At 63.5% G+C, this 57,533-nt stretch carries 46 protein-coding genes, 1 other RNA gene, 2 pseudogenes and 1 riboswitch (2 of these 50 cut by a window edge); of the genes and pseudogenes, 35 read left to right on the top strand and 14 right to left on the bottom strand.

Annotated elements, in window-relative coordinates:
- Positions 1 to 400: the 3' portion of an RcnB family protein gene (locus tag ACVOLR_RS01480; protein WP_481534873.1), read on the top strand. 86 nt of this gene lie to the left of the window's left edge; 400 of the gene's 486 nt are visible here — the last part of the coding sequence; the start codon falls outside the window, past its left edge; its stop codon occupies positions 398 to 400.
- 87 nt (positions 401 to 487) lie between these two features.
- Here ACVOLR_RS01480 and ACVOLR_RS01485 read toward each other — a convergent pair whose 3' ends face one another.
- The gene (locus ACVOLR_RS01485) at positions 488 to 9,742 is read right to left on the bottom strand and encodes an MBG domain-containing protein (RefSeq protein ID WP_481534874.1); all 9,255 of its coding nucleotides are present in this window, start codon (positions 9,740 to 9,742) and stop codon (positions 488 to 490) included.
- Positions 9,743 to 9,753: 11 nt separating this feature from the next.
- Positions 9,754 to 11,442: a ShlB/FhaC/HecB family hemolysin secretion/activation protein gene (locus ACVOLR_RS01490; RefSeq protein ID WP_481534875.1), complete on the bottom strand. Its 1,689-nt coding sequence runs from the start codon at positions 11,440 to 11,442 to the stop codon at positions 9,754 to 9,756.
- Positions 11,443 to 11,684: 242 nt separating this feature from the next.
- Here ACVOLR_RS01490 and glyA point away from each other — a divergent pair, with 242 nt between their 5' ends.
- The 4 genes from glyA to ribD all read left to right on the top strand — a co-directional run bounded on the left by glyA (position 11,685) and on the right by ribD (position 15,525).
- Positions 11,685 to 12,938 (top strand): serine hydroxymethyltransferase, encoded by a 1,254-nt coding sequence (gene glyA / locus ACVOLR_RS01495; RefSeq protein ID WP_481534876.1) that lies wholly within the window; start codon positions 11,685 to 11,687, stop codon positions 12,936 to 12,938.
- A 155-nt stretch (positions 12,939 to 13,093) separates the two neighbouring features.
- A complete protein-coding gene (gene nrdR, locus ACVOLR_RS01500) occupies positions 13,094 to 13,627 on the top strand; it encodes a transcriptional regulator NrdR (RefSeq protein ID WP_481534877.1) in 534 nt (177 codons plus the stop codon).
- 242 nt (positions 13,628 to 13,869) lie between these two features.
- Entirely contained in the window at positions 13,870 to 14,337 is a 468-nt protein-coding gene (locus ACVOLR_RS01505) for a GNAT family N-acetyltransferase (protein WP_481534878.1), read from the top strand.
- A gap of 99 nt (positions 14,338 to 14,436) precedes the next feature.
- Positions 14,437 to 15,525, top strand: coding sequence for a bifunctional diaminohydroxyphosphoribosylaminopyrimidine deaminase/5-amino-6-(5-phosphoribosylamino)uracil reductase RibD (ribD, locus tag ACVOLR_RS01510; RefSeq protein WP_481534879.1), 1,089 nt, complete (start codon positions 14,437 to 14,439; stop codon positions 15,523 to 15,525).
- 172 nt (positions 15,526 to 15,697) lie between these two features.
- On the opposite strand, the gene ACVOLR_RS01515 is transcribed toward ribD, so the two are convergent.
- Complete coding sequence (locus tag ACVOLR_RS01515; protein ID WP_481534880.1) at positions 15,698 to 16,321, bottom strand: hypothetical protein; 624 nt, start codon at positions 16,319 to 16,321, stop codon at positions 15,698 to 15,700.
- Positions 16,322 to 16,952: 631 nt separating this feature from the next.
- A riboswitch (FMN riboswitch) is annotated at positions 16,953 to 17,137 on the top strand.
- A 75-nt stretch (positions 17,138 to 17,212) separates the two neighbouring features.
- Here ACVOLR_RS01515 and ACVOLR_RS01520 point away from each other — a divergent pair.
- The 9 genes from ACVOLR_RS01520 (at position 17,213) to ACVOLR_RS01560 (ending at position 23,743) form a co-directional block, all read left to right on the top strand.
- Positions 17,213 to 17,815, top strand: a complete 603-nt coding sequence (locus ACVOLR_RS01520) for a riboflavin synthase (RefSeq protein WP_481534881.1) — start codon at positions 17,213 to 17,215, stop codon at positions 17,813 to 17,815.
- Complete coding sequence (gene ribB / locus ACVOLR_RS01525) at positions 17,812 to 18,912, top strand: 3,4-dihydroxy-2-butanone-4-phosphate synthase (protein ID WP_481534882.1); 1,101 nt, start codon at positions 17,812 to 17,814, stop codon at positions 18,910 to 18,912. The genes ACVOLR_RS01520 and ribB overlap by 4 nt, the downstream gene beginning before the upstream one ends.
- A gap of 112 nt (positions 18,913 to 19,024) precedes the next feature.
- On the top strand, positions 19,025 to 19,492 hold the full coding sequence (gene ribH, locus ACVOLR_RS01530; protein WP_481512196.1) for a 6,7-dimethyl-8-ribityllumazine synthase: 468 nt from the start codon (positions 19,025 to 19,027) through the stop codon (positions 19,490 to 19,492).
- Positions 19,489 to 19,968, top strand: a complete 480-nt coding sequence (nusB, locus tag ACVOLR_RS01535) for a transcription antitermination factor NusB (RefSeq protein WP_481512195.1) — start codon at positions 19,489 to 19,491, stop codon at positions 19,966 to 19,968. The genes ribH and nusB overlap by 4 nt, the downstream gene beginning before the upstream one ends.
- A 93-nt stretch (positions 19,969 to 20,061) precedes the next feature.
- Entirely contained in the window at positions 20,062 to 21,054 is a 993-nt protein-coding gene (gene thiL / locus ACVOLR_RS01540; protein ID WP_481534883.1) for a thiamine-phosphate kinase, read from the top strand.
- Between the two features lie 179 nt (positions 21,055 to 21,233).
- Positions 21,234 to 21,632: a roadblock/LC7 domain-containing protein gene (locus ACVOLR_RS01545; protein WP_481532780.1), complete on the top strand. Its 399-nt coding sequence runs from the start codon at positions 21,234 to 21,236 to the stop codon at positions 21,630 to 21,632.
- Positions 21,633 to 21,795: 163 nt separating this feature from the next.
- Complete coding sequence (locus ACVOLR_RS01550; RefSeq protein WP_057627433.1) at positions 21,796 to 22,158, top strand: roadblock/LC7 domain-containing protein; 363 nt, start codon at positions 21,796 to 21,798, stop codon at positions 22,156 to 22,158.
- Between the two features lie 143 nt (positions 22,159 to 22,301).
- Positions 22,302 to 23,192, top strand: coding sequence for a hypothetical protein (locus ACVOLR_RS01555; RefSeq protein ID WP_481534884.1), 891 nt, complete (start codon positions 22,302 to 22,304; stop codon positions 23,190 to 23,192).
- Complete coding sequence (locus tag ACVOLR_RS01560; protein WP_481534922.1) at positions 23,189 to 23,743, top strand: GTP-binding protein; 555 nt, start codon at positions 23,189 to 23,191, stop codon at positions 23,741 to 23,743. The genes ACVOLR_RS01555 and ACVOLR_RS01560 overlap by 4 nt, the downstream gene beginning before the upstream one ends.
- 125 nt (positions 23,744 to 23,868) lie before the next feature.
- On the opposite strand, the gene ACVOLR_RS01565 is transcribed toward ACVOLR_RS01560, so the two are convergent.
- The 5 genes from ACVOLR_RS01565 to ACVOLR_RS01585 are packed head-to-tail and all read right to left on the bottom strand — an operon-like array spanning position 23,869 to position 28,491.
- A complete protein-coding gene (locus ACVOLR_RS01565) occupies positions 23,869 to 25,251 on the bottom strand; it encodes an FAD-binding oxidoreductase (protein WP_481534885.1) in 1,383 nt (460 codons plus the stop codon).
- Between the two features lie 19 nt (positions 25,252 to 25,270).
- Positions 25,271 to 25,840: a TlpA disulfide reductase family protein gene (locus ACVOLR_RS01570; protein WP_481534886.1), complete on the bottom strand. Its 570-nt coding sequence runs from the start codon at positions 25,838 to 25,840 to the stop codon at positions 25,271 to 25,273.
- 17 nt (positions 25,841 to 25,857) lie between these two features.
- Positions 25,858 to 26,403, bottom strand: coding sequence for a metal-dependent hydrolase (locus tag ACVOLR_RS01575; protein WP_481534887.1), 546 nt, complete (start codon positions 26,401 to 26,403; stop codon positions 25,858 to 25,860).
- On the bottom strand, positions 26,403 to 26,777 hold the full coding sequence (locus tag ACVOLR_RS01580) for a YraN family protein (RefSeq protein ID WP_481534888.1): 375 nt from the start codon (positions 26,775 to 26,777) through the stop codon (positions 26,403 to 26,405). Before ACVOLR_RS01580 ends, ACVOLR_RS01575 begins: the two co-directional genes overlap by 1 nt.
- Complete coding sequence (locus ACVOLR_RS01585) at positions 26,767 to 28,491, bottom strand: penicillin-binding protein activator (RefSeq protein WP_481534889.1); 1,725 nt, start codon at positions 28,489 to 28,491, stop codon at positions 26,767 to 26,769. The genes ACVOLR_RS01580 and ACVOLR_RS01585 overlap by 11 nt, the downstream gene beginning before the upstream one ends.
- An 82-nt stretch (positions 28,492 to 28,573) precedes the next feature.
- Here ACVOLR_RS01585 and rsmI point away from each other — a divergent pair, with 82 nt between their 5' ends.
- The 3 genes from rsmI to rnpB all read left to right on the top strand — a co-directional run bounded on the left by rsmI (position 28,574) and on the right by rnpB (position 30,548).
- Positions 28,574 to 29,410 (top strand): 16S rRNA (cytidine(1402)-2'-O)-methyltransferase, encoded by an 837-nt coding sequence (rsmI, locus tag ACVOLR_RS01590; protein WP_481512187.1) that lies wholly within the window; start codon positions 28,574 to 28,576, stop codon positions 29,408 to 29,410.
- On the top strand, positions 29,388 to 30,152 hold the full coding sequence (locus ACVOLR_RS01595; RefSeq protein WP_481534890.1) for a hypothetical protein: 765 nt from the start codon (positions 29,388 to 29,390) through the stop codon (positions 30,150 to 30,152). Before rsmI ends, ACVOLR_RS01595 begins: the two co-directional genes overlap by 23 nt.
- Before the next feature lie 45 nt (positions 30,153 to 30,197).
- Positions 30,198 to 30,548: RNase P RNA component class A (gene rnpB / locus ACVOLR_RS01600), an RNA gene on the top strand.
- A 492-nt stretch (positions 30,549 to 31,040) separates the two neighbouring features.
- Here rnpB and ACVOLR_RS01605 read toward each other — a convergent pair.
- Positions 31,041 to 31,817 carry an NRDE family protein gene (locus ACVOLR_RS01605; protein WP_481534891.1) on the bottom strand — a complete coding sequence of 259 codons (777 nt, stop codon included), beginning with the start codon at positions 31,815 to 31,817 and terminating at the stop codon, positions 31,041 to 31,043.
- 328 nt (positions 31,818 to 32,145) lie between these two features.
- Between ACVOLR_RS01605 and mraZ the strand changes: the two genes are divergently transcribed.
- From mraZ to lpxC, 14 genes and pseudogenes are all read left to right on the top strand, one after another.
- Positions 32,146 to 32,592: a division/cell wall cluster transcriptional repressor MraZ gene (gene mraZ, locus ACVOLR_RS01610; RefSeq protein ID WP_057627453.1), complete on the top strand. Its 447-nt coding sequence runs from the start codon at positions 32,146 to 32,148 to the stop codon at positions 32,590 to 32,592.
- Between the two features lie 14 nt (positions 32,593 to 32,606).
- A complete protein-coding gene (rsmH, locus tag ACVOLR_RS01615) occupies positions 32,607 to 33,575 on the top strand; it encodes a 16S rRNA (cytosine(1402)-N(4))-methyltransferase RsmH (protein ID WP_481534923.1) in 969 nt (322 codons plus the stop codon).
- Positions 33,572 to 33,835, top strand: coding sequence for a cell division protein FtsL (gene ftsL / locus ACVOLR_RS01620; protein ID WP_282266357.1), 264 nt, complete (start codon positions 33,572 to 33,574; stop codon positions 33,833 to 33,835). The genes rsmH and ftsL overlap by 4 nt, the downstream gene beginning before the upstream one ends.
- Positions 33,832 to 35,694 carry a peptidoglycan D,D-transpeptidase FtsI family protein gene (locus ACVOLR_RS01625; RefSeq protein WP_481534892.1) on the top strand — a complete coding sequence of 621 codons (1,863 nt, stop codon included), beginning with the start codon at positions 33,832 to 33,834 and terminating at the stop codon, positions 35,692 to 35,694. Before ftsL ends, ACVOLR_RS01625 begins: the two co-directional genes overlap by 4 nt.
- A gap of 8 nt (positions 35,695 to 35,702) precedes the next feature.
- On the top strand, positions 35,703 to 37,178 hold the full coding sequence (locus tag ACVOLR_RS01630; RefSeq protein WP_481534893.1) for a UDP-N-acetylmuramoyl-L-alanyl-D-glutamate--2,6-diaminopimelate ligase: 1,476 nt from the start codon (positions 35,703 to 35,705) through the stop codon (positions 37,176 to 37,178).
- A complete protein-coding gene (locus tag ACVOLR_RS01635) occupies positions 37,175 to 38,557 on the top strand; it encodes a UDP-N-acetylmuramoyl-tripeptide--D-alanyl-D-alanine ligase (RefSeq protein ID WP_481534894.1) in 1,383 nt (460 codons plus the stop codon). Before ACVOLR_RS01630 ends, ACVOLR_RS01635 begins: the two co-directional genes overlap by 4 nt.
- On the top strand, positions 38,547 to 39,632 hold the full coding sequence (gene mraY / locus ACVOLR_RS01640) for a phospho-N-acetylmuramoyl-pentapeptide-transferase (protein WP_481517188.1): 1,086 nt from the start codon (positions 38,547 to 38,549) through the stop codon (positions 39,630 to 39,632). Before ACVOLR_RS01635 ends, mraY begins: the two co-directional genes overlap by 11 nt.
- A pseudogene (gene ftsW, locus ACVOLR_RS01645) lies at positions 39,632 to 40,765 on the top strand (putative lipid II flippase FtsW); the annotation flags it as partial. The gene mraY and the pseudogene ftsW, both read left to right, overlap by 1 nt.
- A gap of 185 nt (positions 40,766 to 40,950) precedes the next feature.
- Positions 40,951 to 42,048 carry an undecaprenyldiphospho-muramoylpentapeptide beta-N-acetylglucosaminyltransferase gene (gene murG, locus ACVOLR_RS01650; protein WP_481534895.1) on the top strand — a complete coding sequence of 366 codons (1,098 nt, stop codon included), beginning with the start codon at positions 40,951 to 40,953 and terminating at the stop codon, positions 42,046 to 42,048.
- A gap of 43 nt (positions 42,049 to 42,091) precedes the next feature.
- Positions 42,092 to 43,528 carry a UDP-N-acetylmuramate--L-alanine ligase gene (murC, locus tag ACVOLR_RS01655; protein ID WP_481534896.1) on the top strand — a complete coding sequence of 479 codons (1,437 nt, stop codon included), beginning with the start codon at positions 42,092 to 42,094 and terminating at the stop codon, positions 43,526 to 43,528.
- Between the two features lie 91 nt (positions 43,529 to 43,619).
- Complete coding sequence (locus ACVOLR_RS01660; protein ID WP_481509760.1) at positions 43,620 to 44,348, top strand: cell division protein FtsQ/DivIB; 729 nt, start codon at positions 43,620 to 43,622, stop codon at positions 44,346 to 44,348.
- Positions 44,345 to 45,580 (top strand): cell division protein FtsA, encoded by a 1,236-nt coding sequence (gene ftsA, locus ACVOLR_RS01665; RefSeq protein WP_481512178.1) that lies wholly within the window; start codon positions 44,345 to 44,347, stop codon positions 45,578 to 45,580. The genes ACVOLR_RS01660 and ftsA overlap by 4 nt, the downstream gene beginning before the upstream one ends.
- 217 nt (positions 45,581 to 45,797) lie before the next feature.
- Entirely contained in the window at positions 45,798 to 47,024 is a 1,227-nt protein-coding gene (gene ftsZ / locus ACVOLR_RS01670) for a cell division protein FtsZ (protein WP_481512177.1), read from the top strand.
- Between the two features lie 284 nt (positions 47,025 to 47,308).
- The gene (gene lpxC / locus ACVOLR_RS01675) at positions 47,309 to 48,220 is read left to right on the top strand and encodes a UDP-3-O-acyl-N-acetylglucosamine deacetylase (protein WP_481534897.1); all 912 of its coding nucleotides are present in this window, start codon (positions 47,309 to 47,311) and stop codon (positions 48,218 to 48,220) included.
- 227 nt (positions 48,221 to 48,447) lie between these two features.
- On the opposite strand, the gene ACVOLR_RS01680 is transcribed toward lpxC, so the two are convergent.
- Positions 48,448 to 48,882: a DciA family protein gene (locus ACVOLR_RS01680; RefSeq protein ID WP_481534898.1), complete on the bottom strand. Its 435-nt coding sequence runs from the start codon at positions 48,880 to 48,882 to the stop codon at positions 48,448 to 48,450.
- Positions 48,883 to 48,894: 12 nt separating this feature from the next.
- On the opposite strand from ACVOLR_RS01680, the gene ACVOLR_RS01685 reads away from it, so the two are divergent.
- From ACVOLR_RS01685 to ACVOLR_RS01695, 3 genes are all read left to right on the top strand, one after another.
- Positions 48,895 to 49,845, top strand: coding sequence for a M23 family metallopeptidase (locus ACVOLR_RS01685; RefSeq protein WP_481512174.1), 951 nt, complete (start codon positions 48,895 to 48,897; stop codon positions 49,843 to 49,845).
- Between the two features lie 177 nt (positions 49,846 to 50,022).
- Entirely contained in the window at positions 50,023 to 52,734 is a 2,712-nt protein-coding gene (gene secA / locus ACVOLR_RS01690) for a preprotein translocase subunit SecA (RefSeq protein ID WP_481534899.1), read from the top strand.
- 286 nt (positions 52,735 to 53,020) lie between these two features.
- Positions 53,021 to 53,965 (top strand): Nudix family hydrolase, encoded by a 945-nt coding sequence (locus tag ACVOLR_RS01695; RefSeq protein ID WP_481534900.1) that lies wholly within the window; start codon positions 53,021 to 53,023, stop codon positions 53,963 to 53,965.
- A gap of 26 nt (positions 53,966 to 53,991) precedes the next feature.
- On the opposite strand, the gene ACVOLR_RS01700 is transcribed toward ACVOLR_RS01695, so the two are convergent.
- From ACVOLR_RS01700 to ACVOLR_RS01715, 4 genes and pseudogenes are all read right to left on the bottom strand, one after another.
- On the bottom strand, positions 53,992 to 54,618 hold the full coding sequence (locus tag ACVOLR_RS01700; RefSeq protein WP_481534901.1) for a DUF4124 domain-containing protein: 627 nt from the start codon (positions 54,616 to 54,618) through the stop codon (positions 53,992 to 53,994).
- Positions 54,619 to 54,664: 46 nt separating this feature from the next.
- Positions 54,665 to 55,495, bottom strand: coding sequence for a methylenetetrahydrofolate reductase [NAD(P)H] (metF, locus tag ACVOLR_RS01705; protein WP_481534902.1), 831 nt, complete (start codon positions 55,493 to 55,495; stop codon positions 54,665 to 54,667).
- 99 nt (positions 55,496 to 55,594) lie between these two features.
- The gene (locus ACVOLR_RS01710; protein ID WP_481534924.1) at positions 55,595 to 56,092 is read right to left on the bottom strand and encodes a COG4705 family protein; all 498 of its coding nucleotides are present in this window, start codon (positions 56,090 to 56,092) and stop codon (positions 55,595 to 55,597) included.
- A 123-nt stretch (positions 56,093 to 56,215) separates the two neighbouring features.
- Positions 56,216 to 56,368 (bottom strand): annotated as a pseudogene (locus ACVOLR_RS01715) (hypothetical protein); the annotation flags it as partial.
- Between the two features lie 482 nt (positions 56,369 to 56,850).
- Between ACVOLR_RS01715 and ACVOLR_RS01720 the strand changes: the two are divergent.
- Positions 56,851 to 57,533, top strand: the 5' portion of a protein-coding gene (locus tag ACVOLR_RS01720) for an APC family permease (protein ID WP_481534903.1). Its footprint extends 931 nt past the window's final position; the window shows 683 of its 1,614 coding nt (coding positions 1-683); the start codon lies at positions 56,851 to 56,853; its stop codon lies off the right edge, out of view.

The raw sequence follows: 57,533 nt of genomic DNA on the forward strand, positions 1-57,533 counted from the left end.
TGACGACCACGACCGTGGCCGCCACGGCTGGGACGACCGCGGCAGGGGCCATGATCGCGGCCGTGGTCACGGTCATGACCGTGACGACCGCCGTGATGACCGCCGCCATTACAGCAACGGCTACCGCGAGGGCTACCGCGATGCCCGCCATAACGACCGTCGTTACAACGACCGCCGCTATTACGCGCCGCCGCGCGTGGCCTATCGCCCCTACGGCTTTGAGCGAGGCCACCGTTACAGCAACTACTACGGCGGCCCGGTCTATGTGGTCAACGACTACAACCGTTACCACGTGCGTCGTCCGCCTTACGGCCATCGCTGGATCCGCGACGACCGCGGCAACATGCTGATGGTGGCCATCGCCACCGGCATCATCGCCGACATCGTGTTCAATCATTGAGCCAACGCGGCAGCTGGCTGAAGTAAGAAAAGGCGCATCCTTGGATGCGCCTTTTCCGTTTCAGCGGGTGTGTTCAGCGGACGTGGCTCATTCCGGCTGCCGGCTTAGGCAGTCCATTCCATCCAGCTGCGTGCAGATGCCACGAGGAAGAGTGATGCCGGTGCCAGTGGAAGAGGGCGAAGGCAGGACGCTGGGCCGCCTGGCTGGCGGGGCATCATTGCGGCCGACAACCACCGCACGAGCCAGTTCTGCTGCGGCCTCCGCCGTTACGCCAACTACCTGCAGGCTGCCGTTCTGGTAGCTGATGTCGTAATTGCTTAAGCCGGTGCCTTGGGCATCGCTGGCGAGAATGGCGTACGCGCCAGGCTGGGCGTTGACGTTGTTGCCATCGCTGAACAGTGAAACGCTGTCGATACTGTCGCCGTTGAGCAGGCCACTGCTGCGGTAGCCATCGAGTGCCAACAGTTGACCAATGCGCTTGCTGGTGTTGTTGGCACTAATGGTCAGCCCGGCCTTGCCGATCGACAACGTGCCGTCGACATAGGTGATGTCGTAGTTGGACAAGCCGCTGCCATCGGCATTGCTGGCGGTGATGGTGTAGTTGCCGACATTGGCAGTAGCGGCACTGCCGGTGCTGGTCAGGTCAACGCCGGTGAGGGAATCACCGTTGAGCAGCCCCTTGCTGCTGAAGCCATTGAAGCCGCCGCTCTGGCCATAGGTCTTGCTGCCATTGCCAGCGGTGATGGTCAGCCCGGCCTTGCCGATCGACAACGTGCCGTCGACATAGGTGATGTCGTAGTTGGACAAGCCGGTGCCGTCGGCATTGCTGGCAGTGATCGTGTAGTTGCCGACGTTGGCGGTGGCGGCACTGCCGGTGCTGGTCAGGTCAACGCCGGTGAGGGTATCGCTGTTGAGCAGCCCCTTGCTGCTGAAGCCATTGAAGCCGCCGCTCTGGCCATAGGTCTTGCTGCCATTGCCAGCGGTGATGGTCAGCCCGGCCTTGCCGATCGACAAGGTGCCGTCGACATAGGTGATGTCGTAGTTGGACAAGCCGCTGCCATCGGCATTGCTGGCGGTGATGGTGTAGTTGCCGACATTGGCAGTAGCGGCACTGCCGGTGCTGGCCAGATCAACGTCGGTGACGGCATCACCGTTGACCAGTCCCTTGCTGCTGAAGCCGTTGAAGCCGTCGTTCTGGCCGTAGGTCTTGCTGCCATTGCCAGCGGTGATGGTCAGCCCGGCCTTGCCGATCGACAACGTGCCGTCGACATAGGTGATGTCGTAGTTGGACAGACCGGTGCCGTCGGCGTTGCTGGCAGTGATGGTGTAGTTGCCAACATTGGCGGTGGCGGCGGAGCCATTGCTGCTCAGGTCGACCGAGGAAACGGTGTCGCTGTTGAACAGACCATTGCTGCTGAAGCCTGCGAAGCCACCGGTCTGACCATAGGTCTTGCTGCCATTGCCAGCGGTGATGGTCAGCCCGGCCTTGCCGATGGATAGATTGCCGTCGACATAGGTGATGTCGTAGTTGGAAAGTCCGGTGCCATCAGCATTGCTTGCGGTGATCGTGTAGTTACCGACATTGGCGGTGGCGGCGGAGCCATTGCTGCTCAGGTCCACGCCGGTGAGGGTATCGCTGTTGAGCAGCCCATTACCGCTGAAACCATTGAAGCCGCCGCTCTGGCCATAGGTCTTGCTGCCATTGCCGGCGGTGATGGTCAGCCCGGCCTTGCCGATGGATAGATTGCCGTCGACATAGGTGATGTCGTAGTTGGACAGACCGGTGCCATCAGCGTTGCTGGCAGTGATGGTGTAGTTGCCGACATTGGCAGTAGCTGCGCTGCCGTTGCTGGTCAGGTCCACGCCGGTGAGGGTGTCGTTGTTGAGCAGCCCATTGCCGTTGAAGCCATTGAAGCCGCCGCTCTCGCCATAGGTCTTGCTGCCATTGCCGGCGGTGATGGTCAGCCCGGCCTTGCCGATGGACAAGGTGCCGTCGACATAGGTGATGTCGTAGTTGGACAGACCGGTGCCGTCGGCATTGCTGGCCGTGATGGTGTAGTCGCCGACGTTGGCGGTGGCGGCACTGCCGTTGCTGGCCAGGTCGACCTTGGTGAGGCTGTCGCCATTGACCAGCCCGTTTTCGTTGAAACCATTGAGGCCGCCGCTCTGGCCATAGGTCTTGCTGCCATTGCCGGCGGTGATGGTCAGCCCGGCTTTGCCGATAGCCAGCACACCATCGACATACGTGATGTTGTAGTTGGACAGGCCGGTGCCATCGGCGTTGCTGGCCGTGATCGTGTAGTTGCCGACATTGGCAGTGGCTGCACTGCCGGTGCTGGCCAGGTCTACGCCGGTGAGGGTGTCGCCATTGACCAGCCCATTTTCGATGAAGCCATTGAAGCCGCCGCTCTGGCCATAGGTCTTGCCGCCATTGCCGGCAGTGATGGTCAGCCCGGCCTTGCCGATCGACAAGGTGCCGTCGACATAGGTGATGTCGTAGTTGGACAGACCGGTGCCGTCGGCATTGCTGGCCGTGATGGTGTAGTTGCCGACATTGGCGGTAGCTGCACTGCCGTTGCTGGACAGGTCCACGCCGGTAAGGGTGTCGCTGTTGAGCAGCCCGTCGCCGCTGAAGCCATTGAAGCCGCCGTTCTGGCCGTAGGTCTTGTTGCCATTGCCGGCGGTGATGGTCAGCCCGGCCTTGCCAACCGACAAAGTGCCGTCGACATAGGTGATGTCGTAGTTGGACAAGCCGGTGCCGTCGGCATTGCTGGCAGTGATCGCGTAGTTGCCGACATTGGCGGTGGCTGCAATGCCATTGCTGGCCAGATCAACGCCGGTGAGGGTGTCGCTGTTGAGCAACCCATTGCCGCTGAAGCCATTGAAGCCGCCGCTTTGACCATAGGTCTTGTTGCCATTGCCGGCAGTGATGGTCAGCCCGGCCTTGCCGATCGACAAGGTGCCATCGACATAAGTGATGTCGTAGTTGGACAGGCCAGTACCAACAGCGTTGCCGACAGTGATCGCGTAGTTGCCGGCATTGGCGGTGGCTGCAATGCCATTGCTGGTCAGGTCAACGTCGGTGAGGGTATCGCCGTTTACCAGCGTGTCGCTGCTAAAACCGTTGAAAGTGCCGATCTGACCATAGGTCTTGCCAACGCTGTTGGCGGTGATGGTCAGGGTTCTGGGGTCGATACTCAACTGTCCACCGACAAAGTTGAGCGCATAGCCGGAGATGCCGGTGTTCAGGCTGCCTTGGTTGATGTCGATCTGATACGGCGAACTGCTCACGCCAGCCGTACCTGCGACACCTGCTGAACTCAGTAGCGGTGCACCGGCGATCAGGTCTTCAATGACATCGGCGTTGTAGGCACCCAGCACCCCGACCATGGCGCCGCTGATGCTATAGGCGTTGTCCAAACGCAGGTTGTCGCCATAGATCTTGCGCAGGTTGGATGCCTGTACCGTCAACGTGGGTTGCCATGCGAACAGGTAGCGATTTCCTGACGCTGTGGTGCCAGCGAAGGCAGCGGTGTTCCAGATGGCACTGTTGGCGCTGTCGAGATTTCCGAAGGTATGCGGTGACGTTGGCGACTTGAGGTAGATGTTCCAGCGGCCTTTGCCGTTCAACTGAATCGCATTGGCACCGTAGCGGTTGTCGAACACGCCATCCGTGGAAAGATCCACGCTGTTGGCAGTGATCTGACCGGTCAATCGCAGATCTCCAGCAGTGCGGGCTCCCAGATAGCCGACCTCGGATGTACCAAGCAAAAGCGCGGTCGAACTGATGATGCTTGCGTTTGCTGCCCGCACTGACACTACGCCACCAAACGCGTTCTGCCCATTGTCCAGCTTTACGTTGCCGATGGCATTGAGCTGACTACTGCCGGTAACGCCCAGGCGAGCGCTCTGCAGGATGGAGCTGCCGCTGACCGCACCGAGGTCTCCCCGGATTGCGACATCGTCGAAAACAATCCCATTCGCCGATAGCGTGGTATTCCCCGCAATGCTGTTGCTGATCGTCAGAGTATTGCCGGCAGTAGCACCCAGACTGCCAAGCACGGCATTGGATACGGAGATACTGCCGGCACTGTGCAGCGTGGCCGCACCGTCCACTACCAAGGACCCGGTCTGGGTGATCGATGCGCCGCTTGCGCCCAGATTGCCGCCGATGTCCACGTTGTTGGCCGTCAGCGCGCCGCTGCCTGCAGCAAGCGTGGCATTCTCAGCGACCACCATATCTGCAACATCGAGACCAGCACTACCGGCCGCGTCCAGGCTCCTCACGGCGGGGCCGTCAAGCATCAGAAGACCCATAGAGCGGATGGTCGCCGCCCCTCCCGATAGATACACCGGACCGGCGAATAAATTGCTGCTGTTGCCGAAGCCAATCCGCCCTGTGCCCGCCGAAATACGAGTAACCCCGCCCACCTGGGTGCGACCGGAATTCTGCACGATATCGCTATTGGTACTGGTAAACGTTCCAGCTCCAGCAGCGGCAACGTTGCCCGACAGGTCGATGCCCTGACTACCCAGCAGATCCAGGTCTGCGCCCGCCAACGCAACCTGAGTGATCAACTGGCCACCATTGGCTGCCAGCGTAAGGTTGGCAGTGCCCGTATCCACATCGCTGCCGGTCAGCGATAAACCTTTCGCCGAGACCAGGCTGACCGCAGAATTGGCCCCGTTGTGCAACTGCGTCACCAGCAGATCACTGGCGGATTTGACATCAATCGTCGTGCCTGACAACGCGAGCGCGCCACCAAACGCGTTGTGCCCATTGCTCAAGGTAATGTCGCCAGCGGCATTGAGCTGGCTGGTGCCGGTGACATTCAACGCTCCGCTCTGCTGGATGAAACCGCCGCTGACTGCCCCAAGCTTGCCGTGGATCGTGGCATCGTCGAAGACGATCCCGTTACCAGACAGCGTGGCATTGCCAGCAATCGTGGCATTGCCAAGGCTCAGGCTGCCGTTTGCAGTTGCAGAAAGACTGCCTGCCTGCACAACGTCCAGATCAAGCGCGGATGCGCTGGCTATCTGAACCGCGCCACCGTCCAGCGATACCACGCCATCAAAGCGGTTGCCGCTGTTGCTCAGATTGATGTTGCCCTGTGATGCGAAGCTGGCCGTTCCCCCAACGCCATAGGCAGCGGTCTGGGTGATATCGGCGGCAGTATCCACGGAAAGGTTGCCGGTTGTGGCGATGCCTTTGGCATTCAGCGATGCGCCACGCACGGTAAACGAGTCCAACGCAGTGGTCGCGCCAACATGGTCACCGATAGTCACTGCACCGGTAGCAGTGATGTCCAGCGCATGCGTACCGTTGATCGCCCCCGCAAAGGAAACAGACCCCGCATCCACGGCCACATCATTGGTCAACAAAACAGGACGATTGAACACGGCGCTGGTATCGACGCTTACATTGCCTCCCAGCGTGGTGATACCGCCGCCTTGTACCAGCAGACTCTGCACATCGACCGCGCCGCCGAACGTGGTGCCGGCACCACCAGTTGCGGTCAGTGCCCAAGGCCCGACAACGGTACTGCCGAATGTCGTTGTGCCGTTCTGGCTGCGCACGCTGGTGAGTGCTTTCAGGTTGACCGCATCATTGAAGGCAACGTTGCCACTGGCGGTGACCCCGCCACCCAGCTCGGTAGTGCCGGCTGCATCTGTCGTCAGCGATGTCAGTGCGCTGGCCCCTCCTACCGTGCCACCAAAGCGGGTGACACCGGCTGTATTGACCCGCAGTGCATAGCCACCGTCGATGCTGCCGCCGAATCCGATACCCGCTCCGCCGGTGCTGGCAAGGGTCACGTCCTTGGTCAGCACCACTGGAGCGTTGTACTGCTGTGTGCCGCTGGTCGTTACCGATGTCCCCAGCAAGCCGAGCGCAGCACTGTCGACCTGCAGGCTGGTCAGTGCATTGTTTGCCCCGATCGATCCGACGCGCACCGTGCCATTGCCTGCATTCAGTGCCAATGCGTGCGCACCATCCACACCTGCCATGGTTATGTCGCCTTGCAAGCTGGTCAGGTTGCTGTCGCCGTTCAACTGCAGCGCGCCGTTGAACACCTGCGCGCCCCCCGTGGTTACTGCGCTATCGATGGCTGCGGGGCCGGACACCGTCAGGCTGGAGAGCGCTGTCGATTGACCTACATCTCCAGCAATGCGGACCGCGACATCGGACTTCAACGCAAGTCCCCATTTCCCATCAATGCTACCGGCGATGTCGATATCTCCCCGCGCTTCCAGCGAGGTGTCACGCGTCAGACCAAGTGCGCCGACGTAGCGTTGGTACCCTGTCGTGGTTATGTTGCTGGTCAGCTGGAGTTGGGATGCCCTCGCCTCCAGATTGCTCGCACTGACGCTGCCCAGTGTGAGCAGGTTGCCTGCATTGATAAGGATGTTGCCGCCGTTCAGATCGACACGGCCGCCAAACCTGTTGAGGGCGCCCAATGTGATGTTGCCGGCACCAGCGGCGAATGTACTTGCACCCGAAACGTCCAGCGCCCTGAACTGGTTGATGGAAGAGCCGGAAGCCTCAAGCCCGCCGCCATCGGTGACCGTAATGGAACCCAGCGACACTACGGACCCGCCAAGACTGGCGCCACCGCTGCCGATGCTGGCGTCATCCAGTGTCAGCGCGCCAAAGGCGCGTGCGACCAAGCTAGTCGCTTGGGCCCGACTGATGTCCAGCGCTGTGCTTGCAATGATGGAGACTGTAGTGCCGTCGAGCGCTACTTTGCCTTTGAATAGGTTCGCCACATTTGTCAGCGTCAGATGGCCGTCTGACGCGAAGCTGGCATCGCCGCCAACGTGGTAAGCCCCGGCTTGCAAGATACCGTTGGAGACGTTGAGGCTGAGGTTGCCGGAAGTCGTGATGCCCTGCGCGCTGAACCACCCTGCAGAGACTGCCAGCGACGCCAGTGGATCCATTGCCCCAACAGCACCCGAAAACTGTGTTCCTTCCGCTGCACTTGTCGTCAGCGAGTATGCGCCATCCAACGCGCCGCCGAAGCCGATGGAACCGGCAGAACTGGATAGCGTGGAGCCGCCGATTAGTACGACATTGTCGCCATAAGTCTGGTCACCTAGAGTATTGAACACGCCCCTCAAGCGCGTCGTTCCACCTGCGCCGGTAGCAAACGATGCCAATGCAGCGGTGCTGCCAAAACCGCCAGCCAGCGTGGTGGCACCTGTCGTGTTTACCGTCAGTGCATGCCCGCCATTGGCACCTGCATTGATACTGATGGAATCTCCAAGCGTACTGGTCAACGTGACATCGCCAGCCAGTACCAATCCGTCGCCATACGCCTGCGCACCGCTGGTGGTCACATCGCCGCCCAGCTTGGTACTGCCACCAGCATCGGTGATCAGCGAACCCAGGTTTACAGCGCCAGCAAACGCGGTCTGGCCGGCAGTGTTTAGGGTCAAGCCGGAAGTGCCGCTGACACTGCTGCCGAACGCGATATTGCCTGTCCCCGCACTGCTCAACGTGACGGGCCCAATCAGCGAAACGGTATCGCCATAGGTCTGGCTTCCCGTTGTTCGCACATTGCCGCGTAACTGGGTGGTGCCTGCTGCATCGGTGGTCAACGAAGCAAGGGCTGTAGTCCCGCCTATGGCGCCATTGAAGGTGGTTGCTCCCGCAGTATTGACGGTCAAACCATGTGCGCCATTGATTGTGGAACCGAAGTCGATGGCGCCTGCCGATCGGCTGGTCAGCGACGTCGTCCCCCGCAAGCTCACCGGACCGTTGTAGCGCTGCATACCAGTGGTGGTGACGTTCGACTGCAACGATATGCCCGATGTGCCGGAGACATCCAGCGACGTCAGCGCAGTTGAGCCTCCCACCGCACCACCAAAAAAGACTTCTCCGCCCGCTGTGACCGACAAGGCATGGCCGCCATCAATCGCTCCGCCGAATGTGATTGTACCCAGTGTGCTGGACAGACTGGTGTTCTGGCCCAGCACTACGGCGCCCTTGTAGCTCTGCCCCCCAGCGCTACTGATCGCGGCAGGCAAAAGTATGGATCCAGCGGTGGCATTCAGTGAGTCAACCTTGACATTGCCAAGGGCCAAGCTGCCAGCGGCTGAGATGCCTACATTGCCAGCGTTGAGCGACACCTTCCCGCCGAAGCGGTTGCCCGCATTGGTCAACGTTACATCCTTTGACGCATTGTTCAGCGTGGTGGTGCCCGCCACCTCCAGCGCCCCGGTCTGGGTAAGAGCGACGGTGTTGCTCAATGCAAGATTTCCGCGGACTGCCCCGCCGATTCTGGCTACCTCGTTGGTCGCACTGCTCAGTGTGACGTCGCCGGTAACATCCAGCTCAAGCCCCTTGACGTCGACCAGAGTCCCGGCACTTTGGCTGACGCCGCTATCACCGGAGAATCGGATGGTTTCGGCATCGACATAACCTGATATATGCAGCACTCCACCTACAGCATCTGTTTCAAGCTGCGTCGCCACTACCGCACCACCAAGGTTGATGGCCGACGCTGCCAGTGCTGGATCCAGGTTTGCCCGCAGTACGATGCGATTCGCCATGATGGTGCCGGTGTTGCTCACGGCGGCGGAGGTTCCGCCTGGCAAACTACTGGTTACTACCCCCAGCGTCGCAGTAGCGCCATCCACCGGGTTGTACTGGAGAGTGACACCGCCAGCTGACAGTAGATTCACCGTGCTGCCAACGATAGAGCCACTATTGGAGACAGACGCGCCCATCAACACTACCGGGCCACTGCTGTTGATCCGCCCCCCGGCATTGCTGACGCCTGCCGCTGCTCCGCTCTGAGCGAATGTGTAGTTGAAATCTAGATCGTCCTGGGTCAATGCCAGAGAACTGGCCACTAAACCGGCAACATTCACCTGCGCTCCACTACCAAAGGCAATACCGTTGGGGTTGATAAGGAACACGTGACCGGTCGATGTAAGCGCGCCATCGATGCTGCTCAGCGTCCCACCGGACACCAGGTTCAAGGTGACGCTGTTTGCACCTGGGGTGAGGATGTCGACGGTGCCACCGTGGCCGATATTGAAGCTACCCCAGGTGATCAGTGCTTTTGCCTGAGCCTGGGTGATCGTCATCGTGTTCGTGCCGGCTGAACCGTAGGAGATCGCTGCGCCGCTGGCGCTCCCATTCTGCGGAAGCTCAACGGCCTGTGCCCCGCCCGCGTAAGCAAGCGCCAGCGCCAACGGCAACAGCAACAGCAACAGGCGCAGGCGTGCCGGCGAACAGCGCGTGGCGCCGGTCGTCGCGCGTGGCGAAGTGCCGATTTCCGAGGTCACCTGGACTTGGCCAAGGGCGTGGTTGAACACAAGACGGTAGATGCGATTCATGGCTCAGATCCTCAGAAATTCATGCCGATGCGCGCCCACACCTGGACGTCGTCACCATCGGGGGCGCGGTAGCTGCCGGTCGGTTTTGCTGCGCTCAGATCCAGCTTCAGTGCGGGCTGCCACGGGAGGTACAGGCCAACGGCGATGCCGACGCCTTCCAGCGTGGTCGGCAGGATGCCTAGGCGGCGGTTGCCGGCCGCTGGCGAGGTGCGGCCCCAGTCGTAGAACAGCGACAGCTCCAGCAGGTCGCCCCAGCGGCGGCCGTTGAACGGCGAGGCGTGCTCGGCAAAGCCCGGCGCGCTGACCTGGTATTCAAAACTGGCCTGCACGCCGCGGTCGCCCAAGGCGCTGGATAGCGGGAAGGCACGCACGCTGCTGGGCCCGCCGAGGCTGAACTGTTCCAGCGGAGTGAGCGCGGCGTCGGTGAACTGGGCACTGCCGCGCAGCAGCAGGCGCTGGTTTGCGGGCAGGGCTTGCAGACGCGCAGCGCTCAGCCGGCTGACCCAGAAGTAGGGGTCGTGGGCGGGGTAGAGCCAGTTCATCGGCGCGGATTGGTCGTCGAAGGATTTGCGTACCGTCAGTTGCGCCATGTTGATGCCGCGCCAGCGACGGTCGGTATGGCGCAGGCTCAGGCCGGCGTCGAACACATTGAAGGCATGCCGCGACAGCTCCATGCCCAAGCCATCGAGGCGCGATTGCTCGTGGATCAGGCGGGCCGAGGCCTGCACTTGCAGGTCGGTGCGTTGGATGAACTTCCAGTCGCTACCGGCATACAGCTGGGTGGTGGGGCCATGGATTTCCAACGCACTGAACGGGCCGGTGTTCAACTCCATCTCGCTGCGGCTGAGCCCGGCGATGGCGCTGAGGCCATCCACTTTCGATGACGGGATGCTCAGCGACAGCGCCGCCTGCCAACTGTCGGCCGGGTTCAGCCCGTAACCCAGGCTGGCGGCCAGTACATCGCCGGCACCGAGTGCATTGAACGCACTGACGCCTACTTCGGCGCGGTACTTGCCGGTGCTGTCGGTGCCGTGGTTGCTCAGCCCTGCGCTGATTTCGTAAGGGCGGGCGCTGTCCTTGGCGACCAGCACGATGTCGGTCTCGCCCTCGTTCTGGCCTGGCTGCAATACCGAGGTAACCGAGACGCCGGGCAGGTCACGGGCGTAGAGCAGGGCGCGGTCAAGTTCCCTCTGCCGCAGCGGGCGGCCAATCAGGCCCAGGCTGCTGGCGGTGAGCTGGTCGTCGCGGTAGCGGTGGCTGCCCTGTACCAGCACCCGACCAACCCGGCCTTCGATGACCTTCAAGGTCAGGGTCTGGCTGTCGCCGATCTGCTGCGGCGGGATATAGGCCACCGATACCAGGAAGCCGGCGTCCCGGTAGGTCTGGGTGATGCGGGCGGTGATCTGCTCGATCTGCGCGAAGCTGAGTGCTGCCGGCAGGGTTGGGCTGATCTCGCGCAGGGCCTGGTTGGCGACGGCCTCGACCGCGCTGAGGGTGATGCCGTTGGCCGGATGCTCACCAACACCCTCAACCGTGATTCTTGCGACCTGCACGCTGGCGGCGGGCGCTGTACCGGGATCGGCGGCCATCGCGGCGGCTGGTTGGCCAAGTGCCAGGGCCAGCGTGGCGGCGAGCACGGCCGCGCTGGCGCGAAGGCTGCGGGCGGAGCGATGGTGGGTGGAGTGGGCAGGGCAGCGCATCAGCGAGGTAGTCCTTACGTTTCAACTGGAGAGCCGGGTGCCAGGAAGGCCACGGGCTTACTCTGTTAACCGTAGGAACCGCCATGAGGCGATCACCGAAATCAGGTAACTGGCGTCGTTTGTGACGCTCGTCACATCGCGGAGCTCGCCACCCAGCGCAGCTGATGCCGAATGAACAGGCGGCCCAGTGGCAGGAACGGGCTACAATCAACAGCTCCCTCGCCCCCGTACCAGGAGCTGTGATGTTCCCGCGTGAAGCCCGTATCGAGTCCTACGATCCCGAGTTGGCCAAGGCCATTGCCGATGAGTGCCAGCGTCAGGAAGACCATGTCGAGCTGATTGCCAGCGAGAACTACGCCAGCCCGATGGTGATGGAGGCGCAGGGCAGCCAGCTGACCAACAAGTACGCCGAGGGTTACCCGGGCAAGCGCTACTACGGTGGCTGCGAGTACGTGGACATCGCTGAGAAGCTGGCGCTGGACCGTCTCAAGCAGCTGTTTGGCGCCGATTACGCCAACGTGCAGCCGCACAGCGGCTCGCAGGCCAACCAGGCCGTGTACTTCGCGCTGCTGCAGCCGGGCGACACCATCCTGGGCATGAGCCTGGCCCACGGCGGCCACCTGACCCACGGTGCCAAGGTCAATGCCTCGGGCAAGATCTTCAATGCGATCCAGTACGGTGTGAACGAAGCCGGCCTGATCGACTATGACGAAGTCGAGCGTCTGGCGCTGGAGCACAAGCCGAAGATGGTGGTGGCTGGTTTCTCCGCCTATTCGCAGGTCATCGACTGGGCACGCTTCCGCGCCATCGCCGACAAGGTCGGTGCTTACCTGTTCGTGGACATGGCGCACGTTGCCGGTCTGGTCGCTGCCGGCGTGTACCCGAGCCCGATCGACCACGCGCACGTGGTCACCTCGACCACCCACAAGACCCTGCGTGGTCCGCGTGGCGGCATCATCATTGCCAAGGGCGCTGGCGAAGAGATCGAAAAGAAGCTGCAGTCGATCGTGTTCCCAGGCATCCAGGGTGGTCCGCTGATGCACGTCATCGCCGCCAAGGCGGTGGCCTTCAAGGAAGCGCTGGAGCCGGAATTCAAGGCGTACCAGCAGCAGGTGGTGAAGAACGCCCAGGCGATGGCGACCACGCTGATCGCGCGCGGCTACAAGATCGTCTCCGGCGGCACCCAGAACCACCTGATGCTGGTCGACATGATCGGCAAGGACGTGTCCGGCAAGGACGCGGAAGCCGCGCTGGGCAAGGCCCACATCACCGTCAACAAGAACTCGGTGCCGAACGACCCGCGTTCGCCGTTCGTGACCTCGGGCCTGCGCCTGGGCACCCCGGCCATCACCACCCGCGGTTACGTGGAAGGCGACTGCGTTGCGCTGGCCAACTGGATTGCCGACGTACTGGACGCACCGGCTGATGAAGCCGTCATCGCCCGCGTGCGTGATGCAGTCAGCGAGCAGTGCCGCAAGTACCCGGTTTATGGCTGATCGGCGTCGGGTGCCAGCGGTTTGTGGCACCCGGTCTGCCCACAGTTGACCGCATTACCCCGGGTTGGGCGCTTGCCCCGGCCCGGGGTTTGTTGTATCTGCGTAACAGGTTTTCCACGTCGCATGCGCGGCGCCTGATGTCCAAGGCTTGAAACATGCATTGCCCGTTCTGCCAGCACACCGACACCCGCGTGATCGACTCACGCGTTTCCGAAGATGGCGCCACCATCCGTCGCCGCCGTGGTTGCGAAGCCTGTGGCGAACGTTTCAGCACGCTGGAGACCATCGAGCTCAAGCTGCCGGTCATCGTCAAGAGTGATGGCGGCCGTGAGGCCTTTGATGCGCGCAAGCTACGGGTGGGTTTCGACCGCGCGCTGCAGAAGCGGCCGGTATCGGAAGAGCGCATCGAGGCGGCGGTACGCGCGGTGGTGCACCAGCTGCGCATGTGCGGTGAGCGCGAAGTGCCGTCGATCAAGGTCGGCGGCTTCGTGATGGATGAGCTGCGCAAGCTCGACCATGTCGGCTATGTGCGTTTTGCCTCGGTCTACCGCAGCTTCGAGGATGTCGCCGATTTCCGCGACGAGATCGAAAAGCTCGAGCGCGACCATTCCGCAGACAACGATCAGCTGCCTTTGTTGGAAGGGGCGGGGTCGACGGATGGCAGGACCGCGAAGTCGGCGAAGCGTTGACTTTGGTCCGCTGGCGGTTGACGCGGAGCAGATGATGCAAGGGCCTGACAGTTGTCTGTAGGAGTGGCGTAAGCCGCGAAGCTGACTGTTCATCAGATGGCACAGGTACCCAGGGCTCAAGCAACGTCAGCTTCGCGGCTTACGCCGCTCCTACAAGCACCGCGCCCGCCGTGCGCGAGCTGGCGGCGCGATGGATGCAGGCGTACCGTGTGCGCCGTTCTTTGAGCAGGTCTTGAATCCCGATGTTGTTCGTCAATCTGATCGACCGTCCCGAGTTGCTGCCGACCTTGGCGGCCGCGCATGTGCAGGCCTTCGGCAGTTTGCTGCCGGAGTGGACCGTGGCACAGGCCGAAGCCGAACTGCGTGCGCAGCAGCGCGACAGCATTCCCTGCAGCTGGCTGGCTGAGGACGACAGTGGTTGGCTGGGCTCGGTGAGTCTGCTGCACGACGATCACGAACAGATTCGTGGCTGGTCGCCGTGGTTGGCCTCGTTGTATGTAGGCCCGGCAGCGCGTGGCAAAGGCGTTGGCGCGGCCTTGGTCGCGCATTGCGTGGCGCAGGCCGCAGCGTTGGCCGTGCCAGTGCTGTATCTGTATTGCGAAGCGCCATTGGTAGCGTGGTATCGCAGCCTGGGTTGGCGTGTGCATGCCGAGCTGCAGCTGGGACCGCTGGCCATCACGGTGATGGCAGTAGATACCGGGCATGCCTGAGCTGCACTGAGGTGCCAATGCTGGCATCGCTGCGCATACACTTGCGTACGGACGCTGCCGCACTGAGCAGCGCGCTGCATTCGCAATGAGGTTCCAACGATGAGTCAGTTCACCGCCACCGATCACCTGCTGATGGCCCGCGCGCTGCGCCTGGCCGAGCGTGCCGCCTGGACCACGCGGCCCAACCCGATGGTGGGTTGCGTCATCGCGCAGGGGGATGACGTGGTGGGCGAGGGCTGGCATCAGCGTGCAGGCGGCCCGCATGCCGAGGTGTTCGCGCTGCGTCAGGCGGGTGAGCGCGCACGTGGCGCTACCGCCTACGTCACCTTGGAGCCCTGTGCGCATTACGGGCGCACGCCGCCATGTGCGCTGGCCTTGATCGAAGCGGGCGTAGGCCGGGTGGTGGCGGCGATGGCCGATCCCTTCCCGGATGTGGATGGCGGCGGTTTTGCGTTGTTGCGGCAGGCCGGCATTACGGTCGAAGTGGGTTTGATGGCAACACAGGCGCGCGAACTCAATCGTGGCTTCCTGTCGCGCATCGAGCGTGGCCGCCCATTCGTGCGGGTGAAGCTGGCCGGTAGCCTGGACGGCCGCACGGCAATGGCAAACGGCGAATCCAAGTGGATCACCGGCGAAGCGGCGCGCGCCGATGTGCAGCAATGGCGCGCTCGCGCGGGGGCGATCCTGACCGGCGCGGCCACGGTAGTGGCGGATGATCCTTTGCTGACCGCACGGCCAGACACTGGCGAGTTTTTGCCGCCGGTGCGGGTGGTGCTGGATGCACGGCTGCGCAGCCTGGCGTGCAAGCGTGTGCGTCACGGCGACGCGCCTACCTTGTATCTGCACGATCCAGCGCTGCTTGCGCCGGTACTGGATGGCGCTGAATTTGCCGGTGTTCTGGTGCAGGAGGATGGCCGGCTTGACCTGGCCGAAGTGATGGCGGTGCTCGCCGCGCGCGGCATCAATGAAGTGCATGTTGAAGCGGGCCCAACCTTGTGCGGCGCCTTGCTCAAGGCTGAGCTGGTCGACGAATTGTTGCTGTACATGGCGCCGCTGCTGATGGGCGATAGCGCGCGGCCGCTGTTGGCGGGCTTGGGCATCGAGGCCATGGCGCAGGTGCAGAATCTGCAGCTGCTGGACACGCGGATGCTGGGGCAGGATCTGCGACTGTTACTGCGGCCTGCATGATCGAGTGCAGTGTAGGAGCGGCGTAAGCCGCGAAGCACGCACATCATCAGATGGCACAAACGGCTGGTGTATTCACCAATGTCTGCTTCGCGGCTTACGCCGCTCCTACAAAATCGGGGCAAGAAAACGGGGGCCTTTCGGCCCCCGCTGCATTAAACCCGGTAGTGCCAAATCAGAAGCTGGCGCGCACGCCGACCGAGTACTGGGCGAAGTCACCCATCCACTGGCCTTCTGCAACCACGCCCCATGTCTTGTTGAACTTGACCTGGCCGCCCAGCACGCCGACGAATTCGGTGTCCATGTCGCTGCCATCAAGGGCGCCGCCCTTGATCCAGGCTTCAGTGCGTGCAGACGGCTTGCCGCGCAGGCCGATGGTCACGCGGCCGGCGTTGGTGTGGTCCTTGTAGGTGCCGTTGTACTGGCCCGCACCGCTGAGCTTTTCTTCCAGGTTCAGGCGCAGCCAGGCGATGTCGGCGGTAAAGTCGACGCGCTCACTCATGTTCATGTGGTAGCCGGCGCCCAGCTCCGGCTGGCCCAGTCGGAGCTTCGAGCGCACGCCATTGCCCCAGCTGACGGACTTGCTGACCTGCGAGTAGCTGGCGAACAGATTGACCTTCTCGGCGATATCGAACGAACCGCGCAGGTAGGCGCCGTCCAGATTCGGGTCGTTCAGAAAGTTGTCGTTGATCTGGACCTGGGTCCAACCGGCTTCAACATAGGTGTAGCTCAGCCCGTTGGCGGAGGCGACAACAGGTGCGGCAGCCAGCATGGCGGCCAGAATCAGGGTCTTGCGCATGGATTCCTCTTCAGTGCGATATCCGTGTCGACCAGCCCGTTGCGGGCCGGGACCGTACGTCATGTAGCGGCGGGCGGAGTCTAACGAAACCTTTACACCTGAAAAGTCGGGCTGGTGGCCGAAGTTGCAGTCGCGAAGGGTCCGCGTTGAAGGTGTTTTTACTGAAGATGGCCGCTGATTTTCGGGCGTTGGAAGATGATGGGCGCTTGTATGTCCGCGCGACTGCGGTCCGGCTCGCTCCCGAAGGGCTCAATTTCCAGACCAATCCTATTAGCGCGAGGCAGATTGCCACCTAATTTGTGCGCGCTCCATGGTGAGCAATGGCGCTCAGAGGTAGTAATTGTCTTGAAGCTTGAAAGCTGTTTGTTCCTCTGTGTGGCGGTTCTCTGGTTTGCAGCAGCGGCAATGTCGCAATGGCGCGATCAGCTGATGAGCGGGCTTGGCTGCCTGTTTTTCCTTGTCAGCGTGGGCAGTTTTTTCGTGCGTAGGCGGCAGTAGCCGCACGCGGTTTTCCATGGGGGTGGTGGTTCCGGATATCCGTTCCACGGATGGGAAGCACTTGTTCAGCCCGGCCAAGGCCTTCCCGGGAGCGGCGCTGGTACAATCGCCGGGCCGGTTCGCCGGCACTCACAAACGTCTTCAGGGCGGGGTGCAACTCCCCACCGGCGGTAGGTGCAATGCCTCAGATGGGGCGCTGTGCGAGCCCGCGAGCGCTTCAGCAAGGTCCGCACAGCAGTGCGGCTGCCCGGTTGGAGGTCAGCAGATCCGGTCAGATGCCGGAGCCGACGGTCATAGTCCGGATGAAAGAAGACGGTGTTTCGGGCCCCTTGCGGGGTCCGTGCGCCTGTTTGCCTTGCGGCGTTTTTCGCTCACATATCGCGGAGAACGTTAGTGTTTACTGGAATCATCGAAGGCGTCGGCCGTCTGGCCGCACGCGAACCCATCGGCGGCGATGTCCGCTTTACCTTCGCCGTCGGCAGTCTGCCGTTCGAGCTGGTGCAGATGGGCGAAAGCATCGCCGTCAACGGCGTCTGCCTGACCGTCATCGACTTTGACGGTGGCAGCTTCAAGGCCGATGCCTCAACCGAAACCTTGGCCCTTACCACCCTTGGCGGCCTGGCCGAAGGTGCCGTGATCAACCTTGAGCGCGCCATGCGCCCAACCGACCGTTTGGGCGGCCACCTGGTCAGCGGCCACGTCGATGGCCTGGGCAAGGTGCTGTCCATACACGAGGATGCACGCGCCCTGCGCTGGCGTTTTGCCGCGCCCAAGCCGCTGCTCAAGTACATCGCCAAGAAAGGCTCGATCTGCGTGGATGGCGTCAGCCTCACCGTCAACGAAGCTGATGACGAGGGCTTTGAGGTCGCACTCATCCCGCACACCGTCGCCAATACCGCGTTCTCCGCCACCGGCGTGGGCAATGCGGTGAATCTGGAAATCGATCTGGTCGCCCGCTATGTCGAGCGCCTGCTGGGCCAAGGAGCCGCACAATGAATTTCGCACCTGTTCCCGAACTGCTGGAAGAAATCCGCGCCGGTCGCATGGTCGTCATCGTCGATGACGAGGATCGCGAGAACGAAGGCGACCTGATCATGGCTGCCGAGCTGGTCAAGGCGTCGGACATCAACTTCATGGTCACCCATGGTCGCGGCCTGGTCTGCCTGCCGCTGACCCGTACCCGCGCCGCCGATCTCGGCCTGGCGCCGATGGTGCAGGCCAATACCGCGCAGTTCCAGACCAACTTCACGGTCAGCATCGAAGCCGCCGAAGGCGTGACCACCGGCATCTCCGCGCATGATCGCGCCCACACCATCCGCACCGCGGTGAAGGCCAATGCCAAGCCGTCCGACCTGCACCAGCCGGGCCACATCTTCCCGCTGATCGCCCAGCCGGGTGGCGTGCTGACCCGCGCCGGCCACACCGAGGCCGGTGTTGATCTGGCCATGCTGGCCGGGCTGGAGCCGGCCGGCGTGCTGGTGGAGATCCTCAATCCCGACGGCAGCATGGCGCGCCGCCCGGAGCTGGAGGTGTTCGCCCGCGAGCATGGTTTGAAGATGGGCTCGATTGCTGACCTGATCGCCTACCGTCTGGCCACCGAGCACACCGTCGAACGTGTGGACGAGCGCGAGATCGACACCGAGTTCGGTGCCTTCAAGCTGGTCACCTACCGCGACCGCATCGCCAATGACCTGCATTTCGCACTGGTCCGTGGCACCCCGGACAAGGACACCCCGACGCTGGTCCGCGTGCAGGTGGAGAATCCACTGGCCGACCTGCTGCATTGGCGCCGGGATGACTTCGGCGTGGCCAATACCGATGCGCTGCGCGCCATCGACGCCGCCGGCAGCGGGGTAATGGTGGTGCTGTCGGCACCGCGTGACACCAATTCCCTGCTGGCCCGTCTGCGTCAGCAGCCGGCGCCGGTCACCCCGGGCAAGGACAAGGATGTTGGCCAATGGCGTCGCAACGGTGCCGGCGCGCAGATCCTGTCGGACCTGGGCCTGGGCAAGCTGCGCGTGCTCGGCACCCCGCGCCGGCAGATCGGCCTGGCCGGTTATGGGCTGGAAATCGTCGAAACCGTGCAGCCCTGAGTCATTGGCATGACCTGCAAGCCCGGCTGGAACGGGCTTGCAGCCGCTTTCTGCGTCGCGGGTTAAGCCCCCGCACGTTAGACTTACCCACCTTTTGGAACCCCACGCCCCCATGAGCCACTACGAAGGCGACCTCCGCCCGGCCGGTTCGGCCCGTTTTGCCATCATTGCCAGCCGCTGGAATGCCCGCATCACCGATGCGTTGGTGACCGGCGCGCGCCAGAGCCTGGCCGGCAACGGTGTCGGCGAGGACGCCATCGACGTGGTGCGTGTGCCCGGTGCCTGGGAAATCCCGCTGGTTGCGGCACGTCTGGCTGCGGCCGGGCAACACGCCGCGATCATCACCCTGGGCTGCGTGATCCGTGGCGATACCCGCCATTACGAACACGTTGCCGACCGTTGTGCCGAAGGCCTGATGCGCGCCCAGCTGGATTTTGGCGTGCCGGTGCTCAATGGCGTGCTGGCGGTGGAGCGGGTGGAAGATGCCGAGGCCCGCGCAGGTGGCAGCCACGGCAACAAGGGTGAGGAAGCCGCATTGTCGGCAATTGAAATGGTCAATCTTCTGGAACAGCTGCCATGAACAACAAGAACAACGGCAAGCCTGCCGGAAAGCCGGTCCGTCGCGACGGCATTGATCCGGTGCTGCGCTCGCGCGCGCGCCGCCGTGCCCTGCAAGCCATCTACGCCTGGCAGATCTCCGGTGGCAACGCCGAGTCGCTGCTGGCCCAGTTTGCCCATGAGCAGGCCCACGAAATCGCCGATCTGACGTATTTCGAAAGCCTGCTGCGCGGCGTGCTGGACAACCGTCGCGACCTGGACGAGGCGCTGGCCCCGTTCGTCGACCGCGCGGTTGAAGAAGTCGATGCCATCGAGCGTGCAGTGCTGCGCGTGGCCGCCTATGAGCTGCGTTACCGCCAGGACGTGCCGTACCGCGTGGTGATCAACGAAGCCATCGAAACCGCCAAGCGTTTTGGTTCCGAGCATGGCCATACCTACGTCAATGGCGTGCTTGACCGTGCCGCGCTAGAGTGGCGCAAGACTGAATCCAACCAATAACCGACAGCGGCGGCTTCGCCAACATCGGGGTTTGCTACAGCGCCGGGCCGGCATCATCGGCACCGGCGTTGTTGTTTTTAAGGGAGTGCGATCATGAGCCTTGACGAGTTTGGACTGATCGAGCGGATCCGTAGTCGTACCGCCGAGCGCGCTGACATCGTGCTCGGCATCGGTGACGATGCGGCCTTGCTGCAGCCGACGACCAGCCAGCAGCTGGTGGTGACCACCGATACGCTCAACGTAGGCGTGCACTTTCCGGCGGAAACCCCGCCCGCCGATATCGGTTGGAAGGCATTGGCGGTGAATCTGTCCGATCTGGCCGCAATGGGCGCGCAGCCGGCCTGGTGCAGCCTGTCGCTGTCACTGCCCGATGCCGATCCGGACTGGGTTGATCAGTTCGCCCAAGGCTTCTTCCAGCTGGCCGATCTGCATGGCATCGCCCTGATTGGCGGCGACACCACGCGTGGTCCGCTGTCGATCTCGATCACCGCGATGGGCCAGGCAGCAGCGGGGCAGGCATTGCGCCGTGATGGTGCGCAGCTTGGCGATGACATCTGGGTCAGTGGCGTGCCGGGCGAGGCTGGCCTGGCCTTGGCGTTGTGGCAGCAGCAGACTTTGGATGTAAGCCGGATTGCGGGCGATGCAGCGCTGGAGCATCTACGCCAGCGGCTGGCGCGGCCAACCCCGCGGGTTGAGCTGGGCCGTGCGTTGCGGGGTGTAGCGAGTGCTGCGGTGGATATATCCGATGGGGTGCTCGCCGACCTGGGGCACATCTGCGCACGCAGCGGGGTTGCCGCCGATGTGCTTGAACACGCATTGCCGGCTTCGTCGGCGGCCGCGCAGGCGGGCTTGTCCGAGGCGTTCATGGCGTTGCGTGCCAGTGCCGGGGACGACTATGAGTTGTGCTTCACCGCGCCGCCGGGGCAGCGGCAGGCGTTGCGCGAAACCATGGCATCCGTAGCAGTTCCGCTTACCCGGATTGGCTATATTCGAGCCGGGACAGGGGTACAGGTGATCAACCAGGAGGGTGCTGTGCTGGTGGCATCAAGGCAGGGCTACAACCACTTTTCAGGCATCGGGGAATAGGGGAGCCCCGTAATCAGTAAGACTGATTTCTGTGTTCACGCGGCGTCCACGTATTCATATTTACCATCTCGTTCGTGATGGAAGTCGCGGTTTGATGCAATCGAGAGTCTGCATCCGGCGACGGCAAACAGGGGGAAGTGGCGGTGGAAACAGCAACGTTGGAAAAAGTGAGGGCGAAGATGAGTGATGTAGGTACGCCCTCGGTCACGGTAGATAGCCGTGCCTTGGAAACAGCACTCGACACCGTCATCAATCGCAACGTTGGCATTTCCATGCTGCTGGTCTCCACGGCCGATGGCCGTGCGATCGCTCACCGTTCGTTGAACAAGCTCGATCCAAGACGCTTGTCGGCGATGAGCAATTCCTTCTTGACGCTTGGGGAAACCTTGTCGCGCGAGCTCGGCCTGACGGCGGCCGACTACGTGACCATGTCCACCTCACAGGGCAGCATGGTGCTGGTACGCGTTGCTGCGGACCGGCCCTATACGCTGGCCGCGCTCGGCCATGCCGATACCTCCCTTGCCATCCTGTTGTATGCCGCTCGCGATGCTGCGGCGCGGATCAAGGTGTTGCTGTAACTCTCTTGTTGTAAATCAGCGGTGCTGCAGCTTGCCTGGCATGCCAGGGAGGCAGCGCGGGTGAACGGGTTCGAGTACGAAAATCTGATGCGATGCCGGTGCTGCATGGCGGGCTGGTCGCATTCAACACTTAGACAACAATCGATCAGGAATGGAGAATCACATGGCTGGAAACGTCAAGCTGGACAAGTTGAATGAAATCGCTGGTTTCGTCGGTGCTGCACTGGTCGACAGCGATAGCGGCATGGCCCTGGGCATGCTCGGCGGTGGTCCGATCAATCTGGAAGTTGCTGCTGCCGGCAACACCGAAGTGGTGCGTGCCAAGCGCCGCGTTGCCGCTTCGCTCGGCATCACCGATGCCATCGAAGACATCCTGATCACCCTGACCAAGCAGTACCACCTGATCCGTCCGTTGGAAAGCAATGCGGACCTGTTCCTGTACGTGGTGCTGGACCGTTCGCGCGCCAACCTGGCGCTGGCACGCCACGAGCTGAAGTCGTTCGAACAGACGCTCGATTTCAAGTGATGCAATGACGCACCACTGCTCCGTGACGGAGCGGTGGTGCGCCAGCTGAGCGCTGACTTACAGAACTGATCGACACGATGAGTGCACCTGCCCGGAAAATCTCTGCTGCCGTGATCGGCTGCCAGGGTTTGGATGTCCTGCACATGATGCGGCTGAAGGTTGCCAGCTCCTTGCTGATGGCCGAATACATCCAGGCCGAGGTGCAGGAGTGGAATCACCAACAGGTGGATCTGCTGGTGGCATGCATCGATGACACCAGCGGCCAGCAGTTGCTGCGCGAGGCCAATCAGCAGGGTTTGCCGGTGCTGGCAATCACGCGCAAGGTGCTGTCGGGATTGTCCATTCCGGGCGTGGCGTATGGCGCCAGCGTCCGCGATATTTTCCAGCAGCTACGCCAGCTGTTGTTGGCATCGGACAACAGTGGCGAGCGCTTCAAGCCGCGCACGCTGTTCCGCAGCCTTGGTGACAGCAAGGGCAAGTCCAGTCTGCTGCATTTGGGTCTGGTCAAGCTGATGATCGATGCCACGCATACGCGGGTAACCTTGCTGCGTGATCTGCCCTATGAGAATTTCTTGAAGGCCGCTGCCGAACCGGGCTGGACCTTGTCCTTGCTGGGCAGTAACGAAGCGGTGGATGAAAGCATGGCCGACGCGGTCAGTGCCCATGCATTCGAGGACTTCTGTTGGCAGGCGGCGGCGCGCTCGCCTGAGCCCTTGTTGCAGCGGGAGACCGTAAACCCATGCCAGCTGCGCGGCTGGCCCGAGGTGGAAACCGGGAAATTGCCGGTGCAGTGGCTGCTGCCGATGGCGGCGATGATGATCCGGCCATGGCAGCCGGGCGAGTTGGCCCAGGCCACCGGCACGTCATTGGATGATATTGCCCGTATCATGGCCGCGGCGGCCTGTACCGGGCTGCTTGATGGCAGTGGTGCCGAGCTTGCTCCCGCGCAGGGTTCTGGCAACAAGGTGTCCGGCTTCTTCACACGTATCGCCAAGCGATTCGGGCTCAATTTTTCCAAGGGGCTTCAGGTCTGACGGCTATGGCAACCAAGTTGGTTTTTGTCGGTGAAATGGGTGCGGGTAAAACGACTGCGATCCGGTCGATCTCGGACATGGAACCGATCAGCACTGAAATGCCGATCAGCGACGAAGCGGCGCTGGAGGCTTTCGAAGACAAGTCGCACACCACGGTGGCGCTGGATTACAGCTCCATTGAGCTGGGTGACGGTGAGCTGCTGCATGTCTACGGCGTGCCCGGTCAGGCCTACCTGGATTTCATGTGGCCGATCGTGGCCGAAGGTGCAATCGGCGTGATCGTACTTGTGAGCGCACTCAACCCGCGCGCGCTGCCAAGTACGTTGACCCTGCTGGAGCAGTTCCGCGGATTGGCGCCGGACGCCTGTTTTGCAGTGGGTGTGACCTGCCAGGACCGAGAGCCTGATTTCAGCTTCAGCGAGTTCCGCAATGCCCTGGCCAGCGAAGGCCATCGCCTGCCGGTGATGTGGGTGGACGCGCGCGAAACCAGCCAGGTCGATTTCCTGATCAAGGCGCTGCTGTCGTGCCGCTACGCGGAATCGATTGCCTGAGCCAGCGATGGTGTTGGTTGGTGCTGGTTGTGGGAGCGGCGTAAGCCGCGAAGCCGGTGAATCTTCCGACCTTGCGCTTGTAAGGCCCCTGCCGAGCATGGCTCGGCACTACAGTCAGCCTGGCCCTACGCCTCCGGCAACACCTTGCCCGGATTGAGGATGCCGTCCGGGTCCAGCGCCTGCTTGATCGCGCGCATCGTCGCCAGTGTTCCTGCTGAAAACGCCTGCGTCATGAAATCGCGCTTGGCCAGGCCGATGCCGTGTTCCCCCGACAAGGTGCCGCCCAGCTGCAGCGCCAATGCAAATACCTTGGGCAGGGCCGCATGCGCACGCGCGTTCTCGTCGGCATCGTCAGGGTGATAAAGGATATTGACGTGCAGGTTGCCGTTGCCTGCATGACCAAAGGTCACGATCGGCAACCGCGCTTGTGCTGACAACTGCTGCACGCCTTCCACCAGTGCCGGGATCTGCGACACCGGTACCACCACGTCTTCATTGATCTTGCCCGGCGCGATGGTCTTCAGCGCCGGCGACAGGGCGCGGCGCGCTGCCCACAACTTGTCACGCGCGCTGCCATCGGTGGCTACATCCAGTGCCAGCATGCCGTCGCCCTCAGCGGCTTCGGCCAAGGCATTCAATAGATAGGGCAGGGTGTCTTCATCGCCATCGGCATCAATCAACAGCATCGCGCCGGCTTCTGGTACCTGCGCGCCGTTGTGACGCAGCAACTGCAGGCTGCGTGCATCCATGAATTCCAGCGTGGTCGGCGTCACCGGCTGTGCCATCACCCGCGATACGGCGGCAGCGGCCGCTTCGGCATCACGGTACAGCACGCGTAGGCCGGCTTGGCTACGTGGGCGTGGGGTCAGCTTGAGCGTGGCTTCAACAATCAGCGCCAGCGTGCCTTCGCTGCCGACCAGCAGATGGGTGAGGTCGTAGCCGGTGGAATCCTTGGTATAGGCGCCGCCGCATTGGATCAGCTCGCCGGTGCCGGTGACCGCAACCAGGCCAAGCACGTTGTCGCGGCTGGTGCCGTATTTCACCGCGCGCGGGCCGCCGGCATTGCAGGCCAGATTGCCGCCAATGCTGCAGATATCGGCGCTGGAAGGGTCCGGTGGCCAGAACAGGCCATGCGGCATCAAGGCCTGTTGCAGATCGCCGTTGAGTACGCCGGGTTCGACCACGGCACAGCGATCACCGGGTTGTATCGCGACGATGCGGTTCATGCGCGCGAACGACAGCACGATGCCGCCAGCCGTGGGCACCGCAGCGCCGGTGGTGCCGGTGCCGGTACCGCGCCCGACCAAGGGCACGCCGTGTTCGCGACAGGCACGGACGATGGCCTGCACCTGCTCACGATTGCTGGGCAGCGCGACGCCCTGTGGCAGGGCGTGGCGCCAAGAGTTGTCCTGTGCATGGGCTGCTAGCGAGGAGGCGTCGGTGCGCCAGTCATCGCCCAGCAGCTGTGACAGGGTGTACTTGAATGCGTCGGAAAGGGGCTTGTTCACCCGCCCATTCTAGGCCGTGTCATCCGCCGGCGTCGGTGCTGGCGTTCTGCGCCGGCCGCAGGCGTACATGTTCGGGCAGCAGGGCCAGCACCTGCTCCAGGATTCCCGGCAGCGCCTGCTCTGAATAACCCTGATGAACTGCGTTGATGCGGCCCTCCTGGTCGAGCACGAACATCAAGGGGATGGCTTTCACCCCATAGGCCACGGCGGCCTTGCCCTTGCTGTCGAGTACGTATTCCAGGTCGAGCTTCCGGTTGCGGCGTGCAAAGTCCACCACCTGCGCGCGCGGCTCATCCCAGTTCACCGCGATGACTTCCAGTGCGTCCTTGCCAACTACTCTCTGCAGTTGCGCCAGCACCGGCAACTCGCGCATGCAGGGGCCACACCAGCTCGCCCAGAAGGTCATGATCACTACCTTGCCACGGCGTTGCTGCAGCTCGACCAGCTCGCCCGGCAGGTTTTTGCCAAGTGCGACCGGGGGCGGAAATTCGCCAGCGGTAGGGATCGCTGCGGCGAAGGACTGAACGGACAGCAGCAACAGGCAGCAGGACAACAGCAGTCTGGAAGACTGCAGCAGGCGATGACGCATGGTTTCCCCCGGGTGGCTCAGTCGTCGGCGCGGCGGCGCCAACCGTGGGGCGATTGAACCATCTTCCAGCCGACCACGGCCACCAGTAGCGGCAGCCATACCCAGCGCAGCTCGGACAGCACGGTCTGCAGGCCGCGTGCGCTGAAGAAATTATTGGCGAAAGGCGACACGCGGATTGGCCGCCACGGTGCGAACAGGCGCTGCTCACTCCACGGCCACCACAGCGCGACACCGAGGCCGCCGGAGGTCAGTGCATCCAGCAGAGGATGCGACAAGGCGCAGATGAAGACGAACGCAAAGGCCTGCAGGCGACTGGCGCGCAGTGGCATGGCGAATGCGGTTGCAAGGGCTGCCAACAGGGTGGCAAACAACAGTGAGTGACTGGCGCCGCGATGACCAAAGCTATCGGCGTAGGGAACATGCAGCGCGAAGGCAAGCACATCGGCATCGGGCAGCATCGCTGCGACAACGCCTGCACCCAGCAGGCGCGTGGAGATGCGTCCGCGCTCGCTGGCGCACCACAGTGCGAGTGGAATTGCGGCGTGGGTGAATATGCTTGGCATCAGCAGTCGTCGGCGCGGAACGCGTCGCGTATCCAGTTCAGGCGTGGCGGTTCGCCGCTGGCTTCGACCACGTCGAAGCGGCAAGGGCTGTTGGCCAATGCGGGGTGTTGGCTCAGGTAGAGCTGGGCGGCGCGGACCAGCTTGCGGCGCTTGTTGATATCGATGGAGGCAGCGCCGCCGCCGAACTGCGCCGAACGGCGGTAACGCACTTCGACAAACACCAGGCTGGCTGCATCGCGGTCGTACATCACCAGATCCAGCTCACCGCCGCGAAAGCGCACATTGCTGGCCCGCCATTGCAGGCCAGCCTTTTCAAGCAGGACACGGGCAGCGGCTTCCACCGCTGCACCGCGTTCGCTCTGCTCAGCGACCATCACCGATGGCGACCGGACGGCCAGTACTAAAGGTCGACCAGGCTGGCGTACGCAGCACATTGCCGAAACCGTCCAGGTGCAGCGTGCCAGTGGCGCCGCTGAGGCCGCCGCTGGTGCTGTTGGCCAGCTTCTCCATGTAGGCGGTGATCTTCCAGGCGTCGTAGCCGAAGGCAAATAGACGGCCTGCGCCGCCGCGTGCGGTCGGCAAGGTGGTGGCGACTGCAGCTGCAGCAGGCAGGCCCGAAACGCCACGGCTGCTCCAGGCATCGGTCGGGAAGGCGATGCCATCCAGGGCGACGTCGTCTTCGGCCTTGCCGGTGCCTGCGGTCAACTGCGAGGTGCCGACACGGCTGACGCCGCTCAAACCGGCCAAGGCCAGCTGCGGTGCCAGTACACGCGCCTGGTTGCCCTTGACCGCGAGCAGGATCGCATCGATGCCGGTTGCCTGGCGCAGTTGAGCGGTGATGTCGGCAGGAACTTCGCCGACATTGATGGTCGCGGCGATCTTGCCGCCGCGCTCACTGAAACGTTCCTTGAAGGCGCCGCTGGAACGGCGGCCGGCGTCGTCACTGCTGGCGATCACCAGCACATTGCGGCGCTCGCGACCGAGCAGGTACTCGGCGGCCATCAGGCCATCGTCTTCCGGCGCCAGCGAGAAGGCCGCGCTGCCCGGCGGCGGTGTGTCCTTGCCGCGGTTCAGGGCGAGCAGGGGCACCGGCAGCTCGCTGCGGTGAAACAGCGCGTCAACCTCGTCGCGGCCGAGTGGGCCGACAATGAAGTCGACGCCGTTGCTGACGGCCTTGTCATAGGCTGCGCCGGCGCCGCTGGCGGTGCCCTTGGTGTCGATGAAGTCGATTGACGGGCGGCGGCGGCTTTCGCCGTAGTAACCGGCCAGCAGACCGTCGCGAACCGAAGCACCAGCGGCAGCCAGGTTGCCGCTGAGTGGCAACAACACCGCCATCTTCACCGGCGGGCGGTAGCCGTCGGCATCGGCCGCCGGGCGCTTGCTGGTATCCAGCTGCGAGGCGGTATCGCGGTCGAACGGGCGCGGCAGCGGCAGGCCACGGCCGATCATCGCGCGGCCAGCGTGGTTGTAGAGCGGGTCGCCGACCGGCAGCGCGGCGGCGCGGCTGCTCAGGGTGGCGTCGTTCAGGCCGGCCAACAGGCGGGTGATGGCGCGCTGGTTGTCATTGCGTGCCGTGCCGCTGAGCAGGGTACCGGCGCGGGCGCGCTCGGCGGCGGCGGCAAAGGCGTCGCCGCTGGCTTCCAGCGCCTGCGCGCGGGCCAGGTACCAGCGTGCCTGCAGCGCTGCCGGCAGCGCTGCCGGGTTCTCGGTCAACACCTGCAGCACGGTGGCCGGCTGCTTGTCGCTCAACGCCAGCTCGGCCTGCAGCAGGTTGAAGCGTTGGCGGGTAGCGCCGGACAGCTGGCGCGGCTGCACCTGCGCCATCAGCATGCGCGCACGCGCGCTGTCACCGGCTTCCTGCCAGGCAAAGGCGGCATCGGCCAGCAGCAAGCTCTTGCCGGCGCCGCGTACCAGCGCGGCCTGGGCTTCCAGTTGCTGTGCGGCTTCGCGCGGTTTGCCTTGTTCAAGCAGGGCGATGGCGGCCTGCTGGGCGGGGGAGCTGGTCGGGGCAACGCTGGTGGTGGCGCAGCCGACGAACAGCAGCATCGACAATGACAGGGCGGAAATCCGTGCGGCTGGCTTGTTCATTTGAGGTCCGTTCGACAGGGCGCGGCAGTGCCGGGCGGGGGAAACGGTACGATTCTACCCTTGGCCCACGGAAATACCGATGATGAGTACTGCTGCTGCCACCTTGTATGTCGTTGCCACGCCGATCGGCAACCTTGGCGATCTGAGCCCGCGTGCACAGGAGGTGCTGCGTTCGGTGGCCGCCATTTGTGCGGAAGACACCCGTCATACCGGTCAGCTGTTATCGCATTTCGGTATCAGCAAACCCTTGGTGGCTCTACACGACCATAACGAAGAGGCGATGGCTGAGCGCGTCGTGGCGCGGTTGCTGGGTGGTGAGTCGCTGGCGGTGGTCAGTGACGCGGGTACCCCGCTGGTCAGTGATCCGGGCTTCCGTCTGGTGCGCGCGGCGCGCGCGGCCGGGGTCAAAGTCAGTCCTATCCCAGGTGCCTGCGCGGCAATTGCCGCCTTGAGCGTGGCCGGTCTGCCCAGCGATCGTTTCGTATTTGAAGGCTTCCTGCCGGCCAAGGGCGCGGCCCGCCGTGAACGCCTGAACAAGCTGGCAGCCGAGACCGGCACCCTGGTGTTCTACGAATCCTCGCACCGCATTGCCGAGTCGCTGGCTGACATGGCGGGCGCGTTTGGTGGTGAGCGCCCGGCGGTGGTGGCGCGCGAGCTGACCAAGCTGTTCGAGACCGTGCTTGATGGCAATCTGGATCAGCTGCTGGCAAAGGTGTTGGCCGATGACAACCAGCGCAAGGGCGAGTTCGTGGTGATGGTGCAGGGCGCAGGCGATGATGAAGAAGCCAAGGTCGCCGAGGGCCGCCGCTTGTACGCCAAATTGAACGAACACCTGCCGCCTTCCACTGCCGCCAAGCTTGCGGCCGAACTGAGCGGCGCGCCGCGCAAGGCTTTGTATGGACAGGGCAGCAACGACTGAGGCGATGTGGGCGGCGGCCGATGCCGCCAGCCTGCGCCAGCAACTCGACCTGCGCGAGCATCCGTTGGCGGGCGGCACTGGCGGCGAGATCAAGACCCAGCGCGAGCGCTGGATGATGGTGCGTTGGTTGGCCGCCTGGGCATCGGAGCTGGCCTATCCGCTGCGGGTGAGCAAGCGCGAGAGCCCGGACTTCATGCTGGACGTCGGCAACGATCGGATTGGCGTGGAATGCATGGAAGTGGTGCCTGAGGCCTTCAAGCAGCTACAGGCCAAGTTGAACGGCATCAATTCCGGCTGGGTGCGGCCGGTGCCGCAGCATCGCGCCGAGGAAGCACGCGCCGAATGGGATAGCCCGCTGCTGCGTCAGTTGTTGGCTGATACCTATGAGGGCAGTCCATGGGCGGGCGATGAACCTGAGCGGCTGTGGGTGGAAGTGATGCGCTGGGCGGTGGAGAAAAAGCGCCAGGTGCTGCACAAGCCAGGCTATGCCCGTCAATCGCGCAATGTGTTGTTGCTGTACGACAACTGGCCGTTGCCGGCTGTGGCCTTTGTCGAAGATGCCGATCCGGCAGTGTTGCGTAGCTGGGCGCTGGCGGCGCTTGATGAGTTGTCGCAGCAGTTGCGGGACAGTGGCGCGCATGCGGACTTCCAGCAGATCGACATCCTGCATGAAGGCTGGCTGCTGTCATTCACTGATGAAGGCGTACGACCGCTGCGTTACCAACTGCTTGCAGCTGAATGAAATGATCGGCCGGTGCTGTACCGGACGTGCGATAATGCGCGCGGCGGAGTCGGCCAGACAGTCGCGTCATTCCTTCGGGAATGCCGAGGAAAGTCCGGGCTCCACAGGGCAAGGTGCCAGGTAACGCCTGGGCGGCGCAAGCCGACGGAAAGTGCAACAGGAAGATACCGCCGAACGGCCTTCGGGCGCGTGGTAAGGGTGAAATGGTGCGGTAAGAGCGCACCGCGAGTCTGGCAACAGACCGGCACGGCAAACCCCACCTGGAGCAAGACCAAATAGGGACCTAATGGCGTGGCCCGCGTCGGGTCCGGGTAGGTTGCTTGAGCGTTACGGTGACGTAGCGCCTAGAGGAATGACTGTCCACGACAAAACCCGGCTTATCGGCCGGCTCCGCCGCTTTCATCGCCTGGCGGGCGATGAAAGCCCCAAAGTTTTGCAGCGCAAAACTTTGGGCCCCGGGCCTCTGCCCTCCAATTCCCCGCGCCTGTCGGCGCGCCCCCTTTACTAAAGGGGGCTCTGGCTCTTCGGATTTAGTGCTTGGCTCGCTGCGCATCGTGGTGGGTAGAAGTGCGGCTGTAGCTTTTGCTTGGCTTTGGCTTCGGGTTCGGCTCTGGTTTCTGCTCTGGCTCTGGCTCTGGCTTTGGCTTTGGCTTTGGCTTTGGCTCTGGCTCTGGCTCTGGCTTTGGCCTTGGCTCCTGCTTTGCTGTGTTCTTTCCCTTCTCCCGCCTGCGGGGGAAGGTGCCCGGAGGGCGGATGGGGGGAGCTTTTGATCTTGCTTTGGCTGTGGTCCAAAGCCAAAGCCAAAGCCAAAGCCAAAGCCAAAGCCAAAGCCAAAGCCAAAGCACCCCTCCCTAACCCTCCCCTTCGCCTGCGGCGAAAGGGAGGGAACTAGGAGCCAAAGCCTTCTTTCCCAATCTCCACACGCGTCTCCCCCAGATACACGCCATCCGGCCCGAAACGGCGCTCGTGGATGAATCCCCCTCCATCCCTGTCGATCGCCACGATGGTGCTGGCGCGGGTGCCGTAGTCAGTTCCGCGTATGAACGCGCTCGACAAGCGTCGTTCCAACTCCAGCGGAACACCGGTAGCAGGTAGTTGTGCGTCCGCGGCCTGCTGCTCATCGGCCAGCGCAGCCCAAAGCGGCTCCAGGCCGTCATTTCCTGCGGCCAACCAATTCTCAAGCGCGCTCATCAAACGACGGGTCTTGGGCCAGGGTGCATCCAGCGCGCCGTTGGACATGCCGTGCACGCCTGGCGCCAGATCCTGTCGGGCCTGCGGGTGGTTGCCCAGATAGCTGCAGCTTTCAGCGTCGGCGACCAATAGATTGAATGGTGCAAACTCCGGCGCCCGGCTGGCCAGGTTGTCGGCATAGTCCTTGGCTGCCTGTCCGCCATCCAGGAATCCGGCGATCAGTTCGCCGCGCGAAGGCCCGCCTGCGGCTGCGCTTGGGTCGCGCACATTGGTGACCACGGCGGCTTGGCCGCGCAGATTCACACCCACCCAGCTGCCGCCGGAGCGCAGGTCGCGGCCGGCGATCACTTTGTCGTAGGGCGATGGCCAACGCTGCAACGGCGCGGTGGGGCGGGCGTGGAATTCGTCACGGTTGCCGGCCATGAGCAGGCGCCAATGCGGGTGGGTTTTCCAGGCGAGGGCGACAAGGCACATGCACGGAGTGTGCCGTTTTGCGCGGGTGTCAGCCATACGGGCCTGAATGGCGGCTGGGCCGAGGGTCCATTTTCACGCCACCTCTACACCACTGAATTTCATACAAATCTCAAAATTTGAAGTAAACCAGTAACTTGTGGATAAACCTTGAACAACTCTCTAAACATTGGCGCAAACCATTGATGCGGCACGTGATTTTGTGCGCTGAAAGTTGTTGACAACCCTAGGGCCGCTGCTAAGGTGGGCATCAGAGGGGAAACCGGGTTTTTTGTGGTTTTTCGTGGTTCAATAACTTCCCAAGCAAAACCAACGAGCGGGTGCCATAGGCGTGTTCCAGGGTGAGACTGCCATCACGGTTGACGACAAGGGACGCATGGCGGTGCCAACCGCTTATCGCGACCTGGTCGCGCGTGCCAGCGGTAATCGCCTTGTGCTGACCTACAACCCGTTCGAAGCCGGTTGCTTGTGGTTGTACTCAGAGCAGGAGTGGGAGCGGGTGCGGGACGACGTAATGGCAAAGCCCAATACCCAGCGCGTAGTGCGAACCCTGCAGCAGAAGCTTGTCGGCTCGGCCGCCCATCTGGAACTGGATGGCAATGGCCGTATCAGCCTGCCGTCCAGTCACCGCAGCGCGGTGGGCATCGAGAAGAAAGCAGTGCTGATGGGCATGGGTGAGAAGTTTGAATTGTGGAGCGAGCAAGCGCATCGCGCACTGATCCAGCAGACGTTGTCTGATGAGGATCTGGGCGATGGGCTTCTCGATCTGAAGTTGTGAGCCGGGGTGCCCGGGTGCGCGGAGGAGCGCAGGCCGGTCACCCAACGGTGTCGCAGCCGCCGGCAGCTCACCTGCCGGTGCTGTACACCCAGGTCCTTGACGGCCTGAGGGTGATCGAAAACGGTACTTATCTGGATGGCACGTTCGGTCGTGGCGGTCACGCTGGTGGCGTGCTGCGCCAGCTCGGCGCGGACGGGCGCCTGCTGGTGATGGACAAGGACCCCGAAGCCATTGCCGTGGCCGAGCGCGACTTCGCGCCGGACGGCCGTGTCTCGATCTATCGCGGCAGCTTTGCCGATCTGCTGGACTGGAGCGAAACCGCTGCCGGTCTGGATGGCGTTCTGTTCGACCTGGGCGTGTCCTCGCCGCAGCTCGATGTGGCCGAGCGTGGTTTCAGCTTCGGCAAGGACGGCCCGCTGGACATGCGCATGGACCCGGACTCGGGTGAAAGCGCTGCGGATTGGTTGAACCGCGCCGAAGACCGCGAAATTGCCGACGTGCTGTTCACCTATGGCGATGAGCGCCAGAGCCGTCGCATCGCCCGCGCCATCGTTGCGCGCCGCGACAAGCAGCCGTTCACGCGTACCGCTGAACTGGCCGAGCTGATCGCCTCGGTGATGCCGCGCGGCAAGGACAAGATCCATCCGGCGACGCGCAGCTTCCAGGCCATCCGCATCCATATCAACCGCGAACTGGCCGACCTTGAAGCCGGTCTGGACGCGGCGATGGCGCGGCTCAAGCCCGGTGGCCGTTTGGCGGTGATCAGCTTCCACTCGCTGGAAGACCGCATCGTCAAGCAGTTCATGAACCGCCATGCCAAGGCGCCGCCGACCAATCGCCGGCTGCCGGAGCTGCAGGCCTTCGTGCCGACGCTGGAACTGATCGGCGGCGCCATCAAGGCCGATGACGACGAGCTGGCGATGAACCCGCGCTCGCGTAGCGCCGTGCTTCGCGTGGCCCAGAAGTGCGAGGTGGCCGGATGAGCCGCCTGCTGTTGATCGTCCTGCTGGCATGCACGATTGCCTCGGCAATCGGCGTGGTGTTCATGCGCCACCGCCACCGCCAGCTGTTCGTCGAGCTGTCCAAGTTGGAACATGCGCGCGACGAGATCAACATCGAGTTCGGCCGTCTGCAGCTGGAACAGGCAACCCTGGCCCAGGCCACGCGTGTGGACCAGGAAGCTCGCGGCCGCTTGGGCATGAAGTTCCCCGAGGCCGCTGACATCGTGGTGATCCGGCCATGAACAAGCCCAGCCGCAACCGTACCCGCACGCAGTTCAATCTGCGCACCCGCATGCTGATGGTTGGCGTGGGGCTGGGTCTGTGTGCGGTGACGCTGGTCGGTCGTGCCGCGTATGTGCAGCTGATCAACAACGATTTCTATCAGCGCGAAGGCGAAGCCCGCTTCCTGCGCGATGTGCCGATCCCGACCTCGCGCGGCATGATCACCGACCGCAACGGCGAGCCGGTAGCCGTGTCCACGCCGGTGGCTTCGATCTGGGTCAACCCGCAGGAACTGCTGCGCGCACCGGAGCGTATTCCCGAGTTGGCACGCGCGCTGTCGCTGCCGGTGGACGAACTGACCACCAAGCTGACCCAGAAGGCCGACAAGGAATTCATGTACCTGCGCCGCCGGATCAATCCGGACGTGGCCGAGCAGGTGGTCGCGCTGAAGATTCCGGGCGTGTTCTCGCAGCGCGAGTTCCGTCGCTATTACCCGCAGGGTGAGGCGATGGCGCACGTGCTGGGCTTCACCAATATCGACGATCTCGGCCAGGAAGGGCTGGAGCTGGCCTTCGACGAATGGCTGCGCGGCAAGCCGGGCGCCAAGCGTGTCATCCGCGACCGCAAGGGCGCGATCGTCGAGAGCATCGATCTGGTGCGTCCTGCCGAGCCGGGCAAGGATTTGACCCTGAGCATCGACCGCCGCATCCAGTTCCTGGCGATGCGCGAGCTGCGCAACGCGGTCACCACCAACAAGGCGGCTGGCGGTTCCATCGTGATCATGGATGTGGCCACCGGCGAAGTGATGGCCATGGCCAACCTGCCGACCTACAACCCGAATTCGGTCAGTGGTGCGACCCCGGACACGCGCCGCAACCGCGCTGTCACCGATCTGGTCGAGCCGGGCTCGACGATGAAGCCGCTGACCATTGCCACTGCGTTGCAGAACCATGTGGTCACCCCGGATACGGTCATCGACACCAATCCGGGCTATATGTCGCTGGGCCGTTACACCATCCGTGACGTACCGCGTAACAACGGCGTGCTCAATGTCACCGGCGTGATCACCCGCAGCTCGAACATTGGTGCGGCCAAGATCGTGGCGCGCATTCCTGACCAGACCTTCTATGACTCGGTGCGTGGCTTCGGCTACGGCGTCGCCCCGAACAGCGGTTTCCCCGGCGAATCGTCGGGTGTGGTCGCACGCCCGGGCAGCCCGAGCTGGTATGGCACCACCAAGACCACCATGTCCTACGGCTACGGCCTGTCGGTGACGCCGCTGCAGATCGCGCAGGCGTACTCGGCGCTGGCCAATGGTGGGCAGGTGATCCAGCCGACCTTCATCAAAGGCCAGCGCAACGAAGCACGCCAGGTCATCGACCCGGAAGTCGCGCGCGAAGTCGTACGGATGATGGAAACCGTTGTCACCAACGGCGGCGCCAAGCAGGCGGCGATCCTCGGTTATCACGTGGCCGGCAAGACCGGTACCGCGCGCAAGAACGGCCCCAATGGCTACGAACGCGGCCACTACAATCTGTTGTTCGCCGGTGTCGTACCGGCTACCGCGCCGCGCTATGCGGCGGTGATCGTGGTCAACGACCCGCAGGGCTCGCTGCAGTACGGCGGCCTGGTCTCCGCACCGGTGTTCCATCACGTGATGGAAGGCACGCTGCGTTTGATGGACGTGCCGCCGGATGACATCCAGTCCTGGCTGGCCGCGCAGGCCGCGGGCAAGGTGGGTGGCAAGCCGGGCAGCAGCGCGGCGCCACTGCCGATTCCGCAGGACCCGGACGAGGCGCCCAACGCCACGGCCGAATTTGATGCCGCACTGCCGACGGCCGTCGCTCCGACGCCTGCCGCCACGGAGGTGCGCCAGTGAGCCACACAATGAAGTTGTCACAGCTGTTGCCGGATATGGTCCTGTCACAGGACCCGCAGATCGGCGGCCTGGTATTGGATTCAAGGCATATTCGGGCCGGTGATGCGTTCGTCGCAATCGCCGGCTTTGGCGCGCATGGGCTGGGCTTTGTCGAGCAGGCCAAGGCCGCTGGCGCAGCCGCGATTCTGTTTGATCCGCCGGCACCGGCCGAGCTGCCGGCACCGGCCGATGCCATCGCCGTGCCCGGCCTGCGTACGCGCATGGGCGCGATGGCAGACCAGTTCCACGGCCAGCCGTCGCGGGCGATGACCATGGTCGGCGTCACCGGCACCAATGGCAAAACCTCGACCGTGCAGCTGCTCGGCCAGGCCTGGCACCTGCTGGGCACGCCCAGCGGCTCGATCGGCACCCTGGGTGTTGGCCTGTACGGCGATGTCGTGCCGACCGGTTTCACCACGCCGCTGGTGCTGCAGATGCATGAAGTGCTGGCACAGCTGCGCGATGGCGGTGCCAAGGCAGTGGCGATGGAAGTCAGCTCGCATGCCCTGGATCAGGGCCGCGTCGATGCCGTGCATTACGACGTGGCGGTGTTCACCAACCTCACCCGCGATCACCTCGATTACCACGGTGACATGGAAGCTTACGGCGCTGCCAAGGCCAAGCTGTTCCATCGTCCGGGCCTGAAGGCTGCGGCGATCAATCTGGACGACGCCTTCGGCCGTGAACTGATCACCACGCTGGCAGCCGACGTGCAGGCCATCGGCCTGAGCTCGACCGGTCAGGCTGGCGCCACCATCCGCGCCGAGAAGCTGGTGCTGGACGGGCAGGGGCTGGGCTTTGATCTGGTTATTGGTGATGAACGTCATGCGCTGCGCTCGCCGCTGCTCGGGCGTTTCAACATCGACAACCTGCTGGCCGTGGCCGGTGCGCTGCATGGTCTGGGTGAAACCAGCGCCAACATCGCCAAGGTGCTGGGCCAGCTGCAGCCGATTCGCGGCCGCATGAATCGCCTCGGAGGTAAGGGCGAGCCAACCGTGGTCATCGACTACGCTCACACCCCTGACGCGCTGGAACAGGCGCTGCGCAGCCTGCATGGTCATCTGGATGGCCGACTGCTGTGCGTGTTCGGCTGTGGTGGCGAGCGTGACACTGGCAAGCGCCCGCAGATGGCGGCGATTGCCGAAAAATTGGCCGACGTGGTGTTCGTCACTGACGACAATCCACGCGGCGAGAATGGTGACGTGATCGTCGCCGACATCATGGCCGGCTTTGTGACGCCTGCGCAGGTGAAAGTGGTGCGCGATCGCGCCCGCGCCATCGACGCCGCGGTCGCACAGGCAGGGGCCGGCGACATCGTGTTGATCGCCGGCAAGGGCCATGAGCCCTACCAGGAGATTGCAGGTATCAAACATCCTTTCGATGACACCGACGTGGCATCGCGCGCGCTGCAGGCACGCAAGACCAATGGCGAGGTGCACGCATGAAGCGCACGCCTCTGTCGCTGATCGCGCATTGGGCCGCTGGTGAAATCCACGGCGACGACGCCAGCATCGATGCGGTCAGCAATGACACGCGCACGCTGGCGGCGGGCAGCCTGTACGTCGCCCTGCGCGGTGAGCGCTTCGACGGCCATGACTTTGCCGCCAATGCGGTCGAGCAGGGCGCCAGCGCCTTGTTGGTGGAGCGCCTGTTGCCATTGGAAGTGCCGCAGATCGTGGTTGCCAATACCGAGTTGGCGCTGGCGAAGATTGCCGCAGCGATGCAGCAGCAGCGCGCTACCCGCGTGTTCGCCATCACCGGCAGCAACGGCAAGACCAGCGTGAAGAACCTGCTGTTGGCCATCATGCAGCATGCCGCTGCGGTGCTGGGCCAGCATGTGTACGCCACGCCGGGTAACCGCAATAACGAGATCGGCCTGCCGCTGGCGGTGATCGATGCGCCGGAAGACGCCGACTTCGCCATCTATGAGATGGGTACCGGCAAGCCGGGCGATATCGCCTACCTGACCACCATCGCCGCGCCGGACGTGTCCATCGTCAACAATGTCGCCCCGGCACATCTGGAGCGCATGGGCAGCCTGCTGGAGATCGCCAACACCAAGGCAGCCGTCTATGACGACCTGCGCGATGGTGGTGTCGCGGTGATCAATGCCGACGACACCTTCTCTCCATACTTTGCTGCGCGCGCTGGTGCGCACCAGGTGATTCGCTTCGGCCTGGAAGTCAGCGCCGACGTCACTGCGACCGGCATCGTGCTGGACGAGGCTGGTTCACGCTTCCAGCTGCGCACGCCGCAAGGTGATGCCGAGGTCGCATTGCAGTTGCCGGGTCGCCACAACGTACTGAACGCACTGGCCGCCGCCGCGATGGCACTGGCCGCCGGTATTGCGCTGCCGCGGGTGGTCGAAGGCCTGGCGCAGGCGCGCCCGGTCGCCGGCCGCCAAGTGGCGCATCTGCTGGACAACGGCGCGGTGCTGATCGACGACAGCTACAACGCCAACCCGGGTTCACTGGCTGCGGCAATCACCGCGCTGGCTGCTGGCAAGGGAGAAGGCTGGTTGGTGCTGGGCGATATGCGTGAGCTCGGCCCGGATGCACAGGCACTGCATGCGCAGGCTGGTCAGCGTGCCCGTGCAGCCGGTCTCAAGCGTCTGTACACGCTGGGCCCGCTGAGCGCAGCGGCATCGGCGGCGTTCGGCGAAGGCGGGCGTCATTTCGACTCCCACGCCGCGCTCGCTGCCGCACTGGAAACCGAACTTCATGCTGGTGTGCGTTGCCTGGTAAAGGGCTCGCGCGGCAGCACCATGGACAAGATTGTGACTGCGCTGTTGAAGCGCGGCGAGGACACTACACATGTTGCTTGAATTGGCCCGTTGGCTGCAGCAGTTGGACGGCCTGTTCCGGTTGTTCAACTACATCACCTTCCGCGGCATCCTCGCCGCCCTGACGGCATTGTCGCTGTCATTGTGGTTGGGCCCGATGGCGATCCGTCGCCTGGCCCAGCTCAAGGGTGGCCAGCCGATCCGCAAGGACGGCCCGCAGTCGCACTTCTCCAAGGCCGGCACGCCGACCATGGGCGGCGGCTTGATCCTGACCACGGTGTTGGTCTCGGTATTGATGTGGGGCGACCTGCGCAACCGCTATGTGTGGCTGGTGCTGGTGGTGATGCTGTGCTTCGGCGCCATCGGCTGGTACGACGACTGGTTGAAGATCGCCAAGCGCGATCCGAACGGGCTGAAGTCGCGTTGGAAGTACGCGCTGCAGTCGATCTTCGGTCTTGCCGCAGGCATCTTCCTGTACAAGACCGCAGTGGTGCCGGCTGAGCTCACCTTCTACATCCCGATGTTCAAGTCGATTGCGCTGCCGCTGGCAGGCATCAGCTTCGTCGCGATTGCCTACTTCTGGATCGTTGGTTTCTCCAACGCGGTCAACCTGACCGATGGTTTGGATGGTCTGGCGATCATGCCAACGGTGCTGGTGGCCTGTGCGCTGGGCGTGTTCGCCTATGCCTCGGGCAACGCGGTGTTCTCCAGCTACCTGCAGATCCCGCAGATTCCCGGTGCCGGTGAACTGGTGATCATCTGCGCGGCGATTGCCGGCGCGGGCCTGGGCTTCCTCTGGTTCAACACCTATCCGGCGATGGTGTTCATGGGCGACGTCGGCGCGCTGGCGCTGGGCGCGGTGCTTGGCACCATCGCGGTGATCGTGCGCCAGGAACTGGTGCTGGTGATCATGGGCGGTGTGTTCGTGATCGAAACCCTGTCGGTGATGATCCAGGTGGCTTCGTTCAAGCTCACCGGCAAACGCGTGTTCCGCATGGCACCGATCCATCACCACTTCGAGCTGAAGGGCTGGCCGGAGCCGCGCGTGATCGTGCGCTTCTGGATCATCTCGGTGGTGCTGGTGTTGATCGGCCTGGCAACCCTGAAGGTGCGCTGATGGACGACTACTCGCGTCAGGCAACCCGACTTGAAGCCATTGGTGGCAGCTACGACAAGTGGCTGCTTGGCGCCGCCGTGGCGCTGGCTTCGATCGGGATCGTGATGGTGGCTTCCAGCTCCATCGCGCTGACGCAGAGTCCGTTCTATTACCTGACCCGCCACCTGATCTTCATCGCCATCGGCGTGATCCTCGCAGCGGTGACGATGCGGGTGGAGCTGAAGGAAATCGAGAAGTACAACCAGCTGCTGTTGCTGGGCTGCTTCGCGCTGCTGATCGTGGTGTTCGTGCCGGGCCTGGGCAGCAGCGTCAATGGCGCGCAGCGCTGGATCAACCTGGGCTTTTCCAAATTCCAGACCGTGGAAGCGGTCAAGGTGCTGTACATCGTCTGGTTGTCCAGCTACCTGGTGCGCTTCCGCGACGAGGTCAATGCCACCTGGCAGGCCATGCTCAAGCCGGTCGGTGTGGTTGGCGTGCTGGTCGTACTGCTGCTGCTGCAGCCTGACTTTGGTTCGTCGATGCTGCTGCTGGGCATCACCACCTGCATGCTGGTACTGGGCGGTGCGCAGATCAAGCGCATCATCCTGCCGGTGCTGCTGCTGTTGCCGGGCCTGATCGCGCTGGTGATCTTCGAGCCCTACCGCATGCGCCGCGTCACCTCGTTCATGGACCCGTGGCAGGACCAGCTGGGTTCGGGCTACCAGCTGTCCAACGCACTGATGGCGATCGGCCGCGGCGAGTGGACCGGCGTGGGCCTGGGTGCTTCGATCCAGAAGCTCAACTACCTGCCCGAGTCGCATACCGACTTCATCTTCTCGGTGATTGCCGAGGAGCTGGGTTTCCTTGGTGTGTGCGGCATCATCAGCCTGTACGTGCTGCTGGTTGGCCGTGCGTTCTGGCTGGGCATGCGCTGCATTGAAATGCGTCGCCACTTTGCTGGTTACATCGCCTTCGGCATTGCCCTGTGGATCAGCCTGCAGACCTTCGTCTCGATCGGCGTGAACCTGGGCATGCTGCCGACCAAGGGCCTGACCCTGCCGCTGATTTCTTCCGGCGGCTCCAGCGTGATGATGACCTGCGTGGCGATGGGCCTGCTGCTGCGCGTGTCCTACGAATACAACCGTGCGGTGCGCCGCCAGGAAGTCCGCGAGGACCTCGATGGTGTTGAACTGGACGTTGTCGAAGCGCACGACAACGCACCGGCCGAGCCGCACATGGACACCGCGACCGCAGCGGCCGCAGCAGCGCAGAGCAGTGCCGCTCGTGGCACCAGCCGCATGCAGCAGCGCGTCGAACCCACCTTCGGGAGGATTGCGTGATGGCCTCCGCGAACTTCAACAAGGACCAGCGTCCGGTGATGATCATGGCCGGCGGTACCGGCGGCCATATTTTCCCCGGGCTGGCCGTGGCCAAGGTGCTGCGCGAGCGCGGCATCCCGGTCACCTGGCTGGGTGCTGACGGCGCGATGGAAACCCGCCTGGTGCCGCAGCACGACATCCATGTCGATACGCTGGCCATTTCCGGTCTGCGCGGCAAAGGCAAGCTGGCCTTGCTGGGTGCACCGATCCGGGTGATGCGTGCGATTCGCAGTGCTGGTTATGTGCTGCGTGATCGCAAGCCGCGTGCAGTGGTGGCTTTTGGTGGCTTTGCTTCCGGACCTGGTGGCATTGCCGCTCGTCTGCATGGCCTGCCGCTGCTGGTGCACGAACAGAACCGTGCGCCGGGCATGACCAACCGCATCCTGTCGCGCTTTGCACGACGGGTGCTGTCGGGCTTCCCGGGCAGCTTTGCCGGTGGCAAGGAAGAAGTGGTTGGCAATCCGGTGCGCGCCGAAATCGCCGCTTTGCCGGTGCCGGAGCAGCGCTTGGCCGGTCGTAGTGGTCCGATGCGTGTGTTGGTACTGGGTGGCAGCCAGGGCGCTCGCGCCCTGAACAATGCCATGCCAAAGGCCTTGGCTGCGCTGAGCAATAAGGTCGCCATCGAAGTCTGGCACCAGTGCGGCGAGAAGCTGCACGAAGAAGCACTGCAGGCCTACCGCGCTGCAGGCGTGGAAGGCCGCGTCGACATGTTCATCAAGGACATGGCAGCTGCCTACAGCTGGGCCGATCTGGTGGTGTGCCGTTCCGGTGCGTCGACCCTGGCCGAGTTGTGCGCTGTCGGTATCGGCAGTGTGCTGGTGCCGTTCGCCGCCGCAGTGGACGACCACCAGACCCGCAATGCCGAATATCTGGTCGAACGCGGTGCCGCCGAACTGCTCAAACAGGACGACGCGCTGGCGACCAATCTGGAAGGCGTGCTGCGCACGCTGGCAAACAATCCCGGCCACCGCATGCAGATGGCGCAAGCCGCGCGTGGGTTGGCCAAGGTCGATGCGGCCGAACGCATCGCAGACATCATTCTTGAGGAAGCAGCATGAATACGGCATCGCGCACCCGCGCCAGCCACACCGGAGGCCAGGCATGATCCGCCGCCTCAACGACACCACCGACCTGGTCCGCGCCTTCCCGCGCGTGCATTTCGTCGGCATCGGCGGCACCGGCATGAGCGGTATCGCAGAAGTGATGCTGACCCTGGGTTACGAAGTTTCCGGTTCGGACAACGCTGACAACGCCGCCACCCGCCGTCTGGCGCGGCTGGGCGCGCGCGTCATGCGCGGTCACTCCGCTGCCAACGTGTTGGGTACTGATTGCATCGTGGTTTCCAGCGCCATCCGCGAAGACAACCCCGAGCTGATGGAAGCGCGCAGCCAGCGCATTCCAATCATGCCGCGCGCAGCGATGCTGGCCGAGCTGATGCGTTTCCGTCGCGGCATCGCCGTTGCCGGTACCCACGGCAAGACCACCACCACCTCGCTGACCGCCGCGATCCTGAGCGAAGGCAAGCTGGACCCGACCTTCGTGATCGGCGGCCAGCTGTTGGCGGCCGGTGCCAACGCCAAGCTTGGCGGCGGCCAGTGGCTGGTGGCCGAGGCCGATGAAAGCGATGGCAGTTTCCTGCGTCTGAATCCGTTGGTGGCAGTGATCACCAATATCGACGCCGACCATCTGGAGAACTACGGCAACGACTTCGCCCGTGTGCAGGAAGCGTTCGCCGAGTTCCTGCAGCGCCTGCCGTTCTATGGTCTGGCGGTGCTGTGCATCGATGATCCGGAAGTGGCTGCGCTGGCTGCCAAGACGCCGCGTCACGTGATGAGCTACGGCCTGAGCAGCAATGCCGACGTACGCGCCGAAGACGTGGTGCAGGATGGCCCGCGTATGCGCTTCACCCTGCGCCTGCCGGAAGGCACCAGCATGCCGGTCACGCTGGCACTGCCGGGCAAGCACAACGTACTCAATGCGCTGGCTGCCGCTGCGGTGGCGTGGCAGTTGGGCGTGGCACCGGAAGATATCGCCGCAGCGCTGGAGAAGTTCGAAGGCGTTGGCCGTCGCTTCAACGATCTTGGCGAAGTCACCACCCACAAGGGCGCCAAGGTGCGCGTGATCGACGACTACGGTCATCATCCGCGCGAACTGGAAGCGGTGTTTGCCGCTGCCCGTGGCGGCTGGCCGGACAAACGCCTGGTAGTGGCGTTCCAGCCGCACCGTTACAGCCGTACCCGCGATCAGTTCGACGCCTTCGCAGCCGTGCTGTCGGAAGTGGATGCACTGGTACTGAGCGAGGTCTACCCGGCCGGCGAAGCGCCGATTCCCGGTGCCGATTCCAAGTCGCTGGCACGCGCAATCCGCGCGCGCGGCCGCAGTGAGCCGGTGGTGGTGAGTCATTCCGCCGATCTGGCCTCGGTGCTGCCGGACGTGCTGCAGGACGGCGATCTGCTGTTGATGATGGGGGCCGGCGACATCGGTGCCGTTGTCCAGCAGGTGGTCACCGACGGCTTCAAGGAGGCCAAGGGCGAATGATGCCTATCGCGCTGCCGCTGCGCCGTACCCACGCAACCGCACTGCGGGCTGCGGTGGTGGCCTGCGGCCGCGCTGCAGGGGAGGGCGCACGATGAATGCCATCCTGCGCATGCTCGCCTGGTTGCTGGCCATCGCCCTGGTGGTGCTGCCGGTGGTGGCGGTGGTCAACGGCTGGGTGGGTGCCGAGCGCTGGCCGCTGGCCAAGCTGCGCGTGCACGGCGAGTTCAAGCGCGTGCCGGCCGAAGAACTGCAGAAGACCTTGCTGCCATATGCACGCTCGGGCTTCTTCGCGGTGAAGTTGCAGGACGCACAGGCGGCTGTGGAAAAGCTGCCGTGGGTGGAAAGCGCGCAGGTCCGCAAGCAGTGGCCGGATGTGCTGGAAGTAAGCATCGTCGAGCACCGTCCGTTTGCACGTTGGGGCAAGGATCGCCTGCTGTCCGAACAGGGCCGCTTGTTCGCGGTGCCACACGGTCTGGAGAACGCACCGCTGCCCGAACTCGATGGCCCCGATGGCATGACCACCGAAGTGGTCGAGCTGTACAACGATTCACGCGCACTGTTCGCACCGGCCGGTGTGGACGTACGCAAAGTCGCGATGGACGCGCGCGGCAGCTGGTCGCTGGCGCTGGATAACGGCACCGAAGTGGTTGTTGGGCGCAACGATGCACGCTCACGCCTGAGCCGCTTCGTACGCGTTCTGCCGCAGCTGACCCGCACCCAGGTGCCGATCGTGCGCGCCGACCTTCGCTATACCAATGGATTCACGCTGAGCTGGGGAACCCCGCCGCCGGCAACAAAGCAGACGCAGGACAGGACATGAACCGCAAGGGTGACAAATCACTGATCGTTGGCCTGGATATCGGCACCTCCAAGGTGGTGGCGTTGGTCGGCGAGTACTCGCCGGGCAGCCCGATCGAGGTCATCGGCATCGGCTCGCACGAGTCGCGCGGTCTAAAGCGCGGCGTGGTGGTGGATATCGAATCCACCGTGCAGTCGATCCAGCGCGCCATCGAAGAAGCCGAGCTGATGGCCGGCTGCGAGATTCGTTCGGTGTATGCATCGATTTCCGGCAACCACGTGCAGTGCCGCAACTCGCAGGGCATCACCCCGATCCGCGAAGGCGAGGTGAGTTGGGGCGATCTGGATCGTGTGCTGGATGCGGCCAAGGCCGTGGCCATCCCCGCCGACCAGAAGATCCTGCATGCGATCCCGCGCGAGTACGTGCTGGATGATTCGCAGGAAGGCATCCGCAATCCGGTTGGCATGACCGGCGTGCGTCTGGAAGTACATGCCCACCTGGTGGTGTGCGCACAGTCTGCCGCCGCCAACGTCAGCAAGTGCGTGCAGCGCTGCGGCCTGCAGGTGGACGACCTGGTGCTTTCCTCGCTGGCCTCCAGCGTGGCAGTGCTGACCGCCGACGAGCGTGAGCTCGGCGTGGTGATGGTCGACATCGGCGCCGGTACCACCGATATCGCGGTGTTCATCCAGGGCGCGATCTGCCATACCGCATCGCTGCCGATTGCCGGTGACCACGTCACCAACGACATCGCCCATATGCTGCGCACGCCGACCCCGGAAGCGGAGCAGATCAAGGTGCGTTACGCCTGTGCACTGGCACAGCTGGCGACGGCCGAGGAAAGCATCCAGGTGCCGTCGGTTGGCGATCGTCCGCCGCGTCGCATGCCACGTCATTCGCTGGCGCAGGCAGTACAGGGTCGCTACGAGGAAATCTTCGAGATGGTGCAGGCCGAACTGCGCCGCTCGGGCTTCGAGGAAATGGTGCGCGCGGGCCTGGTGCTCAGTGGCGGCGCCTCGAAGATGGAAGGCGTGGTCGAGCTGGCCGAGGAAATGCTGCAGATGCCGGTACGTGTTGGCATCCCGCAGCACGTCACCGGTCTGGGTGAAGTGGTCGGCAATCCAGTGCATGCCACCGGCGTTGGCCTGCTGCTGATGGGCAGCCAGATCGAACACCCGCGACGTCCGTCGCTGCCCACCGGGCGCGCCGGCAGCATGTTCAACAAATTGAAGAATTGGTTCCGCGGCGAGTTCTGAGCGCGGTACCGGTGGTAGGGCAGTGAGGCAGTCAGCAGGACAAGCAGTAAGGCAAGACGAAGTGCAGTAACGCAGTCATTGAAGCAAGCAACAACCACCGTGCAGGGGCAACCCGAAGCGGTACACCTAAAACAACTCGCCGGTGCGGGCGGGCGCAGAAGGAGAAGGATTCTTCCCGGATGCTCGACCCAATCACGGCAATAGAGAGGACATGGACATGGCGCATTTCGAACTGATTGAAAAGATGGCACCGAACGCGGTGATCAAGGTCGTTGGCGTGGGCGGCGGCGGCGGTAATGCCGTGGCGCACATGGTCAACAGCAGCGTGGATGGCGTGGAATTCATCACTGCCAACACCGACTCGCAGGCCATCAAGAATTGTGGCGCCAAGCTGCAGCTGCAGCTGGGCACCAACGTAACCAAGGGTCTGGGCGCAGGCGCAAACCCGGAAGTCGGCCGCCAGGCCGCATTGGAAGACCGTGAGCGCATCATGGACGCCCTGCAGGGCGCGGACATGGTGTTCATCACCGCCGGCATGGGCGGCGGCACCGGCACCGGCGCTGCACCGGTGGTGGCACAGCTGGCCAAGGAAATGGGCATCCTGACCGTGGCCGTGGTGACCAAGCCGTTCCCGTTCGAAGGCCGTCGCCGCATGCAGGTGGCACTGAAGGGCATCGAGGAGCTGAGCCAGCACGTCGATTCGCTGATCACCATCCCGAACGAAAAGCTGATCACCGTGCTCGGCCGCAACGCCACCATGGTGCAGGCCTTCCGTGCCGCCAATGACGTGCTGCAGGGCGCCGTGCAGGGCATCGCCGATCTGATCGTGCGTCCGGGCCTGATCAACGTCGACTTCGCCGACGTGCGCACCGTGATGTCGGAAATGGGCCTGGCAATGATGGGCACCGGTACCGCACGTGGTGATGACCGCGCCCAGGCAGCTGCCGAAGCCGCGATCCAGAACCCGTTGCTGGACGACGTGAACCTGGCCGGCGCCAATGGCGTGCTGGTCAACATCAGCGCCGGCACCGACATCACCATGAGCGAGTTCGACGAAATCGGCCGCACCGTGCACGCCTTCGCTTCGGAAGACGCCACCGTGGTGATCGGCACCGTGATCGATCCGGATCTGGGTGACGAAATCAAGGTGACCGTGGTTGCCACCGGCCTGAACCGTGCTGTTGCCAAGAACGCGCAGCGTCCGGGCGAGCGCGGCCCGATCAAGCTGGTGCGCAACGCCACCACCGGCCAGGCTGAGTTCGAAGAGTACGAGAGCCCGGCCGATGCCGTGGCCAAGGCCGTGGGTCACACCATGGGCATGGGCCTGCGTCGTCCGAGCTCGGACACCGTGTCTGCTTCCACCTCGTCGGCGTCGCCGGCTGCTGCAGAGCTGCCGAACGACTACCTGGACATCCCGGCGTTCCTGCGCCGCCAGGCTGACTGATGTGGTAGCAGTGGCCATCCAGGCCCGATCATCGCGTGCGCCGGCAACGGCGCCGTGGGTCGGACTGGCGGGTTGCTGGATGCAGAGCTGATACGTCGGGGCTGTCCACCCCGGCGGGAATACCATGTCCTTTATCGTCGGGCCAAGGCCGGCCCGGCGATATTTTCGGTACTGGACGGAAGCTGACGGCCGAATCTGGCGCTGCAAAGGGCGCGTGTTAACGCGTGTTATTCTTGTTTGTCCCCCTGGCTGCGCTTGCGCGGCCCCTCCGGCCTTACATACACATGATCCAGCAACGCACTCTCAAGAACACGATCCGCGCCACCGGCGTCGGCCTGCACAGCGGTGACAAGGTCTATATGACCCTGCGCCCGGCACCGGTTGACCATGGCATCGTGTTCCGACGGGTGGACCTGGAGCCGGTGGTGGAAGTCCCGGCGCGTGCCGATCTGGTCACCGAAGTCACCCTGTGCACCGGTTTGACCTGTGAAGGCGCCAAGATCCAGACCGTTGAACACCTGATGTCGGCCCTGGCCGGCCTCGGCGTGGACAACGTCATCGTCGAACTGTCCTCGGCCGAGCTGCCGATCATGGACGGTTCTTCCGGTCCGTTCGTGTTCCTGCTGCAGTCGGCGGGCATCGTCGAGCAGGGCGCGGCCAAGCGTTTCCTGCGCATCCTCAAGACGGTGGAAGTGCGCGACGGCGACAAAGTCGCCAGCTTTGCGCCGTACGAAGGCTACAAGCTGGGTTTCACCATCCAGTTCGATCATCCGATGATCCCGGCCAAGCAGTCGCGGGTGGAGATCGAGTTCTCCACGGCGGCCTACATCAAGGAAATCTCGCGCGCCCGTACCTTCGGCTTCATGCGTGACCTGGAATACATGCGTGAGCGCAATCTGGGCCTGGGCGGCTCGATGGACAATGCCATCGTACTTGACGAATTCCGCGTACTGAATGACGACGGCCTGCGTTACACCGACGAATTCGTCCGCCACAAGATCCTGGACGCCATCGGCGACCTGTATCTGGCCGGTGGGCAGGTGCTGGGCGCCTACGAGGGCTTCAAGTCCGGTCATGCGCTCAACAACAAGCTGGTACGCGCCCTTCTGGCCGACCAGAGTGCCTGGGAATGGGCCAGCTACGACTCTCCGGTAGCCGCCGATCCGGTGCTGTACGGCATCCCGGCCTACGCCTAAGTTAAATAGCGGTGAGGTCGTAAGAGACACGACCTTCACAGGGCACGACTATTCCCATTTGTGGTCGTTGTGTGAACCCGATCAGGCTTTCAGTCTGAATTTAACTTTTGATTAACAAAAGACTAACTCCTTCGCTGCATTCCGCGGCTAGGATTCCTGCTGGCTCCAATCCGGTCCGTAGAGACGGTCGGGTGGAGGCCGGGGCCAACCAGGCTCCCGGTGGCCCTTCAGGACTTTGTTGATTTCACATCCTGCAGGGCTTCCAACGCGTCGCGCAGTCCTTTGTGCGTGGTTTCGCTTACTGCTGTGCTGCGTTGATCGTTACGCACTGGGGAGTGCGCAGACGCGGTCGCAGTTTTGACGGTCACCCGGGTGGCCTTCAGCCCGATGGATCGGGCCGCGTCGAGCAGCTGGTCTTCGGCAAGCCTTACTTTGGCGTGCCACACCGGCGATTCGACGAGAAAAACGAGGTGTTCGCCGTCCACATTGGCCAACCGGCAACGGTTAGCCAGCGCCGGCGGCAAATGGGGGCGCAATTGCCGGTCCATCGCATCGAGCCACAGGGCCCGGCGCAGCGGATTACCTGCTTTGTCCGCCATCGCCGCTTCCAGCGCCTGTTTGGGCGCGGAACGGGAACGAACACTGGATTTCGGCTCTGACATAAGAATTCTTCAATGACATTTAAAAAGATCGTAATCAAAACGCGTGAACAGAAGGCTAAGACGCCCTTGTCACGTGTTCAGATGTTCTTCGAGGATCGTCCTCAAGCCCTGTTGGGTAGCGTACTTGGCCTTGGCTGCCTGATGGGCGTGGCCCTGAGCTTCGCCATCGGCATGGCCGGCGACTCGGCGCTGCAATCCAAGGTTGACCATCAGGAACAGGAGCTGGCCAAGGTCCGCGCCGACGCGCAGACCCAGGTCAACGCACTGGCCGCCCGCCTCGGCGAGCTGCAGGCACAGGCCACCCGGCTCAACGCCCTGGGTGAGCGCCTGACCCAGATGGGCAAGCTGGAAGACGGCGAGTTCGACTTCCAGGAAACCCCGGGTATGGGTGAAGGCGAGCCCGGCCCGACCCAGGACATCCCGGTCAGCGCGGTAAACACCGACTTACAGGTGCTGGAGCAGCGTTTCGCTGCTTCAGGCAAGCAGTTGTCGGTGATGGAATCGCTGCTGTTCGATCACCAGCTCGAACAGAACGCCGTGCCTTCGCGCATGCCGATCCGCAACACCTACGTCACTTCCAGCTTCGGTGGCCGCGCTGACCCGTTCGGTCGCGGTGTTGGCAACCACAAGGGCATGGACTTCCACGCCCGTGTTGGCGACCCGGTGCTGGCCGTGGCCGACGGCGTGGTCAGCTTCTCCGGTGTGAAGGGCGGTTACGGCAATGTGGTCGAAATCGACCATGGCAATGGCTACAAGACCCTGTACGCGCACAATTCGCGCCTGACGGTGCGTGAAGGCGGGTTGGTGCGGGCCGGGCAGGAAGTGGCCAAGGCCGGCTCCACTGGCCGTTCCACCGGCGCCCACGTGCATTTCGAGGTCTGGCAGAACGGCGTGGTGATGAACCCGCGTAAATTCCTTGGCGAGGGCGGCAATACGCCGGTCGGCCGGGTCAGCCGTGGCTGATGGGCAGCAGGTCAGCTCCGGCTGACTTGTTTGGGGGTGCTTGAAACCCAAGCATCCGCCCCAAGCTACAATAGGCGTTGCCATCGACAGGGCGCATTGCGCCCTGTTTCGTTTGTGACCGGTAAACCCAGGGGGTGAGCCAGGTCGCACGGCATTTCATTCAAACCGGTTCCTTCAATGATCAACAGCCTGCTTACCCGCGTTTTTGGCAGCCGTAACGAGCGCCAGCTTCGCCAGCTCAACCGTATCGTCGCCAAGATCAATGCCTTGGAACCGGAGATGCAGAAGCTCTCCGATGACCAGCTGAAGGCCAAAACCCCCGAGTTCCGTGAGCGCATCGCCGCTGGCGAAGCGCTGGACAAGGTACTGCCGGAAGCCTTTGCGGTCTGCCGCGAAGCCTCCCTGCGCGTGCTGGGCATGCGCCATTACGACGTGCAGCTGATCGGCGGCATGGTCCTGCATCTGGGCAAGATCGCCGAAATGCGTACTGGTGAAGGCAAGACCTTGGTGGCAACGCTGCCGGTCTACCTCAACGCACTGGAAGGCAAGGGCGTGCACGTGGTCACGGTCAATGACTACCTGGCCCGCCGCGACTCGGCGCAGATGGGCAAGCTGTACAACTGGCTGGGCATGAGCGTTGGCGTGGTCTACCCGGGCATGCCGCACAGCGACAAGCGCGAGGCCTACGGTAGCGACATCACCTACGGCACCAACAACGAATTCGGCTTCGACTACCTGCGTGACAACATGGCGCTGACCCGCGCCGACCGTTACCAGCGCGGCCTGCATTACGCCATCGTCGACGAAGTCGACTCCATCCTGATCGATGAGGCGCGTACCCCGCTGATCATCTCCGGTCCGGCCGACGATTCACCCGAGCTGTACATCCGCGTCAACCGCGTGGTGCCGGGCCTGATCAAGCAGGAAACCGAAGAGGGCGAGGGCGACTACTGGGTCGACGAGAAGGGCAAGCAGGTATTCCTGTCCGAAGCCGGCATGGAGCACGCCGAAGAGTTGTTGCGCGAAGCCGGCATCATCGGCGCCGACAACGACAACGGCCTGTACGCCGCGCAGAACCTGACCGTCGTCCATCACCTCAACGCCGCCCTGCGCGCGCACGCCATCTACCAGCGTGACGTGGACTACATCGTGCGCGACGGCGAAGTGGTCATCGTCGATGAATTCACCGGCCGTACCCTGGCCGGTCGCCGCTGGTCCGACGGCCTGCACCAGGCGGTGGAAGCGAAGGAAGGCGTGCCGGTACAGCGTGAGAACCAGACGCTGGCCAGCATCACCTTCCAGAACCTGTTCCGCATGTACAAGAAGCTGTCCGGCATGACCGGTACGGCTGATACCGAAGCGTTCGAATTCCAGAGCATCTACGGCCTGGAAGTGCTGGTCATCCCGACCAACAAGCCGACCGTGCGCAAGGACTACCCGGACCAGGTGTTCCTCAACCGCAAGGGCAAGTTCAACGCGGTGCTGGCGGACATTGAAGAATGCGCCAAGCGCGGCCAACCGGTGCTGGTGGGTACCACCTCGATCGAAACCTCGGAAATGCTGTCCGAGCACCTGCGCAAGGCCGGCGTGCAGCACGAAGTGCTCAACGCCAAGCAGCATGACCGCGAAGCGACCATCGTTGCCAACGCCGGTCGTCCGGGCTCGGTCACCATCGCCACCAACATGGCCGGCCGTGGTACCGACATCGTGCTCGGCGGCTCGCTGGAAACCGAACTGCATGAGCTGGGTGAAGACATCAGCGACGAGCAGAAGGCCGCAGTGAAGGCGGCGTGGCAGGAACGTCACGAAGCGGTCAAGGCTGCTGGCGGCCTGCACATCGTCGGCACCGAGCGCCACGAATCGCGTCGTATCGACAACCAGCTGCGCGGCCGTTCCGGTCGTCAGGGTGACCCGGGTTCGTCCCGTTTCTACCTGTCGCTGGAAGACAACCTGATGCGCATCTTCGCCTCTGACTGGGTGCAGAAGGCGATGCGCATGATGGGCATGAAGGAAGATGACGTCATCGAAGACCGCATGGTCAGCCGTCAGATCGAGAAGGCACAGCGCAAGGTCGAAGCGCACAACTTCGACATCCGTAAGAACCTGCTCGACTTCGACGACGTCAACAACGATCAGCGCAAGGTGATCTACGGCCAGCGCGATGAGCTGCTGGACGCAGAGTCGGTCAAGGAAAACATCGACGGCATCCGCGGCGACGTGATCTATGACCTGGTGACCCGCTTCGTGCCGCCGAACTCGGTGGACGAGCAGTGGGACCTGCAGGGCCTGCAGGCCACGCTGGAAGGCGAGTTCGGCGTGGAGATGGACGTGGTTGGCCTGGTCAAGGCGCACGAAGAACTCGACGCCGAGGCGATCGCGCAGAAGGTCATCGACCGCGTGGATGAGCACTTCGCGCAGAAGGAAGCGGCGGTTGGCGCCGAGACCATGCGCGCACTGGAAAAGCACGTGATGCTGACCGTGCTCGACCAGAGCTGGAAGGAGCATCTGGCACGCATGGATTACCTGCGCCAGGGCATCTACCTGCGTGGTTACGCGCAGAAGCAGCCCAAGCAGGAGTACAAGAAGGAAGCCTTCGAGCTGTTCTCGCAGATGCTGGAGGACGTCAAGCGCGAAGTGATCACCATGCTCTCGCGCGTGCGTGTGCGCAGCGAGGAAGAAGTGCTGGCGATGGAGCAGCTGGAGCGTCAGCAGGCCGAAGCACGCCTGCAGATGTCGCAGTTCCAGCACCAGGACAACGGCGGCTACAGCGCCGACGAGGAAGCGGCGGAAGTGATCGACGAGGCCAATGCGCCCAAGGTCGGCCGCAACGATCCCTGTCCCTGCGGAAGTGGCAAGAAGTACAAGCACTGCCACGGCCAACTGAACTGACAAAGAGCCCCGCCAAGTGCGGGGCTTTTTTTGAGCACTGCCCCTGTAGTGCCGAGCCATGCTCGGCAGGGGCTTCACCGGTAATGCTCCTGCCGAGCTTGGCTCGGCACTACAGCCAGCCAGGCTTTTGTAGGAGCGGCGTAAGCCGCGAAGCCGGGAGTCCCGCCGGGCCAACCATCTTTGCACTCTGATGGTGCGCCAGCTTCGCGGCTGACGCCGCTCCTACAAAAGCAGGGGCCGAACTCAACGATTGCACCAACAGCCCTGTTTTCGGCATGCTCAGTCCATGACATCTCCTTCACGCTCGATCCACGTCGTGGCCGCCGTCATCACCGACGCGCGCGGTCGCATCCTGCTCAACCGGCGCACCGGCGACAGCGACATGGCCGGCCTTTGGGAATTCCCCGGCGGCAAGCGTGAGCCCGGCGAGACCTCGGAGCAGGCGCTGATCCGGGAGCTGCGCGAGGAACTGGGCATCGAGGCCGAGATCGGCGAGTGGGTGATGGACGTGCCGCAGATCTACCCGGACAAGCGCCTGCGCCTGGAAGTGCGCCGCGTACGCCATTGGAAGGGCACCGCGCGGGGCCGTGAAGGCCAGGCCATCACCTGGGTAACCCCGGACAAGCTGTCGCGCTATTCGATGCCGCCGGCCGACCTGCCGGTAGTGGCGGCGCTGCGCCAGCCCTGCCACTACCTGGTCACACCCGAGCCGACCGACGGCGAGGACGCCTGGCTGGCGTCGATCGAAGCCGCCATCGCCGGCGGCATCCGCCGCATCCAGCTGCGTACCCCGATGGCAGCGCAGCGCGAAGCCTTGGCCAGAACCGTGGTGGAGCGCTTCGGCAAGCAGGTTGAGGTGCTGATCAATCGCGATATCGCCTTGGCCAGTGCGCTGGGTGTCGGCGTGCACCTGGGCAGCGAGCAGCTAGTGCAGCTACAGGCGCGGCCCCTGCCCGAATCAATGCTGGTGGCCGCGTCCTGCCACGATCTTGCGCAGTTGCAGGCGGCACAGCAGCTGGGCTGCGATTTCGCGGTGCTGGGGCCGGTGCAGGCCACCGCTACCCATCCGGATGCCGTCAGCCTGGGCTGGGATGCCTTTGTGGAGCTGCGTGAGCGGGTCTCGCTGCCGATCTATGCGATTGGCGGCATGGGTGCTGGTGATGTCGAAACCGCGCGCCGGCATGGCGCCTTGGGTGTCGCCGCGATTCGTGCGTTGTGGCCGCAGGTCTGAGCAGCTGACGGCGTCGAGCTGCGCGCTTACAGGGTGATCCAGAAGCAATTGTATTGACGGCGTAGATGCAGGATGGTCCGCGTCGGTGTGGCGCTGCGCGGCAGGGTCTGCTCCAGGCGCAAAGCAATTGGACGACGTGGGCCGCTACTGGTGTTGCTGATTGCCTGCACATCCGGATAGCCACTGGTGCCGGCCGCCTGTGTGGGATCGACCGGGGTGCCATCGGTATAGGTGAATGGCTCGGGCGGCGCGGGAACATAGGCCGGTTCCTCCGGAAACACCGGTGCGATGTCGATCAGCGGCCGTTGCACGATCTCATCCAGCCTATCCATGACCCGGGTCGCGGCGGCGCTGGAAAGCCCATTCCAGAGATAGATGCCGGACAGTCGATTGGGATCGCGCGCATCGGCAGCCGATTGGATCTGTGCAACCAGTTCACTGAGCCGGCGTGCGCAGCTGTCGCGGTACAAACCACTACCGCCAACTGCACGTGCATCGGGTAGCAGGCGTGCGCGGGCACCCATTACTTCGCAGGGCTTGTCGCCATAGACGGTCTGACCCTGCGCATTGGTGCAGCGGTTGATCTTCTGCGCATGCGCATCGAATGCCGCCAAGGCGGAGCAGGTGAGCAACAGGAGTAACAGCAGGCGCATCGGCCAAGGGTAGCGGTTGGCCCTGCGCGCAGGAAGTGATGAGCGCTCAGCTTTTGCCGATGCGCTCCAGGACGGCGTTGGTCGGCTTGGCCAGGTTGAGCGTATAGAAATGCAGCGACGGCGCGCCGCCGGCAATCAGGCGCTCGCATAGACCGGCAACCACGTCGGCGCCGAAGCTGCGCACCGACTCCGCATCGTCGCCATAGGCCTGCATGCGCTTGCTGACCCAGCGCGGGATCTCGGCACCGCATTGCTCGGAGAAACGGCGCAGCTGGCTGAAGTTGGAGATCGGCATGACGCCGGGAATGATCGGCACCTCAACGCCCAGCTTGCGTGCCGCATCGACGAAGTGGAAGTAGGCGTCTGGGTTGTAGAAGTACTGGGTGATCGCGGCGTCGGCGCCGGCATCGATCTTGGTCTTGAAGTGGCGCAGATCGGTCAATGCATCGCTGGCCTGCGGATGGGTTTCCGGGTACGCGCCGACTTCGATACGGAAGGCATCGCCGTGCTCGGCACGGATGAAGGCAATCAGCTCGGAGGCGTAGCGCAGGTCACCGGGGAAGCCCATGCCCGAGGGCAGGTCGCCACGCAGGGCGACGATGCGTTTCACCCCGATGGCGCGGTAAAGCTTGAGCAGCTCGCGGATTTCCTCGCGGGTGCCACCGACGCAGGACAGATGTGGTGCCGCCTGCAGGCCGTGATGCTGGTTGAGGTGGCGCACGGTCTCGGAGGTATAGCTCAGGGTCGAGCCACCGGCGCCGAAGGTACACGACACGTATTCCGGCGCGTAGGCCTTGAGCTTGGCGGCGGTGCGGTCCAGCTGGGCGCGCTGGTCGTCGGTCTTGGGCGGGTAGAACTCGAAGCTGAGCGCGGTCATCGGAAGCGGCCGGGTCTGACGGAATGCCAGTGATTATATCTCTCTATCAAGATGGATGTGCAATGGTTTCAGCCGAGACCGCAGCAAGCCGGAGCAATCTCAGTGGGCGTGGCGTGCCGGGCGCTGCGGCAGCAGCGCGATGCAGGCGACGATGGCCAGTAGCAACACGGCCGTGGCGGGGTAGCGGCTCAGGGCCAGACCGCCGTGATCCAGCGGCTTGTCGAGGAAGTCGCCGACCACCGCGCCCAGCGGCCGGGTCAGGACGAAGGCCGACCAGAACAGGGCGGTGCGGGAGATGCGGGTGTAGAAGTACAACAGCGCTACCAACGCCAGCAGCCCGCCAAACAAGGCGATGCCGCCGGTATAGCCCAAGCCTTGGGTATCGGCGGCCCAGTCGCCCAAGGCGGTGCCCAGGGTCTGCGAGAAGGTGATGGTCAGCCAGTAGAAGAACTCGCTGCGTGGCGAGTTGATCTGGGTAACCGAGATACTGCCAGTGCTGCTTTGCCAGACGAACAGCGTGGTCAGCAGCAAGGCGAGCAGCAGGGTGGTACCGCCGGTATAGCCGATACCCAGCGAGCGATCGACATAGTCGGCCAGGGTGGTGCCGACCGTGGTGCTGGCGATGATGGCGAACCAGTAAACCCAGGGCCGGAAGTTGGGCGAGCGGATCTGCGCGAATACCGCGATCGCGAACACCGTGGCAAACAGCGCGGTGCCGATCAGGTAGCCGAGGTTCATTGACATGGTGACGGCATCACCGCCGACTTCGCCCAAGGTGGTGGCGAGGATCTTGATGATCCAGAAGCCGAGGGTGATGGCGGGGACCTTGCTGAGTGATTCGCTGAGTGAATCGGTCGGCGACATGGCAATCATCTACGCGGGAGTGCAGCCACTGTCGGTGTGCTGTTGTCGGAGTTGCGTCGTAGATTTGTGTGTGATGAGCGGGATGTTCATTGCGGCACGCGGCCGTTCGCAGCGAGCGAGGGCTCCTGCCGAGCATGGCTCGGCACTACGCTCCCTCCCTTTGCCGCAGGCAAGGGGAGGGCTGGGGAGGGGTAGTTCTGCTTCATTGCTTTGTGCTTCTGCACTGCGCGAGGGGGCGGAAGTAGAAGCCGTAAATCAAATGCGTTTGAACGTTGAATTCACCGCAAACGACGCCCTCCCCTACGCCTTCGGCGCAAGGGAGGGAGCAGGGCTTTGCCGCTTTCGGCATGTCAGTGAACCGCAGTAAGCCTCCGGCTATGCCGGTTCTGGCAGCAACGCCCAGCCAGCAAAAACCACGCTCGGCTTAACATTCGGTTTGCGATGATCCAACGCCAGCGCCACTCCGGCGCCGCCTCAACTGGAAAGCCAGCATGAACGCATCCAGCGCCATCCGCCGCGACGTCGGCCCCATTGCCCTGATGCTTACCGGCCTGGGCTCGATCATCGGCTCGGGTTGGCTGTTCGGCGCCTGGCGCGCAGCCGGCCTGGCTGGGCCCGGTGCGATCTGGGCGTGGGTGCTTGGCGCGGCCATCATCCTCACCATCGCCCTGACGTACGCGGAGCTGGGCGCGATGTTTCCCGAATCTGGCGGCATGGTGCGCTACAGCCATTACTCGCACGGTTCGCTGGTCGGCTTCATTGCCGCCTGGGCCAACTGGATCGCCATCGTCTCGGTGATTCCGGTCGAGGCCGAGGCCTCGGTGCAGTACATGGCGTCATGGCCGTGGCAGTGGGCGCAGGACATGTATGTACAGCAGCCGGGCGGAATGGGTGAGCTCAGTCATGCCGGCCTGCTGATCGCGGCGGTGCTGGTGATCGTCTATTTCCTGATCAATTTCTGGAGCGTGAAGCTGTTCGCGCACTCCAATAGCGCCATCACTGTGTTCAAGCTGATCGTGCCGACCTTGACCGCTGTGGCCTTGATCGCAAGCGGCTTCCATGCTGAAAATTTCTCAGTTGGATTGAAAGGACCGGGTACACCAATCCTGGACTTCTCCGCCATCCTTACAGCCATTGCAACTGCCGGCATTGTTTTCAGCTTCAACGGTTTCCA

Source organism: Stenotrophomonas sp. STEN030, from assembly GCF_056759995.1.

Bases quoted from the DNA above. Each gene is read 5' to 3' on its own strand.
- ACVOLR_RS01485 (WP_481534874.1), bottom strand. From the start codon at position 9,742: ATGAATCGCATCTACCGTCTTGTGTTCAACCACGCCCTTGGCCAAGTC.
- ACVOLR_RS01490 (WP_481534875.1), bottom strand. From the start codon at position 11,442: ATGCGCTGCCCTGCCCACTCCACCCACCATCGCTCCGCCCGCAGCCTT.
- glyA (WP_481534876.1), top strand. From the start codon at position 11,685: ATGTTCCCGCGTGAAGCCCGTATCGAGTCCTACGATCCCGAGTTGGCC.
- nrdR (WP_481534877.1), top strand. From the start codon at position 13,094: ATGCATTGCCCGTTCTGCCAGCACACCGACACCCGCGTGATCGACTCA.
- ACVOLR_RS01505 (WP_481534878.1), top strand. From the start codon at position 13,870: ATGTTGTTCGTCAATCTGATCGACCGTCCCGAGTTGCTGCCGACCTTG.
- ribD (WP_481534879.1), top strand. From the start codon at position 14,437: ATGAGTCAGTTCACCGCCACCGATCACCTGCTGATGGCCCGCGCGCTG.
- ACVOLR_RS01515 (WP_481534880.1), bottom strand. From the start codon at position 16,321: ATGCGCAAGACCCTGATTCTGGCCGCCATGCTGGCTGCCGCACCTGTT.
- ribB (WP_481534882.1), top strand. From the start codon at position 17,812: ATGAATTTCGCACCTGTTCCCGAACTGCTGGAAGAAATCCGCGCCGGT.
- ribH (WP_481512196.1), top strand. From the start codon at position 19,025: ATGAGCCACTACGAAGGCGACCTCCGCCCGGCCGGTTCGGCCCGTTTT.
- nusB (WP_481512195.1), top strand. From the start codon at position 19,489: ATGAACAACAAGAACAACGGCAAGCCTGCCGGAAAGCCGGTCCGTCGC.
- thiL (WP_481534883.1), top strand. From the start codon at position 20,062: ATGAGCCTTGACGAGTTTGGACTGATCGAGCGGATCCGTAGTCGTACC.
- ACVOLR_RS01545 (WP_481532780.1), top strand. From the start codon at position 21,234: ATGAGTGATGTAGGTACGCCCTCGGTCACGGTAGATAGCCGTGCCTTG.
- ACVOLR_RS01550 (WP_057627433.1), top strand. From the start codon at position 21,796: ATGGCTGGAAACGTCAAGCTGGACAAGTTGAATGAAATCGCTGGTTTC.
- ACVOLR_RS01555 (WP_481534884.1), top strand. From the start codon at position 22,302: ATGATGCGGCTGAAGGTTGCCAGCTCCTTGCTGATGGCCGAATACATC.
- ACVOLR_RS01570 (WP_481534886.1), bottom strand. From the start codon at position 25,840: ATGCGTCATCGCCTGCTGCAGTCTTCCAGACTGCTGTTGTCCTGCTGC.
- ACVOLR_RS01575 (WP_481534887.1), bottom strand. From the start codon at position 26,403: ATGCCAAGCATATTCACCCACGCCGCAATTCCACTCGCACTGTGGTGC.
- ACVOLR_RS01580 (WP_481534888.1), bottom strand. From the start codon at position 26,777: ATGGTCGCTGAGCAGAGCGAACGCGGTGCAGCGGTGGAAGCCGCTGCC.
- ACVOLR_RS01585 (WP_481534889.1), bottom strand. From the start codon at position 28,491: ATGAACAAGCCAGCCGCACGGATTTCCGCCCTGTCATTGTCGATGCTG.
- rsmI (WP_481512187.1), top strand. From the start codon at position 28,574: ATGAGTACTGCTGCTGCCACCTTGTATGTCGTTGCCACGCCGATCGGC.
- ACVOLR_RS01595 (WP_481534890.1), top strand. From the start codon at position 29,388: ATGGACAGGGCAGCAACGACTGAGGCGATGTGGGCGGCGGCCGATGCC.
- ACVOLR_RS01605 (WP_481534891.1), bottom strand. From the start codon at position 31,817: ATGTGCCTTGTCGCCCTCGCCTGGAAAACCCACCCGCATTGGCGCCTG.
- ftsL (WP_282266357.1), top strand. From the start codon at position 33,572: ATGAGCCGCCTGCTGTTGATCGTCCTGCTGGCATGCACGATTGCCTCG.
- ACVOLR_RS01625 (WP_481534892.1), top strand. From the start codon at position 33,832: ATGAACAAGCCCAGCCGCAACCGTACCCGCACGCAGTTCAATCTGCGC.
- ACVOLR_RS01630 (WP_481534893.1), top strand. From the start codon at position 35,703: ATGAAGTTGTCACAGCTGTTGCCGGATATGGTCCTGTCACAGGACCCG.
- ACVOLR_RS01635 (WP_481534894.1), top strand. From the start codon at position 37,175: ATGAAGCGCACGCCTCTGTCGCTGATCGCGCATTGGGCCGCTGGTGAA.
- mraY (WP_481517188.1), top strand. From the start codon at position 38,547: ATGTTGCTTGAATTGGCCCGTTGGCTGCAGCAGTTGGACGGCCTGTTC.
- murG (WP_481534895.1), top strand. From the start codon at position 40,951: ATGGCCTCCGCGAACTTCAACAAGGACCAGCGTCCGGTGATGATCATG.
- murC (WP_481534896.1), top strand. From the start codon at position 42,092: ATGATCCGCCGCCTCAACGACACCACCGACCTGGTCCGCGCCTTCCCG.
- ACVOLR_RS01660 (WP_481509760.1), top strand. From the start codon at position 43,620: ATGAATGCCATCCTGCGCATGCTCGCCTGGTTGCTGGCCATCGCCCTG.
- ftsA (WP_481512178.1), top strand. From the start codon at position 44,345: ATGAACCGCAAGGGTGACAAATCACTGATCGTTGGCCTGGATATCGGC.
- ftsZ (WP_481512177.1), top strand. From the start codon at position 45,798: ATGGCGCATTTCGAACTGATTGAAAAGATGGCACCGAACGCGGTGATC.
- lpxC (WP_481534897.1), top strand. From the start codon at position 47,309: ATGATCCAGCAACGCACTCTCAAGAACACGATCCGCGCCACCGGCGTC.
- ACVOLR_RS01680 (WP_481534898.1), bottom strand. From the start codon at position 48,882: ATGTCAGAGCCGAAATCCAGTGTTCGTTCCCGTTCCGCGCCCAAACAG.
- ACVOLR_RS01685 (WP_481512174.1), top strand. From the start codon at position 48,895: ATGACATTTAAAAAGATCGTAATCAAAACGCGTGAACAGAAGGCTAAG.
- secA (WP_481534899.1), top strand. From the start codon at position 50,023: ATGATCAACAGCCTGCTTACCCGCGTTTTTGGCAGCCGTAACGAGCGC.
- ACVOLR_RS01695 (WP_481534900.1), top strand. From the start codon at position 53,021: ATGACATCTCCTTCACGCTCGATCCACGTCGTGGCCGCCGTCATCACC.
- ACVOLR_RS01700 (WP_481534901.1), bottom strand. From the start codon at position 54,618: ATGCGCCTGCTGTTACTCCTGTTGCTCACCTGCTCCGCCTTGGCGGCA.
- metF (WP_481534902.1), bottom strand. From the start codon at position 55,495: ATGACCGCGCTCAGCTTCGAGTTCTACCCGCCCAAGACCGACGACCAG.